The 54,633-nt window shown below is 57.0% G+C and carries 52 protein-coding genes and 4 tRNA genes; 34 read left to right on the plus strand and 22 right to left on the minus strand.

Annotated elements, in window-relative coordinates; all coding sequences use genetic code 11:
• The first annotated feature begins 2 nt into the window (after window positions 1-2).
• Together aceF and lpdA are read left to right on the plus strand one after the other, a co-directional pair.
• On the plus strand, window positions 3-1,310 hold the full coding sequence (gene aceF, locus L991_RS00140; protein ID WP_081986334.1) for a dihydrolipoyllysine-residue acetyltransferase: 1,308 nt from the start codon (window positions 3-5) through the stop codon (window positions 1,308-1,310).
• Between the two features lie 90 nt (window positions 1,311-1,400).
• Window positions 1,401-3,188 (plus strand): dihydrolipoyl dehydrogenase, encoded by a 1,788-nt coding sequence (lpdA, locus tag L991_RS00145; RefSeq protein ID WP_047390818.1) that lies wholly within the window; start codon window positions 1,401-1,403, stop codon window positions 3,186-3,188.
• Between the two features lie 112 nt (window positions 3,189-3,300).
• Here the strand turns inward: lpdA and L991_RS00150 are convergent, their stop codons facing one another.
• Both L991_RS00150 and L991_RS00155 read right to left on the minus strand, forming a co-directional pair.
• Window positions 3,301-4,290 carry a M48 family metallopeptidase gene (locus tag L991_RS00150; protein ID WP_047390822.1) on the minus strand — a complete coding sequence of 330 codons (990 nt, stop codon included), beginning with the start codon at window positions 4,288-4,290 and terminating at the stop codon, window positions 3,301-3,303.
• Window positions 4,290-5,360 carry a YjgN family protein gene (locus L991_RS00155; RefSeq protein WP_052190441.1) on the minus strand — a complete coding sequence of 357 codons (1,071 nt, stop codon included), beginning with the start codon at window positions 5,358-5,360 and terminating at the stop codon, window positions 4,290-4,292. Before L991_RS00155 ends, L991_RS00150 begins: the two co-directional genes overlap by 1 nt.
• Window positions 5,361-5,765: 405 nt before the next feature.
• Here L991_RS00155 and L991_RS00160 point away from each other — a divergent pair, with 405 nt between their 5' ends.
• A complete protein-coding gene (locus tag L991_RS00160) occupies window positions 5,766-5,948 on the plus strand; it encodes a hypothetical protein (protein ID WP_028449568.1) in 183 nt (60 codons plus the stop codon).
• Window positions 5,949-6,014: 66 nt separating this feature from the next.
• Here the strand turns inward: L991_RS00160 and L991_RS00165 are convergent.
• The 4 genes from L991_RS00165 to L991_RS00180 all read right to left on the minus strand — a co-directional run bounded on the left by L991_RS00165 (window position 6,015) and on the right by L991_RS00180 (window position 7,221).
• Window positions 6,015-6,089, minus strand: a tRNA-Glu gene (locus L991_RS00165).
• Window positions 6,090-6,125: 36 nt separating this feature from the next.
• A tRNA-Glu gene (locus L991_RS00170) sits at window positions 6,126-6,201 on the minus strand.
• Between the two features lie 49 nt (window positions 6,202-6,250).
• Window positions 6,251-6,326, minus strand: a tRNA-Ala gene (locus tag L991_RS00175).
• Between the two features lie 94 nt (window positions 6,327-6,420).
• Window positions 6,421-7,221, minus strand: a complete 801-nt coding sequence (locus L991_RS00180) for an outer membrane protein assembly factor BamD (RefSeq protein WP_081986337.1) — start codon at window positions 7,219-7,221, stop codon at window positions 6,421-6,423.
• Here L991_RS00180 and rluD point away from each other — a divergent pair.
• From rluD to L991_RS00195, 3 genes are all read left to right on the plus strand, one after another.
• Window positions 7,220-8,275, plus strand: a complete 1,056-nt coding sequence (gene rluD, locus L991_RS00185; RefSeq protein ID WP_047390826.1) for a 23S rRNA pseudouridine(1911/1915/1917) synthase RluD — start codon at window positions 7,220-7,222, stop codon at window positions 8,273-8,275. The two genes, L991_RS00180 and rluD, sit on opposite strands and share 2 nt — an antisense overlap.
• The gene (gene pgeF, locus L991_RS00190) at window positions 8,268-9,005 is read left to right on the plus strand and encodes a peptidoglycan editing factor PgeF (RefSeq protein ID WP_047390829.1); all 738 of its coding nucleotides are present in this window, start codon (window positions 8,268-8,270) and stop codon (window positions 9,003-9,005) included. Before rluD ends, pgeF begins: the two co-directional genes overlap by 8 nt.
• Window positions 9,006-9,214: 209 nt before the next feature.
• Window positions 9,215-10,147 carry a ZIP family metal transporter gene (locus L991_RS00195; protein ID WP_047390831.1) on the plus strand — a complete coding sequence of 311 codons (933 nt, stop codon included), beginning with the start codon at window positions 9,215-9,217 and terminating at the stop codon, window positions 10,145-10,147.
• Between the two features lie 63 nt (window positions 10,148-10,210).
• On the opposite strand, the gene L991_RS00200 is transcribed toward L991_RS00195, so the two are convergent.
• The 11 genes from L991_RS00200 to L991_RS00250 form a co-directional block, all read right to left on the minus strand.
• Window positions 10,211-10,777 (minus strand): GNAT family N-acetyltransferase, encoded by a 567-nt coding sequence (locus L991_RS00200; RefSeq protein ID WP_047390834.1) that lies wholly within the window; start codon window positions 10,775-10,777, stop codon window positions 10,211-10,213.
• A gap of 1 nt (window position 10,778) precedes the next feature.
• On the minus strand, window positions 10,779-11,039 hold the full coding sequence (locus tag L991_RS17550; protein ID WP_052190442.1) for a hypothetical protein: 261 nt from the start codon (window positions 11,037-11,039) through the stop codon (window positions 10,779-10,781).
• Window positions 11,040-11,245: 206 nt separating this feature from the next.
• On the minus strand, window positions 11,246-12,034 hold the full coding sequence (gene folE2, locus L991_RS00210; RefSeq protein ID WP_028449574.1) for a GTP cyclohydrolase FolE2: 789 nt from the start codon (window positions 12,032-12,034) through the stop codon (window positions 11,246-11,248).
• Between the two features lie 114 nt (window positions 12,035-12,148).
• Window positions 12,149-12,940 carry a flagellar biosynthetic protein FliR gene (gene fliR / locus L991_RS00215; RefSeq protein ID WP_047390836.1) on the minus strand — a complete coding sequence of 264 codons (792 nt, stop codon included), beginning with the start codon at window positions 12,938-12,940 and terminating at the stop codon, window positions 12,149-12,151.
• Window positions 12,941-13,210: a flagellar biosynthesis protein FliQ gene (fliQ, locus tag L991_RS00220; RefSeq protein WP_028449576.1), complete on the minus strand. Its 270-nt coding sequence runs from the start codon at window positions 13,208-13,210 to the stop codon at window positions 12,941-12,943. It abuts the gene before it with no gap.
• A 3-nt stretch (window positions 13,211-13,213) separates the two neighbouring features.
• Window positions 13,214-13,972 carry a flagellar type III secretion system pore protein FliP gene (fliP, locus tag L991_RS00225; RefSeq protein ID WP_047390840.1) on the minus strand — a complete coding sequence of 253 codons (759 nt, stop codon included), beginning with the start codon at window positions 13,970-13,972 and terminating at the stop codon, window positions 13,214-13,216.
• The gene (gene fliO / locus L991_RS00230) at window positions 13,962-14,423 is read right to left on the minus strand and encodes a flagellar biosynthetic protein FliO (protein ID WP_052190443.1); all 462 of its coding nucleotides are present in this window, start codon (window positions 14,421-14,423) and stop codon (window positions 13,962-13,964) included. Before fliO ends, fliP begins: the two co-directional genes overlap by 11 nt.
• A 4-nt stretch (window positions 14,424-14,427) precedes the next feature.
• On the minus strand, window positions 14,428-14,868 hold the full coding sequence (gene fliN / locus L991_RS00235) for a flagellar motor switch protein FliN (RefSeq protein ID WP_028449579.1): 441 nt from the start codon (window positions 14,866-14,868) through the stop codon (window positions 14,428-14,430).
• Window positions 14,861-15,877 (minus strand): flagellar motor switch protein FliM, encoded by a 1,017-nt coding sequence (fliM, locus tag L991_RS00240; protein ID WP_028449580.1) that lies wholly within the window; start codon window positions 15,875-15,877, stop codon window positions 14,861-14,863. The genes fliN and fliM overlap by 8 nt, the downstream gene beginning before the upstream one ends.
• Before the next feature lie 45 nt (window positions 15,878-15,922).
• A complete protein-coding gene (locus tag L991_RS00245; RefSeq protein WP_052190444.1) occupies window positions 15,923-16,495 on the minus strand; it encodes a flagellar basal body-associated FliL family protein in 573 nt (190 codons plus the stop codon).
• Window positions 16,496-16,647: 152 nt separating this feature from the next.
• Window positions 16,648-17,880, minus strand: coding sequence for a flagellar hook-length control protein FliK (locus L991_RS00250; protein ID WP_047390843.1), 1,233 nt, complete (start codon window positions 17,878-17,880; stop codon window positions 16,648-16,650).
• Between the two features lie 86 nt (window positions 17,881-17,966).
• Between L991_RS00250 and flhB the strand changes: the two genes are divergently transcribed.
• From flhB to rpmG, 14 genes are all read left to right on the plus strand, one after another.
• On the plus strand, window positions 17,967-19,118 hold the full coding sequence (gene flhB, locus L991_RS00255; RefSeq protein WP_047390845.1) for a flagellar biosynthesis protein FlhB: 1,152 nt from the start codon (window positions 17,967-17,969) through the stop codon (window positions 19,116-19,118).
• A gap of 49 nt (window positions 19,119-19,167) precedes the next feature.
• Window positions 19,168-21,252 carry a flagellar biosynthesis protein FlhA gene (flhA, locus tag L991_RS00260; RefSeq protein WP_047390848.1) on the plus strand — a complete coding sequence of 695 codons (2,085 nt, stop codon included), beginning with the start codon at window positions 19,168-19,170 and terminating at the stop codon, window positions 21,250-21,252.
• A 115-nt stretch (window positions 21,253-21,367) separates the two neighbouring features.
• On the plus strand, window positions 21,368-22,987 hold the full coding sequence (flhF, locus tag L991_RS00265) for a flagellar biosynthesis protein FlhF (RefSeq protein ID WP_047390851.1): 1,620 nt from the start codon (window positions 21,368-21,370) through the stop codon (window positions 22,985-22,987).
• Window positions 22,980-23,870, plus strand: coding sequence for an AAA family ATPase (locus L991_RS00270; RefSeq protein ID WP_047390854.1), 891 nt, complete (start codon window positions 22,980-22,982; stop codon window positions 23,868-23,870). The genes flhF and L991_RS00270 overlap by 8 nt, the downstream gene beginning before the upstream one ends.
• The gene (locus tag L991_RS00275) at window positions 23,863-24,966 is read left to right on the plus strand and encodes an ABC transporter permease (protein WP_047390856.1); all 1,104 of its coding nucleotides are present in this window, start codon (window positions 23,863-23,865) and stop codon (window positions 24,964-24,966) included. The genes L991_RS00270 and L991_RS00275 overlap by 8 nt, the downstream gene beginning before the upstream one ends.
• Before the next feature lie 2 nt (window positions 24,967-24,968).
• The gene (locus tag L991_RS00280) at window positions 24,969-25,739 is read left to right on the plus strand and encodes an ABC transporter ATP-binding protein (RefSeq protein WP_231550454.1); all 771 of its coding nucleotides are present in this window, start codon (window positions 24,969-24,971) and stop codon (window positions 25,737-25,739) included.
• On the plus strand, window positions 25,736-26,782 hold the full coding sequence (locus L991_RS00285; RefSeq protein ID WP_047390863.1) for an MlaD family protein: 1,047 nt from the start codon (window positions 25,736-25,738) through the stop codon (window positions 26,780-26,782). Before L991_RS00280 ends, L991_RS00285 begins: the two co-directional genes overlap by 4 nt.
• Window positions 26,779-27,354, plus strand: coding sequence for an ABC-type transport auxiliary lipoprotein family protein (locus L991_RS16185; RefSeq protein ID WP_052190445.1), 576 nt, complete (start codon window positions 26,779-26,781; stop codon window positions 27,352-27,354). The genes L991_RS00285 and L991_RS16185 overlap by 4 nt, the downstream gene beginning before the upstream one ends.
• 38 nt (window positions 27,355-27,392) lie before the next feature.
• Window positions 27,393-28,133 carry an RNA polymerase sigma factor FliA gene (locus tag L991_RS00295; protein ID WP_028449589.1) on the plus strand — a complete coding sequence of 247 codons (741 nt, stop codon included), beginning with the start codon at window positions 27,393-27,395 and terminating at the stop codon, window positions 28,131-28,133.
• Window positions 28,134-28,877 carry a flagellar motor protein gene (locus L991_RS00300; RefSeq protein WP_028449590.1) on the plus strand — a complete coding sequence of 248 codons (744 nt, stop codon included), beginning with the start codon at window positions 28,134-28,136 and terminating at the stop codon, window positions 28,875-28,877. It abuts the gene before it with no gap.
• Window positions 28,878-29,025: 148 nt separating this feature from the next.
• On the plus strand, window positions 29,026-29,772 hold the full coding sequence (locus L991_RS00305) for a 1-acyl-sn-glycerol-3-phosphate acyltransferase (RefSeq protein ID WP_047390867.1): 747 nt from the start codon (window positions 29,026-29,028) through the stop codon (window positions 29,770-29,772).
• A gap of 124 nt (window positions 29,773-29,896) precedes the next feature.
• On the plus strand, window positions 29,897-32,302 hold the full coding sequence (locus L991_RS00310) for a DNA translocase FtsK (protein WP_052190446.1): 2,406 nt from the start codon (window positions 29,897-29,899) through the stop codon (window positions 32,300-32,302).
• Window positions 32,303-32,546: 244 nt separating this feature from the next.
• The gene (rpmB, locus tag L991_RS00315) at window positions 32,547-32,780 is read left to right on the plus strand and encodes a 50S ribosomal protein L28 (RefSeq protein ID WP_028449593.1); all 234 of its coding nucleotides are present in this window, start codon (window positions 32,547-32,549) and stop codon (window positions 32,778-32,780) included.
• Between the two features lie 18 nt (window positions 32,781-32,798).
• Entirely contained in the window at window positions 32,799-32,954 is a 156-nt protein-coding gene (rpmG, locus tag L991_RS00320; protein ID WP_028449594.1) for a 50S ribosomal protein L33, read from the plus strand.
• Between the two features lie 133 nt (window positions 32,955-33,087).
• Here rpmG and L991_RS00325 read toward each other — a convergent pair whose 3' ends face one another.
• A complete protein-coding gene (locus L991_RS00325) occupies window positions 33,088-34,023 on the minus strand; it encodes a LysR family transcriptional regulator (protein ID WP_231550455.1) in 936 nt (311 codons plus the stop codon).
• 181 nt (window positions 34,024-34,204) lie between these two features.
• Between L991_RS00325 and L991_RS00330 the strand changes: the two genes are divergently transcribed.
• The 6 genes from L991_RS00330 to L991_RS00355 all read left to right on the plus strand — a co-directional run bounded on the left by L991_RS00330 (window position 34,205) and on the right by L991_RS00355 (window position 41,802).
• Window positions 34,205-34,513: a DUF485 domain-containing protein gene (locus L991_RS00330; RefSeq protein ID WP_028449596.1), complete on the plus strand. Its 309-nt coding sequence runs from the start codon at window positions 34,205-34,207 to the stop codon at window positions 34,511-34,513.
• The gene (locus L991_RS00335; RefSeq protein WP_034619270.1) at window positions 34,510-36,315 is read left to right on the plus strand and encodes a cation acetate symporter; all 1,806 of its coding nucleotides are present in this window, start codon (window positions 34,510-34,512) and stop codon (window positions 36,313-36,315) included. The genes L991_RS00330 and L991_RS00335 overlap by 4 nt, the downstream gene beginning before the upstream one ends.
• 81 nt (window positions 36,316-36,396) lie before the next feature.
• The gene (locus L991_RS00340; RefSeq protein WP_047390877.1) at window positions 36,397-38,196 is read left to right on the plus strand and encodes a DUF294 nucleotidyltransferase-like domain-containing protein; all 1,800 of its coding nucleotides are present in this window, start codon (window positions 36,397-36,399) and stop codon (window positions 38,194-38,196) included.
• The gene (locus tag L991_RS00345) at window positions 38,193-38,825 is read left to right on the plus strand and encodes a 3'-5' exonuclease (protein WP_047390880.1); all 633 of its coding nucleotides are present in this window, start codon (window positions 38,193-38,195) and stop codon (window positions 38,823-38,825) included. Before L991_RS00340 ends, L991_RS00345 begins: the two co-directional genes overlap by 4 nt.
• A 136-nt stretch (window positions 38,826-38,961) precedes the next feature.
• The gene (gene acs / locus L991_RS00350) at window positions 38,962-40,932 is read left to right on the plus strand and encodes an acetate--CoA ligase (protein ID WP_047390884.1); all 1,971 of its coding nucleotides are present in this window, start codon (window positions 38,962-38,964) and stop codon (window positions 40,930-40,932) included.
• 171 nt (window positions 40,933-41,103) lie between these two features.
• Window positions 41,104-41,802, plus strand: coding sequence for a TetR/AcrR family transcriptional regulator (locus L991_RS00355; protein WP_047390888.1), 699 nt, complete (start codon window positions 41,104-41,106; stop codon window positions 41,800-41,802).
• 38 nt (window positions 41,803-41,840) lie between these two features.
• On the opposite strand, the gene L991_RS00360 is transcribed toward L991_RS00355, so the two are convergent.
• Window positions 41,841-43,637, minus strand: a complete 1,797-nt coding sequence (locus L991_RS00360) for a sulfatase-like hydrolase/transferase (RefSeq protein ID WP_047390891.1) — start codon at window positions 43,635-43,637, stop codon at window positions 41,841-41,843.
• 341 nt (window positions 43,638-43,978) lie between these two features.
• On the opposite strand from L991_RS00360, the gene uvrB reads away from it, so the two are divergent.
• The 8 genes from uvrB to L991_RS00400 all read left to right on the plus strand — a co-directional run bounded on the left by uvrB (window position 43,979) and on the right by L991_RS00400 (window position 52,439).
• Window positions 43,979-45,997: an excinuclease ABC subunit UvrB gene (gene uvrB, locus L991_RS00365; RefSeq protein ID WP_047390893.1), complete on the plus strand. Its 2,019-nt coding sequence runs from the start codon at window positions 43,979-43,981 to the stop codon at window positions 45,995-45,997.
• Between the two features lie 79 nt (window positions 45,998-46,076).
• The gene (locus tag L991_RS00370) at window positions 46,077-46,640 is read left to right on the plus strand and encodes a hypothetical protein (RefSeq protein ID WP_047390896.1); all 564 of its coding nucleotides are present in this window, start codon (window positions 46,077-46,079) and stop codon (window positions 46,638-46,640) included.
• Window positions 46,641-46,938: 298 nt separating this feature from the next.
• Complete coding sequence (locus tag L991_RS00375) at window positions 46,939-47,943, plus strand: sugar ABC transporter substrate-binding protein (RefSeq protein ID WP_047390899.1); 1,005 nt, start codon at window positions 46,939-46,941, stop codon at window positions 47,941-47,943.
• Window positions 47,944-48,059: 116 nt separating this feature from the next.
• Entirely contained in the window at window positions 48,060-48,998 is a 939-nt protein-coding gene (locus L991_RS00380; protein ID WP_231550456.1) for an ABC transporter permease, read from the plus strand.
• Between the two features lies 1 nt (window position 48,999).
• Window positions 49,000-49,836 (plus strand): ATP-binding cassette domain-containing protein, encoded by an 837-nt coding sequence (locus L991_RS00385; RefSeq protein ID WP_052190447.1) that lies wholly within the window; start codon window positions 49,000-49,002, stop codon window positions 49,834-49,836.
• A gap of 12 nt (window positions 49,837-49,848) precedes the next feature.
• Window positions 49,849-50,304 (plus strand): RbsD/FucU family protein, encoded by a 456-nt coding sequence (locus L991_RS00390; protein WP_047390906.1) that lies wholly within the window; start codon window positions 49,849-49,851, stop codon window positions 50,302-50,304.
• Window positions 50,285-51,520: an ROK family transcriptional regulator gene (locus L991_RS00395; protein WP_047390908.1), complete on the plus strand. Its 1,236-nt coding sequence runs from the start codon at window positions 50,285-50,287 to the stop codon at window positions 51,518-51,520. The genes L991_RS00390 and L991_RS00395 overlap by 20 nt, the downstream gene beginning before the upstream one ends.
• A 7-nt stretch (window positions 51,521-51,527) precedes the next feature.
• Complete coding sequence (locus tag L991_RS00400) at window positions 51,528-52,439, plus strand: carbohydrate kinase (protein WP_081986346.1); 912 nt, start codon at window positions 51,528-51,530, stop codon at window positions 52,437-52,439.
• 56 nt (window positions 52,440-52,495) lie between these two features.
• On the opposite strand, the gene L991_RS00405 is transcribed toward L991_RS00400, so the two are convergent.
• From L991_RS00405 to L991_RS00415, 3 genes are all read right to left on the minus strand, one after another.
• The gene (locus L991_RS00405; RefSeq protein WP_047390914.1) at window positions 52,496-53,221 is read right to left on the minus strand and encodes a DsbC family protein; all 726 of its coding nucleotides are present in this window, start codon (window positions 53,219-53,221) and stop codon (window positions 52,496-52,498) included.
• Between the two features lie 8 nt (window positions 53,222-53,229).
• Complete coding sequence (locus L991_RS00410; protein WP_047390917.1) at window positions 53,230-54,402, minus strand: UbiH/UbiF family hydroxylase; 1,173 nt, start codon at window positions 54,400-54,402, stop codon at window positions 53,230-53,232.
• Between the two features lie 156 nt (window positions 54,403-54,558).
• Window positions 54,559-54,633: transfer RNA gene (locus L991_RS00415), tRNA-Glu, on the minus strand.

The raw sequence follows: 54,633 nt of genomic DNA on the forward strand, positions 1-54,633 counted from the left end.
AAGTGCATGTGCCTGATATCGGCAATTTCGACGCGGTTGAAGTGATTGAAGTCAATGTCAAAGTAGGCGACACCATCGCGATTGACGACGGTCTGATCACGCTGGAATCTGACAAAGCCAGTATGGAAGTGCCATCAACGGCGGCCGGCGTAGTCGAAAGCATCGCCGTAAAAGTGGGCGATAAAGTGGCGCAAGGCGCTTTGGTACTGACCGTGCGCTCTAGCGCGGCAGCTGCTGCGCCAGCGGCAGCGCCGGCTCCAGTCGCCACTCCTGCTCCGGTAGCAGCGCCCGTTGCAGCGGCTCCAGCCGCAGCAGCTCCGGTTGCAGCACCAGCAGCAGCCGCGTCTGCGCCAGCTAAATTTGACGAAGCTAACTTCAACAAAGCGCATGCTTCGCCATCAGTGCGCAAATTTGCGCGCGAATTGGGCGTGGATTTGAGCAAAGTAGCCGGTAAAGGCCCGAAAGGCCGCATCTTGCACGAAGACGTACAGTCCTTCGTGAAATCGGTGATGACTAGCGCAGTGGCTTCTTCCTTCGCAGCAGGTTCTGCACCAGCAGCTGCCTCACTGGGCGGTGGCCTGGATCTGTTGCCTTGGCCGAAAGTCGATTTCGCCAAATTTGGCCCGATCGAAACCAAGCCATTGTCACGCATCAAGAAAATCTCTGGCGCGAATCTGCACCGCAACTGGGTGGTAATCCCGCACGTAACATTCAACGACGAGTGCGATATCACCGAGCTGGAAGAATTCCGCAAGCAAGTCGGCAAAGAGTGGGAAAAATCAGGCCTGAAGATCAGCCCATTGGCGTTCATCATCAAGGCAGCGGCTGAAGCACTGAAAGCCTTCCCAGAAATGAATTCGTCACTCGATGGCGACAATCTGGTCTTGAAACAGTACTACCACATCGGCTTTGCGGCCGACACGCCAAACGGCTTGGTAGTACCGGTGATCAAAGACGCCGACAAGAAAGGCCTGAAAGAGATTTGCAAAGAGTTGACCGAATTGTCGCTCGCAGCACGCGAAGGCAAACTCAAACCAACCGATATGCAAGGTGCTACGTTCACGATTTCTAGCCTGGGCGGCATCGGCGGCACCAGCTTCACCCCAATCGTGAATGCGCCTGAAGTCGCGATCTTGGGCGTATGCAAATCGCAAATCAAACCAGTGTGGAACGGCAAAGAGTTTGCACCACGGCTGATGTGCCCATTGTCGCTGTCGTTCGATCACCGCGTGATCGACGGCGCGCAAGCGGGTCGCTTCACCGTGTATCTGGGCAAATTGCTTAGCGACGTTCGCCGCTTGATTCTCTAATTCTGCGAGGCGTGAGAGCCGGGGTATTGCTCTACAGAGCAATACCCACAATTGCTCCCACCTCATACCCTTGACCTCACAGGACAAAAAATGAGCAATACAATCGAACTGAAAGTACCCGATATCGGCGGCCATAGCGATGTGGCCATCATCGAGGTCTTTGTGAAAGCCGGCGATACCATCGCCGTTGAAGAAAGCCTGATCACCCTGGAAACCGACAAGGCGACCATGGAAGTGCCCGCCACTCACGCCGGCGTGATCAAAGAAATGAAAGTCGCCGTCGGCGACAAAGTGTCAGAAGGCAGCGTGATCGCCATCGTGGAAGTGGCCGCGAGCGCCGCTGCGCCAGCCCCTGCCGCGGCGGCCCCCGCTCCGGCGGCGGCACCAGCACCAGCCGCTGCGCCTGCAGTTGCCCCAGTGGCCGGCCAATACGCTGGCGCGGTGGACATGGAAGTGGATATGATGGTCTTGGGCGCAGGCCCTGGCGGCTATTCTGCAGCGTTCCGCTCGGCTGACCTGGGCATGAAAACCGTGATCGTTGAGCGTTATGGCTCACTGGGCGGCGTATGTTTGAACGTGGGTTGTATTCCATCGAAAGCCCTGCTGCACAATGCGGCGGTGATCGATGAGGTGGCTCACTTAGCGTCCAACGGGATCAAATTTGGCAAACCAGAAGTCGATATCGATGGTCTGCGTGGCTACAAAGAAAAAGTCATCAACAAGCTCACTGGCGGTTTGGCGGGTATGGCCAAAATGCGTAAAGTTGAGCACGTGCGCGGTATCGGTACTTTCCTTGATGCCAACCACATCGAAGTGCAACTGACTTCGGGCACGGGCAAAGATCTGACTGGTGAGAAAAAAGTCATCAAGTTTGCCAAAGCAATTATCGCGGCCGGTTCGCAAGCGGTGAAATTGCCGTTCATCCCGAATGATCCACGTATCGTTGATTCGACTGGCGCACTGGAACTCAAATCAGTACCAAAACGCATGCTGATTATCGGCGGCGGGATTATCGGTCTGGAAATGGGTACCGTGTACTCAACGCTGGGCGCGCGTCTGGACGTGGTTGAATTGTCGGATGGCCTGATGCAAGGCGCGGATCGCGACCTCGTGAAAGTATGGCAAGACTGGAATAAACACCGTTTTGACAACATCATGTTGCAATCGAAAACCACCAGCATTGAGCCGAAAGAAGACGGCATCTGGGTGACGTTTGAAGGCCCGAAAGTGCCGAGCGAGCCACAGTGCTACGACTTGGTATTGTACTCAACCGGTCGCTCGCCAAACGGCAAGAAAATCGGCGCCGAAAACGCCGGCGTGATTGTGGACGAGCGTGGCTTTATCGCCGTTGACAAGCAAATGCGAACCAACGTGCCGCACATCTTCGCGATTGGCGATTTGGTCGGCCAACCGATGCTGGCGCACAAAGCCGTACACGAAGCGCACGTAGCGGCAGAAAACGCAGCTGATCACAAAGCGTACTTTGATGCACGCGTGATTCCAGGCGTAGCCTACACCGACCCAGAAGTGGCTTGGGTGGGTTTGACTGAAGATCAAGCGAAGAAAGAAGGCATCAAGATCACCAAAGGCGTATTCCCATGGGCCGCTTCTGGCCGTGCGATTGCCAATGGTCGCGATGAAGGCTTTACCAAGCTGATTTTCGACGCGGAAAACGGCCAAATCCTCGGCGGTGCGATTGTGGGCCCGCACGCTGGTGATATGATCGGTGAAGTGTGTCTGGGCATTGAAATGGGCGCAGATGCAGTGGACATCGGCAAAACCATTCACCCGCACCCAACCATGGGCGAGTCGATTGGTATGGCCGCCGAAGTGGCCAAAGGCGTATGTACCGACCTGCCACCGCAGCGCAAGAAATAAGCGCAGACATGGCGTAAATAAAAAGCCACGGCATGCCGTGGCTTTTTTGTGGCTGACTTAATTGCAACGATTGAGGCCGCCGCAGTTAGCTCATCGCAGCCTACGCCGAGACTCAAGGCTGCCGCAATGTGCGCAAGCGTTCAGCCGTTGCCGGGTGCGTGGCCAGTAACTCCGGCACTTCAGCATGCGCGGGCTGGCTACCAACGAGTTTTTCCAGCGCATCGGCCAGCAAAGCTGGCGATTTCCCTTGCGCTCGCAGGCGCTGGGCGGCGAACTCATCCGCTTCGCGTTCGAATTGGCGGGTATAACCCAGCTGCACCACCAGCGCAGCCATGGCCGCGACATTGCTCACCGCACTGGGCGCATCCCCCAGCACCACCGCTGCAATCAGGCCCAAACCGGCCGCCTGATAGACATTCCGTAGCCCATGTTGGCGCTCAACATGCCCCATTTCATGCAGCAAGACCGCGATAATTTCATCGTCGCTCAAGAGCGTGGCTAGCTGATCCGTTACCACCACTTGCCCACCCGGCAAGGCAAAGGCATTGGCGCCTACGCTGGGCAAATCATAAAAATGCAGCTGATACGGAAAATGGCTCGCTTGCGTTTGCGCCTGCCAGCGCTGCTGCAAAGCCTGCTGGCGTGCCGGCGGCAGCTGACTACGTTGTAATGTAATTCCAAGCTTAGGTAGCGAAGCCAGGGTGGCCTCACCCAGCATGGATTCGAGCTTCACTGGGGTGAGCTTGGCCGCCAGATGCGCGGCCAGCGGCATACCTTGCCAATAAAGCAGCACCGCTGCCAGCACAATCCCCAGCACCGCCAGTACGCTGTAGCGCCAACGCGCCTCCAGTTGCGCCAGTGGCTGCTGACCTTGGCCGAGTAATTCGGCCAAGGCCTGTGCCGCCGGGCACTCCAGCACCGCCCCATCAGGCAGGTTTACCCGAGCTGGCAGATTGCCCAAGATGGGCTCTAGGGCGCAGGCCGCCAATGGTACTTGCCGCTCCCACCCCTCGCCATGGATCAGCAATTGTCCGTCCACGCGGCTTAATTGCACCGTAAACAGGTGGCTGCTATGCCCATCCAGATAGCTGGCGCTCAGCATTAGATCGCTAAATCCACATCAAAAAGATCAGTGGCTTCGGCGCCCACCGCCGAGCCGGCGTTTTGCACCACGGCATTAAATTGATTGAGCCCTTCCGGTGCGTGCAGGCCCATGCTATTCAGGCGCATGCGACTTTGCGCCACTTTTAACCATGGCAAGGCAAGGCCGAACGTGAGCACCACCAAAGGCAAGCGCCACGCCATCATGCGGCCATATGCCCAGGGGCTGGCCTGACTATCAAAGCTCACCGCCCCCAGTGCGGTTTGCCGCCAGCCAAAATTGGCCTGCGCCAAACGCACCGCTGCTGCGACCACACTAAAGCCCACCAGCATCACGATATAGCCAATCACCAACGGCAAAATAGCGGCGATCAGCAGCGCCGGATTGCTTTTATTCAGCTCGCTCAAATTCACGCCAGCGCCAAAAATCGTTGCGCCGACAGTGAAAGCAAAACCCAGCCCCACCACCAGCATCACGCCCAAGCCGGCCAAGGCCGCGCGATAGTAGCCCCCCACCGCCGAACCCAGCTGGCTAAAGCGCTGATCGCCAAAGCTGGCATGATCCACCACAAAACGGAACTGCTGATGCTGCACATAAGGCAAGGCCAGCCCTAGGGAAGGAATCAGCAACAGCGGTAGCAGCAGGTAATTTTTGACCGCGCCCCACACCGTGCCATGAAAATCAAAAGGCACATTGCGATAACGGGTCTGGCGCAGATTAAACCGGATACTGCGCACGATCATCCATGGCAACACCAGCAGGAATAACAGCCCAAACAGCCCGCCCAGTAGCGGATGCAGATTCGAGCCAACGGCGTACAAGGCAAAGAAGGCAAAGGCAATCAGGCGACCAATCAAAATCTTCACCGGCTGCGCGGTGTAATCAAAGCGTGAGCCAGCCAGCTCGGTATTGCCATAAAAGTACTTCAAACGCCGCACTTTGGCCCAGGCCGAATATATGCCCAGGGTGAGGACGCTGAGTAACAGATTCACAATCCAGATCCGGAAATACTCGCCACCTTGCCCATGAAACTGGATCGCCCAGCGATTGCTCTGCATCTGCTCATCCATCCCCTACCCCTTAATCACGCAAAAACCATCATATTATTTTCACGTAAGACACTACACAAGCTGGATGACAGCCATGTTGCTTTGCCGGCGGCGCAAAGCTGGGCGGCAAAGCTTGCCTGCGCGCGCCATCATCTGCACCACCCAGCTAGCCAGCATGTTGCAAAGCCGCAGCAACACAGCGGCGCAGCACATTTAGCAATCAGCAGGTATAGCCATAAAAATCAATAGAATAAATAGGCACATAGATATACCCATACCCTGTATGAAATAACCTAAGCCGAAATGACCGACGGCAGCAGCAAGAAATCGTGCAGTGCAATAAATTGGGAAAACGGTTGGCAGTAATCCGTCGATGGCACGTTTTATGCTCTGTAGTGCGCGTCGAACCCGCAAGAGGTAGGCATCATGGCAAGTAGCGACAACAGCAACAGCACCAAACAGCTCACGCATCAGCGTTTGAGCCACGAAATCACGCATGAGCTGGAGCAGTGTTTATCACTCTGCCAGCAATTGCAGATCGATTTCTACGCCTGTTTGGCCCACGCCCGCATCGAATTTGATAAGCATCAGCGCGAACCAAGCGCCTGAGACTGTAGCAGAAGAGAAAATCAGCGCAGAAATGAAAAAAGACACCCGCAGGTGTCTTTTTTATTGTGGCGTCCCCACGGGGAATCGAACCCCGGCCGCCGCCGTGAAAGGGCAGTGTTCTAACCGCTAAACTATGGGGACTTAACTGGTAAGTCAATGTGTGCTGGCCGCCTAAACTGGCGTCCCCACGGGGATTCGAACCCCGGTTATCGCCGTGAAAGGGCGGTGTCCTAGGCCTCTAGACGATGGGGACTGCGTACAACTAACTTCGTCAGGCTGTCACACACTCACTTTGTATTCTTTGGTGGAGGTAAGCGGGATCGAACCGCTGACCTCTTGCATGCCATGCAAGCGCTCTCCCAACTGAGCTATACCCCCAAAAGAGATGCACATAATAGTTACGCATCTCAGTCGCGTCAAGCTTTTGCTGCAATATTTTTGACCTAATTGCACAAAAGCTTGATTCAGCGACTTAAATTGGCGCCCACCAGTAAGCGTCGCTCGCCACTTCCTGCTCATGCGCTTTGCTATTCGGGAAATTTTTCAGCAACACGCGTTTAGCATCATCACGATAATCGGTCATACCCAGCTTATCGTAGGCCTGATACATCAACCCCAGCGCGCCTTCCACTTGCTTGGTATTGCTGTAGTTATCAATCAGCGCCTTGCCGCGATTGGCCGCAGCAAGATACGCGCCGCGCTTGAAATAGTAACGGCCAACGTGCAATTCGTAATTAGCCAGCGCACCGATCAGATACCCCATCCGCAGCTGGGCATCGCGGGCATATTTACTTTCAGGAAAGCGTGTGACCAATTCACGGAAAGCATTGAATGACTCTTTGGCCGCTTTAGGGTCGCGCTCGGACATATCTTGCTTAGACAGCACCGATAAGAAGCCTTGCGACTCATTAAACGTCACCAGCCCTTTCAGGTACATCGCGTAATCCAGGCTTGGATGCGTTGGGTTTTGCTTCATAAAGCGATCAATCGCCGCCAGCGCCAGCGCGGGCTCCTGATCTTTGTAATAGTTGTAGGCGGTTTCCAGCTGGGCTTGCTGGGCATATTTTCCATATGGGAAACGCGCTTCCAGCCGCTCGAATAATTGATTCGATTTAGTGAAATTGCGGCTGGCCTGCTCGGATTTAGCTTCATTGAACAGCTTATCCGCCGACCAGTTTTTCGTTTCATCGTTGGTGCTGCCGGTGCTGGCACAACCTGCCACTAAACCGATCAGCAAGGCAGAAACGAGGATTCGAGGTAGAATCTTATTCATGATGCAATCCGATATTGAACTCGACGATTATAACGACTTCGCAGACACCCGTGTGCTGACTGTGCCCGCCGACCTGGCTGGCACCCGGCTCGACGCGGCGCTGGCGAAGATTTTGCCTGATTTCTCCCGCTCACGCATGGCCGGCTGGATTAAAGACGGACAGGTTTTGCTCGATGGCGCCCCCGCCACCACCAAAACCAAGCTCTGGGGCGGTGAAACGCTCACCGTAACCATTCAGCCCGACCCCAATGAAGTGGCGTATGTGGCCGAAGATCTGCCACTGGAAGTGCTGTACGAAGATGCCGCACTGCTGATCATCAACAAGCCAGCCGGCTTGGTGGTGCACCCTGGCAACGGCAACTGGGAAGGCACACTATTAAATGCCCTGCTGTTTCACTACCCCGAAGTGCGCAGCATTCCACGCGCTGGCATTGTGCACCGGCTGGATAAGGACACCAGCGGCTTGATGGTGGTGGCGCGCACGCTGCAAGCGCAAAACCATCTGGTGAAGCAACTGCAAGAGCGCACGGTAAAACGCCACTATCTGGCGGTGGCCAGTGGCGAAATTCGCCGCGATGGCACTGTGGATGAGCCCATTGGCCGCCACCCGAAAGATCGCACCAAAATGGCCGTCATTCACAGCGGCAAAGAATCGATCACCCATTATCTGGTGCTGGAAAAATTCGCCGGCTACACCCTGATTGAATGCCGGCTGGAAACCGGCCGCACGCACCAGATTCGCGTGCATATGGCGCACCTGAAACACGCCCTAGCGGCCGACCCGGTTTATGGCACCCCGCCGCGGCTGGATATCTCGCCCGAAGTGCGGCTGGCGCTGGAAGAGCTCAATCGGCAAGCCCTGCATGCGCGCAAACTCTCGCTCGTGCATCCGGTGACCGGCAAAAACATGGAATGGAAAGCACCGACGCCATTCGATCTGGAACAGCTGATCGGCACTTTGCGCGCCGAATTGGCCATGGCTAATGATGCCGACGAAGATGATGATGACGAAGACGACGACCACGACTGCGAAGTGATCTACACCCGTGAATAATCCCACGCCTGCCTTCTACACCCCCAACTGGCCAGCCCCGGCTCGCGTACGCGCCCTGCAAACCACGCGGCTGGGCGGCCACAGCCTGCCGCCCTATGCCAGCCTGAATTTAGGCCAGCACGTAGGTGATGATCCGCAGCAGGTTGCGGCCAATCGCGCCATTGTGGCCGCCGCCTGCGGCAGCCAGCCACGCTGGCTCAATCAGGTACACGGGGTAGCGGTAGCCGATGCGACCGCTGTTACGCAGCCGGTAGATGCGGATGCCAGCTACAGCCGCACGCCGGGCGTGGTGAGCGTGGTGATGACTGCCGATTGCCTACCACTGCTGTTTTGCGACCGTGCCGGCACCGTGGTCGCCGCGGCGCACGCGGGTTGGCGCGGCTTGTGCAATGGCGTGATTGAAGCAACCGTCGCCAAGATGGATTGCCCCGCCAGCGAGATCCTCGTCTGGCTCGGTCCCGCCATCGGTCCCAATGCCTTTGAAGTCGGCGACGAAGTGCGCGCGGCTTTTATGGCCATCGATGCACAAGCCGAGCAAGCTTTTGTGACACAAGGTGGGGGTAAATGGCTGGCGGATATCTATCTATTGGCGCGCCAGCGCTTACATGCCCTGGGTATCACTGCCATTTATGGTGGTGATCAATGCACGGTGACACAAAGCGAGACTTATTTTAGTTATCGCCGCGATGGGCAAACAGGGCGCTTGGCGAGTTTGATCTGGCTGGAATAAAACCCGGCTAAGATAAAAATACCGGGGCGTTCTAAGCGCCCCTTTTGCATGGCTGGTATTTTTTCGCCCCCCTCCGCGACAGGAGTGCCGCCTGGGCAAGCGTTAGCAAATACTTGTTCGGCCCAACGCCGCGCAGTAGATGAGAACCTTTCTCATGCCGAGCCCAAGCTTTTTATGATACAGTGTTGCATCTGCAGGATTTTTTACCGATGTCGACATTAAGCTGGATCATTACCATGAGCCTGCTGGGCAGCGTGCTCAGCGTATTGGCCGCCGCGGCGATGGCGTATTTAGCCAAGCCACACTGGATTCCCAAACTGGTTTCTTTCGCCGTGGGCGCTTTGCTGGCCGCGGTATTTCTAGAGATTTTGCCGCACGCCTTCGGGGCGCATGGCGGGCATGAGGGTCACGCGCATGGCGCGAGCGAGCTGTCATTGTTGACTGACGTGCAGCATGCGGCCTCCCAAACCGTACAAGCAGCGGTTGAACACGCGCCGCACGCCAACCCGGAAGCAATTTCGGTCACGATTTTGCTCGGGATTTTTATCTTTTTCATCATGGAAAAGCTGGTGATCTGGCGGCATTGCCATCACGAGTCGTGTGAAGAATTAGCGGGAAGCGCGCACGAACATCCGCATAGCGAGCATCACGGTCATTCGCACGGCCACGGGCACAGCCATGGCAACGAGCATGGTCGCGCCGGCATGATGATTATGGTCGGCGATACGCTGCATAATTTCTTGGATGGTGCGGTGATCGCGGCGGCGTTTATGGCCGATACCTCGGTCGGCATTGCCACCGCCGTGGCGATTATTGCCCACGAAATCCCGCAAGAAGTCGGCGATTTTATCGTGCTGCTGCATTCGGGCTATAGCAAGGCTAAGGCGCTGCTGTTTAATTTGCTCTCATCGCTGGCGGCGCTGGCTGGTGGTTTGCTGGCGTATTTCTCGCTCAGCATGGTGGAAACCGCCCAGCCCTATTTGCTGGCGCTCGGTGCGGCTAGCCTGATTTATGTGGCGATTGCCGATTTAATCCCGACCTTGCACAAACGTCCGCACATCAAAGACACCCTGCACCAGGTACTGCTGATGGTAGCCGGGGCGATGCCGATTGCGCTGGTACATCATTTTATGCCGCACTAAGCGCGCGTCGCCGGATACATCGGCAGGTATCAGCATAAAGGCCAATCATTGATTGGCCTTTGTTTATATACCCCTGGTAAATTGTTCTTTCTGCAAGCGATACAAACAATGCCGCCGCAGTGGATGATCGGCAGCCAAGACCGGATGGTCGAACTCGCCCACCGCATCGAGCTGCATACCAAGGCGCTGCATCAAGGCTTGCGAGCGCAGATTACGCAGCGCGGTAAACGACACGATTTCATCCAGATTCAATTGCGTAAAGCCAAAATCCAGCGCAGCGGTCGCGGCCTCACATGCCAGCCCTTGCCCCCAGTACGGCTTTGCCAGTCGCCAGCCGATTTCCACGCAGGGCATAAATGGCAAGGCGACGCGCGGGATATTCAGGCCGGCCATGCCGATAAATTCACCGCTATTGCGCAACTCCAGCGCCCAAAAGCCCCAGCCATGTTCTTGCAAACGTTCGCGAAATAATGAGATATACGCTTCACTTTCGCTAGGACTGAGCAATGCTGGAAAATAACGCATCACGTCTGGATCGGCACTCATCGCCGCAAAGGCGGGCAAATCGCTAGCGCGCCAATCGCGCAAAATCAGCCGCTCGGTCGTGAGCGTCACCACGGGCTGGCTCACCTCAAGCCCCTGCGGATTTGTCGCTTGGGGGATTGTCGCTGGCGGCGCTGCCCTCAAGCGCAGCTTGGCGCGCGGCCTCACGCGCGGCTAGGTCAGCCGCGCGGGCCGCTTTGCCTCGCTGCACACTACGCCGCAAAGCCAAAATACCCCAGGTAGGTAATACCGCCAAGAATATGAAATAAAAGAGCCCGACGGTAATACTCCCCGCCCCGAGCGACATCATAATCACAACAAACAAATACCCAATCAAAACGATATACATCGCTTACCCCAAAACAAAAGGCTCCTAAGGAGCCTTTGAAGATGTTGATGATACTTCACAATGAATACCAAGCTAAGCTCAATAGGCTAGCGAACCAGCGCAGTTGGGGATTCACACGGAGCGCAGACACGGGAATGGACATGACGTCCATGAGGATGTCGAGCACCGGCTGAACCCAAATGCAAAGGCGCAGCAGCCCAGTGAGTTTAGCGGCGTTTGTCGTGTTCGATCAGGGCATACGCCGAATGATTGTGAATCGACTCAAAGTTTTCCGCCTCCAGCACGTAGGCCACAATCCGCGGCTCGGCATTCAGGCTGGCGGCCACGTCGCGCACCATGTCTTCCACAAACTTCGGATTATCATACGCGCGCTCGGTCACGTATTTTTCATCGGTGCGTTTGAGCAAGCTAAATAGCTCGCACGAGGCTTGCTGCTCAACCAGGGTTACGATCTCTTCGATCCAGATATGCTCGCCCAGCACCGCATCCACAGTGACATGCGAGCGCTGATTGTGCGCGCCATAGGCCGAGATTTTTTTCGAACATGGGCACAGGCTGGTTACCGGCACCAGCACTTTCAGGCGCTGGGTAAAGACGCCATTGTTCAGCTCACCAATCAGGGCGACTTCATAATCCATCAGGCTTTGCACGCCAGACACCGGCGCGGTTTTGTTGATGAAGAACGGGAAACGCATTTCCAGATAGCCTGAATCGGCCTCTAACTTGTCGCACATCTCGCGCACCATGTCTTCCAGCGCCTCCACCGAGATTTCTTTTTCGCGGCTATTGAGGATTTCCAGAAAGCGCGACATGTGGGTGCCTTTGAAATGCTGCGGCAAATACACATACATATCAAAGGTGGCCACCGTGTGCTGGACGCCATCGGCCCGGTCTGCGACCTTGATCGGGTGACGGATCGATTTCACGCCCACTTTATTGATGGCGATGTTGCGCACATCGGGGCTGCTTTGCACGTCGGCAATCGTTGCGCTCATGAGGATCTCTCAATGTGTATTCAGGGTGAAATTATATCAGAGGCCAATACCCGATTAAACCACTCGGGTATTGCATTTTTCAATGGGCCTGATTGCCAGAGGATATGCGCGGGTTTATTTGGGCTGACCAAAGGCCTGCAAGATCTGGGCAATCACCTTGCTGCTGGTGGCGAGCAAAGTCTCGATTTGCGGCCCCAACAGGGGCAAAGAATAATATAAGGCCGCAAAGCCAATTCCCAAGGTGAGCGGAAAACCAATCGCAAAAACGTTTAGCTGCGGTGCGGCCTTGGTCATTACCCCGATGGCCAGATTGGTAATCAGCAACACGGCCAGCACCGGCAAAGACAGCAAGACCCCGGTGCGAAAAATCACCCCGCCATACAGCGCCAAAAGCTCAAAACCCCGCGCATTCAATTGCACCTGCCCCACCGGCAGCTGGATCAGGCTTTCCAGCAAGATGCGCAGCATCAGCAAATGGCCGTTCACCGCCAGAAACATCAACAGCATTAATAGACTTAAGAGCTGCGCCACCGCCAGCGTATTGCTGGCATTTTGCGGATCGTAAAATGAGGCAAAACCCAAGCCCATCTGCAAACCAGCCAGATGCCCGGCCATTTCCACCGCGGTAAAGGTCAGCCGCATCACAAAGCCCATCGCTACCCCAACCAGCAGCTCGCGCATGGCAATCAGCATGCCATCGGGCGAGACCACCGGCACACTGGGCATAGGCGGCAGCGCCGGCGCCACCACAATGGCCAGCGCAATCGCCAAGGGCACCCGCACGCGGATAGGAATACGGCGGCTAGAGAAAAACGGATCGGCCAGCATCAGGCCGAGAATGCGCAAAAATGGCCACCAGAATAGCGCCAGCCAGAGCTCGATTTGCGCCTGTGTAACAACCCACATTTAGCCAATCACTTGCGGAATGCTCTGATACAGACGGATGGTGTAATCCATGATCAGCTCCAGCATCCATGGTCCGGCCAGCACCAGCACCACAAAAGCCACCAGCAGCTTAGGGATAAACGACAGCGTGGCCTCATTGATCTGGGTGGCGGCCTGAAAAATACTCACCAGCAAACCCAGCACCAGCGTGGCCAGCAATACCGGTCCACACAACAGCACCATGACTTCCATGGCTTTTTGCAACAGGGTGACGACCATTTCCGGGCTCATGCGCTAGCCTCCCACGTAAAAGCTTTGCACCAGCGAGCCCATCAGCAGTGTCCAGCCATCAACCAGCACAAACAACATCAGCTTGAAGGGCAAGGAAATCATCACAGGCGAAACCATCATCATCCCCATCCCCATCAAGATACTGGCCACCACCAGATCAATAATCAGGAAAGGAATAATCACCATAAACCCAATCTGGAACGCGGTTTTCAGCTCACTGGTCACAAAAGCCGGCACCAGCACCCGCAAGCTCACATCTTCCGGCCCTTGCGGCGCTTTGGCCCCCGACACCTCGATAAAGAAGGCCAGATCTTTTTGCCGGGTTTGCTTGAGCATAAAGTCTTTGAGCGGCACCGCGCCTTTATCCAGGGCTTCGTTAAAACTGATCTGGTTGGCACTATAAGGCTGATAAGCCGTGGTGTAGATTTTGTCGAACACCGGCGACATCACAAAAAAAGTCAGGAATAAAGACAGCCCCACAATCACCTGATTGGGCGGGCTTTGCATGGTGCCCAGCGCTTGGCGCAGCAGCGATAACACGATCACAATGCGGGTAAAGGCGGTCATCATCAGCAAGATGGCCGGAATAAACCCCAGCGCGGTCATAAACAGCAGGGTTTGAATCGGCAGCGAATAAGCCGTCCCGCCCGCGGTTTGCGTTGAAGTCATAAAGGGTATACCCGCCGACTCGTTCGCCAACAAGGCGGGAGACAATATACCCAGCAGTAGTATTAGTAATAAACGAGCACGATCAGCGCGCATCAGAGCCTCCATCCGACTGGGCATTCATGCCGCGCTTGGCCAGTGCTGCCTGCAGCCACTGGGCAAAAGCCGGCGCCACCGGCGTTGCGGCGGGCAATTCTGGTGGCTCGCTCAGCGTGTGCAGTAGGTTGATTTGCTGGCTAGTCACGCCCAGCACCAGCCACTGGCCATCCACCTGCACCACTACTACCCGCTCACGTGGGCCGACCATCACGCCAGACACAACTTTCAGTGGCCCCTGCAAACCTTGTGGCAAGAGGGAGAATCGGCGCACCAGCCACGCCGCCCCCACAATCAGCAACAGAATAAAGCCCAGCGCCAGCATCACCTGCAGCAAAGAGCCAACGCCACTCGGCGAGCTGCTGGCTAAGGCAGGGCCGCTGGCGGCGGCCCAAACGGACAACGGCAGCCCGCTAAGGCTGCCGCTCACTAAAATTGGCAAAATACGCATCGGTTTATTTATGCAGGCGGCGAATCCGCTCGGCTGGAGTAATGATATCGGTGAGGCGGATACCGAATTTTTCATTCACCACCACCACCTCGCCCTGGGCAATCAGACAGCCATTCACCAACACATCCATCGGCTCACCCGCCAAGCCATCAAGCTCAACCACCGAGCCCTGTGCCAGCTGCAATAGATTGCGGATCGCGATTTTAGTGCGGCCCAGCTCAACCGTAAGCGCCACCGGAATATCGAGAATCATATCGATATTATTCGGGGCCCCGGCCGGGACGGCGTTAGCGTCAAACGATTGGAAAATATTGGCCGGCTGGGCATCGCTGCCGCCGCTGGTGGCGCCGCTGCTATCGGCAACTTCTTGCTCTGCCAGCGCTGCCGCCCAGTCATCCATGATGTCTTCTGGATTTTCTTCTGCTGGATTGTTTTCGTCAGCCATGGCCTTCCTCGTGCGATTCGTCTTCCTGCCCGCTCAGTGATTCGGCTGTACTCATCAGCTTTTGCACTTTCAGGGCGTATTGCTTGTGAAGAATACCATAGGTGCACTCCAGCACGGGCACACTGTCCACGGTGGCGGTAATGATTTCGGGGATATCCAACGGAATAACATCGCCGGTTTTCAAACTCAGGATGTCGCCGAGGGTGATTTTGGTTTCCCCCAGCGTGGCTACCAGATCAACCTCAGCATGCTGCACCTGCTTGCGCATCAGATTGGTCCAGCGATTGTCAGCCTCGATCCGGTCGGCCTGCATACTGCTGTAGAGCAAATCGCGAATCGGCTCCAGCATCGAATACGGGAAGCACACGTGGAAGTCACCACCGCCCGCGCCCAGCTCGATTTTGAAGGTATATGCCACCACCACCTCGGTGGGGGTCGCAATATTGGCAAACTGGGTATTCATCTCCGAGCGCACATAGGCAAACTCGCACTCGAATACCGGCTGCCAAGCCTTCTGGAACTCTTCAAACACCACATCCAGCAGTCGCTGAATAATGCGCTGCTCGGTTGGCGTGAAGTCACGCCCTTCCACCCGCACATGGTAGCGGCCATCCGAGCCGAACAGATTGTCGACCACCAGAAACACGAAATCAGGATCAAAAATAAACAGACCCGTGCCGCGCAGCGGCTTCATATGGATCATGTTCAGATTGGTGGGCACCACCAGATTGCGGATAAATTCGCTGTATTTCTGTACCCGCACCGGGCCGACGCTAATCTCGGCATTGCGGCGCATGAAATTAAACAAGGCAATGCGCAAATTACGGGCAAAACGCTCGTTGATGATCTCGAGCGTCGGCATCCGGCCACGAACGATCCGTTCCTGACGGCCAATGTCGTAGTCACGGACCGCATGCGGGTCGATTTCCTCTTCGACCTCGTCCTGCTCGCCCGTTACCCCCCGCAGCAGCGCGTCGACTTCTTCCTGGGAAAGAATATCGTCAGCCATGTTTTCGCTCTATCTGCCTTTGCTTAACTACTTATCGAGCTCTTATCAATTTTCTTGATAAAAGAACTGCGTGAAGTTCACGCTCAACACCCCTTCATCCTTGGCTTCCGCCTCCAGAATGACGTTCAGTTGCTCGCGAATTTCGCGGGCGAGGTCTTCCTGCCCCTTCGCGGTTTTGATTTCTTCCAAGTTTTTCGACCGCAACAAACGACCCACGGTATCAAGCACCTTGGGCTGGAAATCTTTCAGGCGCTGCTTGTCGGCCTCTTCGGCCAGCTCAACCATGATTTGCACTTGCAGTACGGCGCCCGTATCACCCGCCAGATTGACGGTAAAGGGCTGATCTTGCAGCTTGTCAAACACCGGGGCGTGATGCCCTTCTTTTTCCTTCTCTTTTTTCTTTTTCTCTTTTTCTTTCTTTTCTGCCTCAGCGGCCGCGTTAGCTTCGGCCACCGCTTCATCGGCATGCCCTTCGGCCGGCGTGCGCAGGATGAAGAAGGCCAGCAATCCACCCACGACCAGAATCAACACCAACAGGGCGATCACGATGATCAGCAGGATGTTTTTCTTGGGCTTTGGCGCGGCATCCGCAGGCGCTGCTGCTTTGGCGTCAGACATAGATTACTGCCTCATGAAGCAAAAGGATGAAACTGGTCGTTTGGTCGAATGCAAAAATACCCCAGCGATGCTGAGGCATTTTCGACCACTACTGCAAAAGATACTATAAAACAAGCGCTAAGCAAGCATTTTTCAGGTAACACATTGCAAAACTAGACAAATAGACTCACTCGCGTACTGCCGCCCGGCACCCGTACATCGCTTAAATTAATCACCCGATCAAGCACTTGGCTGCCATTCGCGGCGTCCAGCTGACCATAAGGCAGCGCAGGCTGGCCAGATGACTGCCGTTGCTGGCTTTGCTGCTGGGCAAAAGCGTTTTGTTGTTGCTGCTGTAAAGATTCCGAAGCCACCTGCACGTTATTGAGCACAATCCCCTGATCGGCGAGCAGCGCCGTCAGCTTCGGTGTGGCCGCCGCCAAAGCCTCACGTACGGCGGCTTGCTGCGAAGTAAACACCACGCTCGCCTGCTCGCCCCCCAGATTCAGCTGCACTTCCATCGGCCCCAGATTCGGCGGATTAAGCTGCATTTGAATCTGCTGTTCTTGCTTGCCCAGCATCAGGCTCACCCGCTGCGCCACCGCATCGCCCCAGCGCGGATCATTCACCGGCGTAGCCACATAATGGCTAGGCACTGGCGTAGCGGTGTTATGGCTCGCCGCTTGCAGATGCTGCGGATTGGCATTCACCGGCGCGGGCGCGGCCTGCAGCGCGGTTTGCAATTGCTGGCCAAACTCGCCCAAACCAGCTGGGTCCCCTTTTGCCGCAGCCCCGTTTAGCGGCAATCCATTGCCCGCCTCAACGGCAATCTTTGCCGCTGCATCACCTTGCTGCGGGCGTTGATTTTGGCCATTGAGTAAGCCATTGACTGCCGCATTCAGGCTAGGTTCCTCAGTCTGCGCGGCTTCAGGGTTGGCGGGCAAACCATTTGCGCCCAACAGATTCAATGCGCCAGCTTCGCCAGCCAGATCATTGGCAGCCTCAGCTTGAGTCGCCGGATTGAGCTGTGGCAGGTTTTTATTCAGCGCGTGCAAATTGGCCGCGGCCAGCAAGGCGGCCACATTCGGATCCACCACCGTATTGGCCGCTGCAACCGCTTGCTCAGCGGGGCTTGGCTCATTGGCTGCGACTTGATTGGCCGCTTTATCCGCCGGCTTGGTCGCCTGGTTTTCTACCGGTTTGGGCTCGGTTTTAGTTGCAGTCTCGGCCGCTGATTTTTCACGGCTTTCGTTGGCTTGCGGCTCGCGCTGCTTGCCCAGCTCGTTACGTAATTGCGCGCCAAATTCCACCGCGCCGGCCTTGCCGTTATCGCGCGTGGTTTTGCCACCGGTATTGCTCGGTGTAGCGGTGAGCGCTGAAATGGTGTTTGAGGTATTTGCCGCCATGATCGGACACCACAAAAAAGAGTCAGCCCCCTTCAAGCAAAGTTGATGCCAAGCTCGAAATCAGCCCTCAGTGATACACTGCCGGCATGGCAGAAGATTCAGATCTCGAACGCACCGAACCGGCGTCCCAGCGGCGGCTGGATGAAGCCCGCAAAAAGGGCCAGGTGCCGCGCTCGCACGAACTCACCACCTTTGCCACCTTGCTGGTGGGCTTGGTGGCGATCATCTTTACCGGGCCGGATCTTTATGCGGCCATGAAAGAAATCATGGTCACAGCGCTGAGTTTTCAGCGCCAGCAGCTGATTAGCACCGCGGCGATGGGAGAAATGTTGTTTGCCCTGGGCAAAATCGCCATCATCGCCTTGCTACCGATTTTTGGCGCGGTGGTACTGGTCACCATTCTGACCCCCATGCTGATCGGGGGCTGGCTATTTAGCGGCGAGGCACTCACACCCAATTTTGGCCGCCTCAACCCCATGAGCGGGATTGGCCGGATGTTTTCGCCGCGCACCATCGTCGAAACCATCAAAACCATTCTTAAATCTGCACTGATCGGTGGCGTTGCCGCGTGGCTGATGTGGCAAGAGCGCGCCGATTTTATCCAGCTCCTGGTCATGCCCGCCGACTCGGGCTTTGGCATGCTCTGGCAGATGACCCGCCACACACTGCTGCTGGTGATCGCGGCCATGGCGGTGATTGTGTTGATTGATGTGCCTTATCAGCTTTGGGATTACTACAAAGGCCTGCGGATGACCAAAGAAGAAGTGCGGCAGGAACACAAAGAAGCCGAGGGTGATCCGCACGTGAAAGCGCGGATTCGCCAGTTACAGCGTGAAGCGGCGCGCAAACGGATGATGGCCGAGATTCCGAAAGCCAATGTGGTGGTCACCAACCCAACTCACTATGCGGTGGCCATCCGCTACGACAGCAAAATGCGTGCGCCCATCGTGGTGGCCAAAGGCGCTTTTCTACTCGCTGAGCGCATTATCGAAATCGCCAAAGACAATAAAGTGGCCGTGTTGCGTACGCCACCTTTTGCGCGCGCGCTGTATCATCATGCCGACTTGGGCGAAGAAATTCCCAGCGCGCTGTATACTGCCACCGCAGAGGTGCTGGCCTACATTTACCAGCTGGATCTCTACCGGCGCGAGGGCGGCTTTGAGCCGGTACTGAATACCGACTTGCCCGTACCACCCGAGCTAGACCCCGAAAATGAAAACCAGGGTATATCGCCCTAAGCTATATTCAATAAGGCGCAGCAAGCCATACAGGTAGCCCGTATTAGAAATGCAGTCCATTAACCTGACTCGTTTGGCCGCACCCGCGCTGGTGCTCATGGTGCTCGGCATGATGATTCTGCCGTTGCCGCCGCTGCTGCTCGATTTCTTTTTCACTTTCAATATTGCGCTGTCGGTCATTGTGCTGATGGTGAGCATGTATACGCACAAGCCGCTGGAATTCTCCAGCTTCCCCACCGTGCTACTGGTCACCACGCTGCTGCGGCTATCGCTGAATGTAGCCTCGACCAAGCTGGTGCTCACCGAGGGCCACGCTGGCGGGGACGCGGCCGGTAAAGTCATCGAAGCCTTTGGCCATGTGCTGATTGGCGATAATGTCGCAGTCGGGATCGTGGCTTTTATTATTCTGACCATCATTAACTTTGTGGTGATCACCAAAGGTGCCGGCCGGATTGCCGAGGTGTCGGCGCGCTTTACGCTGGATGCGATGCCCGGCAAACAGATGGCGATCGACGCCGATCTGAATGCCGGTCTGATTGGCGAAGAAGAAGCCCGCCGCCGCCGCACCGAAATTTCCGATGAAGCGAATTTCTTCGGCTCGATGGATGGTGCGAGTAAATTCGTCCGCGGCGATGCGATCGCCGGCATTCTGGTGATGGTAATCAATCTGGTGGGCGGGATGCTGGTCGGCATGCTGCAACACGATCTGCCTTTTGCTGAAGCCGCCCGTACCTACACCATGCTGACCATTGGTGATGGCTTGGTGGCGCAAGTGCCTGCACTGGTGATTTCAGTCGCCGCCGGCATCGTGGTGTCGCGGGTGGGCACCGAGCAAGATCTGTCGCAACAGATGCTCAACCAGCTGTTTGCCCGCTCGCAGGTGCTGTATGTCACGGCGGGGGTGCTGGCGGTTTTGGGCATCATTCCTGGCATGCCCCATTTCGCCTTTCTGCTGATGGCCGTCCTGGCCGGCAGCCTGGCCTGGTGGGCTGACCAGCAAAAACAGAAAGACCTCCTCGCGGCCAGCGGCGGCGGTGGAGGTGGCGCGCCTGCGCCTGGCACTGCCCCCGCCTCACCGGCCGAAGCGCCGCTACAGGAAGTCAGCTGGGCGGATGTGCAAGCCGTTGACCCGGTCGGGCTGGAAGTAGGCTACCGGCTTATTCCGCTGGTGGATCGCAATCAGGATGGCGAATTGCTGCGCCGCATACGCGGCATCCGCAAAAAAATCGCGCAAGAGCTGGGCTTTTTGGTGCCGGCCGTCCATATCCGCGACAACCTTGAGCTGCGACCCAATCAATACCGCATTCAGCTCAAAGGCGTCGACGTGGGGTTGGGCGAAGCGTTTGTTGGCCAGTGGCTGGCCATCAATCCGGGTAATGCCGCCGGCAATTTGCCCGGCACCGCTACCACCGATCCAACCTTTGGCCTACCCGCCATCTGGGTAGATAGCAGTTATCGCGATCAGGCCCAAGCCATGGGCTACACCGTGGTCGATGCCTCCACCGTGGTTGGCACACACATCTCGAATATTCTGCAATCCCACGCCGCCGAGCTACTCGGGCGCGAAGAAGTTCAAGCCCTACTCGATCATTTCAGCAAAGAATCGCCCAAGCTGGTGGAAGAGCTGGTACCTAAAGTGGTGGCGATTGGTACGCTGCAAAAAGTGCTGCAAAACCTGCTGGAAGATGGGCTGCATATCCGCGATATGCGCACCATTCTGGAAACACTGGGCGAGTCAGTCGCCCGCACCCAAGATCTGGACGAGCTCACCTCAATGGTCCGGGTGGCGCTGGGCCGCGCCATCGTGCATCAGCTTTTCCCGGGTGAAAACGAGCTACAAGTGGTGGCATTAGAGCCCCAACTAGAAAATATCCTGCTCTCGGCCGCCAGCGGCCGCTCGCCAGGGGGGCTGGAGCCGGGGCTGGCCGAGCGCCTACTACAGCAAGCGGCGCAACTCTCCGAGCAGCTAGAAATGCAAGGTATCAATCCGGTGATCATCACGCCGGCCCAGTTGCGGCCGATGCTTTCGCGCTTTTTAAAGCGCTCAATCCCGAATTTACGGGTGATTGCGCACACCGAAATCCCCGAATCGAAGACCTTGCGCATCATTGGCGTGCTGGGTGCCAATGGCTAAGCGCCGGCTAAGACGCTGTTTTACTGCTGAATTCTTGCAACATTCAGCCGTAAAACTGACGCGACCACCGCAGATCAATTGTGCAGTTGCGCGGCAACAGCGATAATCTGCCGCTATGGTCGTCAAAAAATTCTTCGGTGCCACCACCCGCGAAGCCCTACGCCAAGTTCGTGATGAACTGGGTCCGGACGCGCTTATCCTGTCCAACCGGCAAGTGGCCGGCGGCGGGATCGAAATCATGGCCGTCGCCGATGCCGATGTTGCCGCGCTCACCAATGTACAAACGGTCAGCGCACCGCCTAAGCCCAGCCCGCGTGCAGCGCAAAATGGCGCCCGCCTGATGAGTAGTGCGCAAACGGAAGCACCACGCCCAGGCATTGCCAAAGCGCTGGCCCGCTCGTACGCCATCCCTGACGACGAAACGCCGGAAGAACTGGACGACAGCCCGTACGAGCCGCCCTCGGTGCTGCGCAGCAATCGCCAACCGCGCCTTGACTCGGTCGAGTCGCGCCCAGAGCCACATCTCAGCACCCGCAGCGAGGCCCAACCGAGCTCACGTACTGAGCCAGCGGCGCGGCAGGAAGTGCCCTTTACCGAATTTGCCACCCAGCGCAGTGAGCGCGCAGTACCGCCAGCGCCAGAACGCCCGACGGCCACCGCTGCGCGCCCAGCCCCACCGCCACGGCGCCCGGCGGCCGAGCCGAGCAAACCGCTGCCCGTATTTAGTTTTGAAGACGAACCGGCAGCGCCCCAAAACAACATCGACCAAGAGGCCATGCAGGATATCGCGCGCGAAATCCGCATGTTGCGTGGCCTACTGGAAAGCCAGATGGCCGGCATGGCCTGGGGCGAGCTGAGCAAGCACGCGCCGGAAAAACTCGAAATCCTGCGCCTCTTACTCGGCGCGGGTTTTTGCGCCGCCCTCTCGCGGCAATTGATTGACAAAATGCCGGCGGGCATGAGCCTGGATACCGGCATCAAATGGGTGAAAGCCGCGCTGGCACATAATCTGCCAGCCACCGGGCCGAATGACGATCTGGTTGCGCGCGGCGGGGTGTATGCCCTGATTGGCCCAACTGGCGTCGGCAAAACCACCACAGTGGCCAAACTGGCGGCGCGCGCGGCACTCACCTACGGGCCGCAAGCCGTGGCCCTACTCACCACCGATAGCTATCGGATCGGGGCGCATGATCAGCTGCGCATTTATGGCCGTATTCTGGGCGTGCCGGTGCATGAGGTCAAAGACGAAACCGATCTGCAACTGACCTTGGGCGAGCTTTCCGAGCGGCACTTGGTGCTGATTGATACAGTCGGGATGGGCCAGCGCGACCAACGCATTGGGGAGCAATTGGCCATGCTGGGGCACGACAATGTCGGCACCATCTTGCTCTTGGCGGCCAATGCCCATGCTGGCACGCTGGATGATGTTGCGCGGCGCTATCGCAACCATCATTTGCTGGGCTGCATTCTGACCAAGCTGGATGAAACCGTGGCGCTGGGCGGAAGCCTAGATGTGGCAATTCGCCATCGCCTGCCGCTGCAGTTTGTGACCAATGGCCAGCGCGTACCGGAAGACCTGCACCGCGCCAATCTCAGCTACCTGCTCGACCGGGCTTTTAAAACCCAGCAGGACAATAGCGTGTTTCAGCTGCAACGGGATGAATACCCGCTCTTTATGAGCACGCAAGATACCCCCACCGATTTCACCCTGAATCTGGGAGCGGGCCGTGCCTAAACGCTGGCAAGATCAGGCCGCCGGGCTCCGGCAACTGGTCAACCCGGTGAGCTGCCGTAGCATCAGCCTGTGTGGCGGGCGCGGCGACGCCGGTACCACCACGCTGGTCATTCATCTGGCCGCCGCGCTGGCCGAACGCCAGCGTGAAGTGATGATTCTGGATGAATTTAGCGGCGCACAAAACGTCGCCAACCGCCTGCATCTGCAGCAGGGTTTTACCCTTGAACATGTCTTGCGCCGTGAGGCCACACTGGCAGATTGCCTGATCGATACGCCGCTGAATGCCCAGCTTTTACCGCTGGCCAGCCGCCCACACAGCATGAGCCAGCTCAACGAAGCCGAGCAAAGCTGGCTGGCGGCCGAGTTTGAAGCGCTGACCGAGCATGTGGATTATCTGCTGCTCGATACCCGCCCAGCCGGTGGTAGCGGCATGCCGAGTCTGAGCCTTGCGGCCGACGATGTGGTGATTGTGCTCTCGGATCGAGCCGAATCCCTCACCGACGCCTATGCCGCCATCAAACAGCTGGCGCTCGATTACGCGCGGCGCGATTTTCGGGTGCTGGTAAATCGGGTGGATAATCTCACCGAAGCCATGGCGCTGTTTGAGCGCTTGCGCAGTGTATGCCAGCAGTTCCTAGGCAGCCTGCAGCTCAAACTGATCGGCTTTGTGCCGGAAGACGCCAAACTCAACCGCGCCATGCGTTTAGGCCGCAGCGTGCTGGAGGCCTACCCCGATACCGAGGCCAGTATTGCTCTGCGACAATTGGCAGATGTGATCTTGCGCTGGATCCCCCCCACTACCATCAATGCCAGCCCGGGTCATTTTGTGCACCGACTGGTGGAATCATCGCGCTTGCTCAGCGAAAGGCTGCAACATGGCTAAGCCCAGCGCAGCCGACACGACCATTGCCGAGTCATTGCAGCTGCGCGCCGGGGGCTACGCCATCAGCGGCGAGCTCACTTTACACAGCACCAGCCGGCTATGGCCTGCCTGCCGTGCTATCGATTGGCAGGGCCAAACCCTTGATTTAGCCGCCGTCACTCGCGTGGATGGCGCCGGCGCCGCTTTGCTATTTGAGTTAAGCCAAGCGGGCGCCCAACTGCAGCATCTCTCAGCCGATGGCCAGCGCCTCTTACAGGCGCTCAATCCCAGCCAGCCACTACACATCCCCGCTCCAGCCGGCGAACTACCGCTGATCAGCCGCCTTGGCCGCGCCAGTAGCCTCTGGCTCAATGATCTGGCCGAGCAAATCAGTTTTATTGGCGAAGCCGCCGCCGCCTTCGCCCTCACCTTGCGTCGCCCACAGTTATTGCGCCGTGCCGAGCTGTGGCGCCAGTGCGAGCAGGTGGGTGCCAATGCCCTGCCCATCATCAGCCTGATTGCGTTTTTGCTCGGGATTATTCTGGCGTTTCAATCGGCGATACCGATGCGGCAATTCGGGGCGGAAGTCTTTGTCGCCAACTTACTCGGTTTATCGGTGCTGCGCGAATTGGGGCCGCTAATGACCGCGATTGTGCTCGCCGGGCGCACCGGCGCGGCGTTTGCCGCCGAAATCGGCACCATGAAGGTCAATGAAGAAATCAACGCCTTAGTCACTTTTGGCTACCGGCCCATGAATTTTCTGGTGCTACCGCGTCTGCTAGCCGGCGCGCTGATGCTGCCGCTGCTGGCGATTTGGGCCTCAGTGATTGCCCTGTTGGGTGGCGCCATCGTCTTGCAAGGGTTTGGAATTCCCTTGCCCACCTTCTGGACGCAGCTCAGCGGCCAAGTGGCCCCGCTGGATATACTTACCGGGCTGATCAAAGCGGTGGCCTTTGGTCTGGTGGTGGCCTCGGTGGGTTGCTTGCGCGGGCTGAGCACCGGCAATGGCGCCAGCGCCGTCGGTGCCTCGACCACCCGCGCAGTGGTGCAGATTTTGGTCTTGCTGGTGGTGACCGACGGCCTCTTTGCGGTGGTGTTCTACCACCTGGGATGGTAAGCATGCAGCCAGCGATTCAGGTGCGCGGATTAAGTTGTGGCTGGGGCGAGCGGCTGATTTTGCGCGAGCTGGATTTTGATATTCAAGCCGGCGAAGTGGTGACCATTCTGGGCGGCTCGGGCTGCGGCAAATCCACCCTGCTTAAACACCTGATTGGCCTCTACCCACCGCTGGCCGGCAGCATACTCATCCAGGGTAATGAGCTGGTGGGCGCAGATAATCAGGCACGCGAGCAGATACTGCGGATGATTGGTGTGATGTATCAATCCGGCGCGCTATTTGGCTCACTCTCGATTTTGGATAATATCAAGCTCCCACTCGGCAGTTTCAGCCCGCTGGATACTGCGGCCATCGATACCTTGGCGCGCCTGAAGCTGCGGCTGGTGGGGCTGGAAGAATTTGCTGATTTTTACCCGGCTGAGCTTTCGGGCGGGATGCAAAAACGCGCGGCCATCGCCCGGGCGATGGCGCTGGACCCGCAGATTTTATTTCTGGATGAGCCCTCCGCTGGCCTTGACCCGGTCACGTCAGCCGAGCTGGATCAGCTGATCCGCCGGCTAGCCGAAACGCAAGGCGTAACTATTGTGGTAGTCACCCACGAGCTGGCCAGCATTGCGGCGATTGCCGATCGGGCCATCATGCTGGATAAATCCATCCAAGGTATTCTGGCCATCGACACCCCGGCCGCACTGGCGGCAGCTAGCGATCCACGGGTGGCCCACTTTTTCCACGCTGCGCGCCCCGCCCGCGCCGGCACAGCGAGTGTGTTATGAAGCAACCGTCATATTTTCGCTTAGGATTATTCATCATCCTCGCCATTTTGCTGGGCGCAGCCCTGCTGATCGGCGTGGGCAGTGGCCGCTGGTGGCAACCGCGCAGCACGCTGGAAACCTACTTCAATGAATCGGTAAAAGGCCTCGATATTGGCTCGAAAGTGCGTTACCGCGGGGTGGCGATCGGCGAAGTCACCGCCATTACTTTTACCTACAGCCGCTATCAAGGCGAGCTGCCCGCGGCCCAGCGCCAGCAATATGTCCTGGTGGAAGCCCAGCTTGATCATGCCATTCTGGGCGAACCGGCGGCGGGCGAGAGCGCACAAGCGCAGTTAAATCGCGAAATCAGCAAAGGCTTGCGGGTTAAACTTTCGCCGCAGGGCCTTACCGGCACCAGCTATCTGGAAATCGATTACGAAAACCCGCGTGATAATCCGCCCCTGCCCATTCAGTGGAAACCCGAAAATTTATATATCCCCTCGGCCAATAGCACGGTGAATCAGCTGGTGAGCAGTGCCCAAGATCTGATGGCCAAAATGCAGCGACTGGATCTGAATGAATCCATCGGGCTCTTTAACCAGACGTTACGCACCCTCAACACCAAACTTGATCAGCTCGATACTGCTAATCTCAGCCGGCAAAGCACCCAGCTCTTACGCACCGTCAATGGCCTGCCTCTGGCGCAAATTGCCAGTGAAAGCTCGGCCCTGATTCAGGAAGTGCGCACCAGCAATCAACAGCTGGGTACGATGCTGGCTGATCCGTCTCTACAACAGGCAGCGCGACATCTGGCCAGCGCCGCCCAATCGGCTGATCGCCTACTGTCGGGGCCGGAGCTAAGCCAAACCGTGGCGCGGCTTGATGCCATTACCGCTAGGCTAGATCGCCTGAGCGGCCAGCGCGAAGGCGATGTGCAGCAAATCATCGATAATCTCAATGCCACCAGTAGCAATCTGAAAGCCCTGAGCGAACAGGCCAAACAACGCCCCAGCTCGCTGCTGTTTGATCAATATCCACCGCGTTACACGCCGCCTAAGCCATGAAAAAACTGCTTTGTTTGTTGCTGCTGTGCTGCACTGCCTGCAGCTCTACCCCACCAGAGCGGCAGGACTTTCTGCTGCAAGCTAGCCGCACCGGCAGCGCCCAAAGTGCCCGTTTTGGCGCGCTGCAAGTGCAAGAGCTGCGCGCCGCGCCGCCCTTTCGCGATAGCGCACTGGTTTATCGCGAAACCGCGCAGCGCTTTGTGGCCGACCCCTACCACGGTTTTCTTGCCCCACCGCCAGTACAGCTGAGCCAAAACCTACGCCAATGGCTGCGCAGCAGCGGTTTATTTGCCCAAGTGCTGCCCAGCGCCGGCAGCGCCGCCAGCAGCTGGCTTTTGGAGGGCGAATTGCTCGCGCTCTATATCGATGTGAGCGATCCGGCTCAGCCGGCCGCAGTGCTGGAGCTGCAATTGCAGCTGCATCGCGGCACGCAAAGCTTTAGCTACCCGCTGGCGATCCGTGAAGCACTGGCCAGCGCCGAACCTGAGGCCGCCGCCGCCGGTCTGCAGCGAGCGCTGAGCCGCGCACTGACGCAATTAGAGCAACAACTGACTTCGTCAAAAGCGGATTAGTCAGCTACACTAAAAGCCGATTTGAATTCACCCGTCTTATGTCAGCTCACCGCGCCCTCTCCCTTTATCGCAGCACCCAAAGCAGCAGCGAAGAAGATCGCGTGCAGCAGCACGCGCCCTTGGTGCGCAAAATTGCCTATCACATGATGAGCAAGCTGCCGGCCAGCGTGGAAGTGGATGATTTGATTCAAGTTGGCCTGATGGGGCTCATGGAAGCAGCGCGCAATTTTGATCCGGAAGCCGGCGTGCTGTTTGAAACCTTTGCCAGCCAGCGCATTCGGGGCGCCATGCTCGATGAGCTGCGCAACGCCGACTGGCTCCCGCGGCAAGCGCGCAAAAACATGCGCGAGATCGAAAAAGCGATTGTCGCGCTGGAACAACAGCAAGGCCGCGCGCCCACCGAGGGCGAAGTGGCACGCCAGCTGGGCATTGAGCTGGCCGATTATCAAGCCATGCTGGGCGAAGCCCGCGGCCATCAGCTGGTGCATTACGAAGATTTCGAAGAAGATGGCGATAATGATCAGCTCGATCAGTATGCTGCCGATCACAAAGCCAACCCCATCGATATTCTGAGCGACGGCCGTTTTCGCGGTCAGCTGATCGAAGCCATTGGCCTCTTGCCCGAGCGCGAAAAACTGCTGATGGCGCTGTATTACGACGAAGAGCTGAATCTAAAAGAAATCGGCGCCGTACTGGGCGTTTCCGAATCAAGGGTGTGCCAACTGCATGCGCAAGCGGTGGCCCGTTTGCGCAGCAAACTCAAAGACTGGCTGAGTTAAATGGATAAAATCAGTGTATTTGGCATCATCCTCGGCCTGACGGCCATTGTGCTTGGCCACTGGCTGGAAGGCGGGCACATTGGCTCGTTGGTGCAATTTACCGCCTTTCTGATCGTGATCGGTGGCACCACCGGAGCGGTGATGCTGCAAACCGAAATGCGCCATTTCGTCGCCGGCATCAAAATGCTGCGCTGGATTTTTATCCCCCCGAATATGGATTTTCGCAAAATCCTCGCCACCTTGATGAATTGGGGCCAGCAGGCTCGTCGCGGTGGTTTGCTCGCGCTTGAAGCCTACGTCAATAGCGAAAAAGATCCGTTTGTGAAACGCGGCCTCACCATGGTGGTGGATGGCGCCGAGCCCGATACCGTGCGCCGCGCGCTGGAGCTGGATATCGATGCCTACGAAGACCAAGCCCGCGCCGCGATCAAAATCTGGGAGTCCGCCGGCGGCTACAGCCCCACCTTCGGGATTTTGGGCGCGGTACTGGGGCTGATTCACGTGATGGAAAACCTCACCGACCCATCCAAACTGGGCGCCGGGATTGCCGTGGCCTTTGTGGCCACCATCTACGGCGTGGGAGCGGCCAACTTATTGCTGCTGCCGATCGCCAATAAGCTCAAGCATTATGTGATGCTGGAAGTGCGCCGACGTGAAATGGTGGCCGAGGGGCTGGTGACCATCGCCAATGGCGAAAATCCGCGCCTACTCGAAAACAAGCTGGCAGGTTTCCTGCACCACTAATACCCGGGCAGGTATTATTCTAAAAGCATTACCCATCAAGACTTTTAGCGCAATACCCCAGCCCCACTTACCCCACCCCTACTGCCTCGCGGCAAAGCGGCCAGCCAGCCGCTATAGTCAGCTTATCCCACCCATCGCGGGGCAAGCCATGCAGACTTTGCTGCTCCTCAGCTGGCGCTTACTCGGCTGGCTTGATCTACTATTCTTTACCCTGCTGATGGTATTGCTCGCAATGCTGCCCCAGCGCTGGCTTAGCCACCTATACCCCACATTATTTCATAGCTGGTGCCGCTGTTTTGTGCGCGCGCTGGGGGTGCAATTACGTTTGCATCAGCACTACCCCGGGCCACTGCCGGCGCAATTTATCCTGATCGCCAATCACCCCTCCGCATTGGAAGACGTCGGAATTCCGGCGCTGTTTCCAGTGCGCAGCTTGGCCAAATACGAGGTGCGCGATTGGTGGCTGGTCGGGCGAATTGCCGCCGCGGCCGGTACGCTGTTTGTGGAGCGGGAAAGCAAAGCTTCGCGCCAAGCGGCACAGCAGGCGCTGATCGCTGCGGTGCAAGCTGGGCACAATATTGCGCTCTACCCAGAAGGCGGCTGCAAAGGCCGCTGGCTGGCGCCGCGCTTTCTACACGGCGCGTTTGTCACCGCACAAGCCACTGGCGTGCCGCTGCTACCCGTATTTTTGCACCACGAGGCGCAGGCCGATTTTGAATGGGGGCCGGGCGAAACCCTGCTGCAAAAAATCTGGCGCATTAGCACTAGTCGCAACCGGGTGGTGCATTATCACGTGTTCGCCCCGATCGATCCGGCCAGCCAGCCGGATAAAGAGCTGCTCAATGCGCAGGTTTACGCGCAATACCAAGCCTGGCAAGCGCGTTTTTTGCAATAAAGCCCCTCGCCGCCGCAGCTGACACGCCCAAGACAGATAAATATGCCGCATTAGTCGCTTTTCTGCTGCAGTGCGCAGCCCAGCCGTTATAATCGCGAAAGCGTTTGTCCATCAGCCCCACACCATGCCCCTGTTTCGCAAGAAAAACGTCCCCAATGTCTCGACCCGGCCGGCCCTGCCTGCGCCCGTGGCCAATTTACTGCGCGAGTCTTGGTGGCTGCTGCTAGTGGTACTGCTGGGCTTTGTTTTGCTCGCCCTCACCAGCTACCACCGCTCGGATCCGGGCTGGTCACACAGCGCCACCGAGGCCATGATCCACAATCGCGGCGGCGCGTTTGGCGCCTGGCTAGCCGATGTGTTGCTCTATACCTTCGGCGTCTCAGCTTGGTGGTGGACGCTCTTTCTGGTGGCAGCGATCTTATGGGGCTACCGACGGATTGACCGAGTCACCGAGTCATCACGCCCGGTGGTCTTGCTGGCCTGCATTGGCTTTGTGTTTATTCTACTCTCCAGCAGCAGCCTGGAAGCGCTGCGCCTGCATAGCCTCACACTGGAGTTACCGCACAAACCGGGCGGCATTCTGGGGCTTAGCTTGGGCGGCTGGCTGATGGCGAATTTTGGCTTTAGTGGCGCCACCATGCTGCTGTTCGCCAGCTTTGGGCTGGGCGTATCGCTATTTACCGGGCTCTCATGGCTTAATCTTATGGAAAACCTCGGTGCAGCCATCGAATGGGCTGCGCTGAAAGTGGCCGATGGCATCCAAGCCGCCCACGACCGCCGGATCGGTCGCATGACCAAGCGCGCCCGTGAAGAGCAAGTGCAAGCCGCGAAAAAGAAACAAGATGACAAAGCCCCGCTGATTATTGCCCAAGCCCCGGCCGAAGTGCCGGTGGCGAAAAAACTCGAACGCGAAAAGAAAGAACAAGAAAAGCTGCAGGCCGAACAAGCCCGGCAGGCGGCGCAGCCAATGCTCTTTGCCGAAGATGAGCTGCCGCCACCGCCACCACCCGCCCCACGCAAAGTCGTACAACCTATCGTCAGCGAAGGTGATTTACCCGCTTTAAGCCTGCTCACCCCGGCGCCCCAAGCACAGGAAACCATTAGCAAGGAAACGCTGGAATTCACTTCCCAGCTGATCGAGCGCAAGCTGGCGGACTTCAATGTCGAAGTCAAAGTCGTCGCGGCCTACCCGGGTCCGGTGATTACCCGCTATGAAATCGAGCCGGCGGTAGGGGTGAAAGGCGCGCAGATTGTGAATCTGATGAAAGACCTAGCCCGTGCATTGGGGCTGGTGTCGATTCGCGTGGTGGAGACCATTCCGGGCAAAACCTATATGGGGCTGGAATTACCCAACCCGACCCGGCAAATGATCCGGCTAGCCGAAATTATGTCCAGCGAGCCTTATCAGGCCTCCAATAGCAAATTGACCCTGGTACTGGGTAAAGACATCACCGGCAAACCGATTGTGACTGATCTGGCCAAAGCACCGCATATGCTGGTGGCCGGTACCACTGGTTCGGGTAAATCGGTGGGCGTGAATGCGATGATTCTGTCGCTGGTCTACAAAGCCACGCCCGAAGATGTGCGCTTTATCATGATCGACCCGAAAATGCTGGAGCTGTCGATTTACGACGGCATTCCGCATTTGCTGGCGCCGGTGGTCACCGATATGAAGTTGGCGGCCAACGCCTTGAATTGGTGCGTGGCCGAGATGGAAAAACGCTACCGGCTAATGAGCGCGCTGGGCGTACGCAATATTTCCGGTTACAACCAGAAAGTGCGCGACGCCGCCAAGTCCGGTCAGAAACTCACCAATCCGTTCACGCTTACGCCAGATAATCCCGAGCCGCTGGAGCACCTGCCGTTTATCGTGGTGGTGGTTGATGAATTTGCCGACTTGATGATGGTAGCGGGCAAGAAAATCGAAGAGCTGATCGCGCGGCTGGCGCAAAAAGCCCGCGCCGCCGGTATTCACCTGATCCTGGCCACCCAGCGCCCGTCGGTGGATGTGATTACCGGCCTGATTAAGGCCAATATCCCGACCCGACTGGCGTTTCAGGTCTCGAGTAAAGTCGACAGCCGTACGATTCTCGACCAGATGGGCGCTGAGGCGCTGCTGGGACAAGGGGATATGCTGTTTCTGCCACCGGGTAGCGGTTACCCCTTGCGGGTACATGGCGCCTTTGTGGCCGATGATGAAGTGCATCGCGTGGTGGATGCCCTCAAAGCGCTGGGCGAGCCCGACTATATCGAAGGCATTTTAAATGGCGGTTTTGAGGCTGAAGCTGCGGGCAATGCGCCGTGGGCGACCGACGGCGGCAGCGCTGGCGACGAGAGCGACCCGCTGTATGACGAAGCCGTCGCCTTTGTGCTGAAAAGTCGCCGTGCGTCGATTTCCTCGGTGCAAAGACAACTCAGAATCGGGTATAATCGCGCCGCGCGTCTGATCGAACAGATGGAAAGCGCCGGCCTGGTTAGCGCGATGGAAAGTAACGGCAACCGGACTGTACTGGCGCCAGCCAGTGAATAACAAATCATTGAAAAGACTGATCTTCCTTGATTTGTCAGCCCTCCAATGACAGGCGGCTACACCTTTCGGGATGGGCAAAACGGCCAGCTGTACCACACGACCCCCGCCGCAGGCGTGGCTGGAATGTGGCAATCTGGCACACTTATTCCGACTAACCCAGCAAATCGCAATTCGGGCTTGAGCTCGAGGTGCTTTTTGTGATATAAACGTGGACTTTTCCAGTTCCGACGTTAGGACAAGAATCATGGCACGAGTATGCAAAGTCACCGGCAAAGGCCCGATGACCGGGAATAACGTTTCCCACGCCAACAACAAAACTAAACGCCGCTTCCTCCCGAACCTGCAATCTCGCCGTTTCTGGGTTGAAAGCGAAAACCGCTTCATCCGTCTGCGTGTTTCTAACGCTGCACTGCGCCTGATCGACAAGAACGGCATCGATGCAGTTTTGGCTGACCTGCGCGCGCGCGGCGAACTCTAATTCTGAGGTAATTTGAACATGCGCGATAAGATCAAGCTCGAATCTTCTGCTGGTACCGGTCACTTCTACACGACCACTAAAAACAAACGTACCATGCCAGAAAAGATGGAAATCAAAAAATTCGATCCAGTTGCTCGCAAGCACGTGATCTACAAGGAAACCAAACTGAAATAATTTCAGTGCTGGTGACCATACTCGAAACCCTGCCTCGGCAGGGTTTTAGTTTTTGTAGCGCTGCTTTTGCTCAGCAAAATAAAAGGGGTATCGCCTTGCAGGCCATACCCCTTCTTTCTTTCCAGGCTATACCCTAGGCTTCAAGCTGCCAGATGGTTTTGAGCGTGGCGCATAATTTATGCATCATCGGGTCGGTCGCCCGATCACCGGAATAAATAAACTGCAGCGGCGCCCGCGTGACAATCTCGCCACCGCGCCACAACACAATCGAGCCATCGGCCGCATAGCGCTGGGCGGTTCGCTCGGCCAAAATCGCCACCCCCACGCCGGCTTTGATCAATTCCAGCAAGGTCGCTTCTTCATCAAACTCGCCGACGACTTTAGGCGCGATGTTCTGACTACGCCACAGTTCCTGCGAAATATCCGCCAGACTCGTAAATTGCGACAGCCCCAACCACGGAGCAGCCGCGAGTGCTGACCAGTCGGCTTCCTGCAATTGGCTAGCCATGCTGGGCGGAATCGCGATACAAAAACCGATTTCGCTCAGCGGCAGCGTCATCACATTTTGATAAGGATTGCGCCCAAGATAAAACCCCGCATCGAGGGTTTTTTTGCGCACTTCATTCAGCACACTCACCGAAATCCCATGCGTGGTTTGCACCGTAATCAGCGGATAGGTTTCCCGCAACAGCGATAGCCATTTCCCCAGGCGCAAGCGTGCTGGTACACCGATGGTGCCAATCCGTACCTTGCCTTTGGGCTCGCCTTGCAAGGCCTTGGCCTGATGCAAGAGATCGCGGGCCTGCGCCAGAATTTGCTCGGCTTCCGGTAGCAATAATTTACCGGCTTCAGTGAGCTGCACCCCGCCCGGATAGCGCTCAAACAGCGCCAAACCGAACTGCTCTTCCAGCGCTTTGATCTGCGCAGTCACCGCTGGCTGGGATAAATGCAGCAATTCAGCGGCTTGGGTTAAGTGCCCCTGTTGCGCCACGGTCACAAAAGTACGTAATTGATAAAGTTCCATAGCTGCGATTATCACCCAAAGCTTGCCGCTTGTGGCGTTCAGCATGCCTTTTTCGTAGTCTAAAAACCTTGATTACAAACAACAAAGTAAGCCTCGTGCAACACTACATAACTTTCGGTGATTCTATGTATCAGAAAAAGCGATTGGCGGCCGATCAGGGCAAGGGATTAGAGTGCGTGCAGGAATGGCTCACTCGATAGCCTGGACTACACACAGGAGGCAGCGTATGCATGATTCAATGATTGAACGCGTACAGAATAATCCGAAATTTCACGCCCTGGTGGCCACACGCTCGCGCTTTTCATGGGCGCTAACCGTGGCCATGCTGGTGATTTATTACGGCTTTATTCTGCTCATCGCATTTTCGCCCGCAACACTGGGAACCCCGCTCGGCAATGGCGTCACCACGCTGGGTATTCCGCTGGGGATTTTTGTCATCGTTTCGGCTTTCGTGCTGACCGGCATTTATGTGCGCCGCGCCAACTCGGAGTTCGATCAACTGACCCGTGAAGTCGTCGAGGAAGCCAAACAATGAAAACACTACAAAAATTGGGGCTAGCCGGCTTTGCCGCGCTGGCCAGCATGCCAAGCTGGGCCGCAGGGGCGATTGAAGGCGCAGTGCAAAAACGCGAGTTGAATATGCACGCCATCGTGATGTTCCTCGCCTTTGTTGCGTTCACTTTGGGCATCACTTACTGGGCGGCGCGCCGTACGCGTTCGGCCAAAGATTTTTACGCTGCCGGCGGCGGCATTACCGGTTTTCAAAATGGTTTGGCGATTGCCGGTGACTATATGTCGGCAGCGTCTTTCCTCGGTATTTCGGCCATGGTGTTTACCACTGGCTACGATGGCCTGATTTACTCGATTGGTTTTCTGGTCGGCTGGCCAGTGATCACCTTCCTGGTGGCAGAGCGCCTGCGCAATCTGGGTAAATACACCTTTGCCGATGTGGCCTCTTACCGCCTGGCGCAAACCCCGGTGCGCGTATTTGCCGCAACTGGCACGCTGGTGGTGGTGGCGCTGTATCTGATCGCGCAGATGGTGGGCGCAGGTAAGCTGATTCAACTGCTCTTCGGTCTGGATTACACCTACGCCGTGGTGCTGGTGGGTATCTTGATGGTGCTGTATGTGATGTTCGGCGGGATGCTGGCCACCACCTGGGTACAGATTATCAAGGCGATCTTGCTGCTTTCAGGCGCCACTTTCATGGCCTTTATGGTGATGAAACACGCCGGTTTCAGCTTTGAAACCATGTTCCAGCAAGCCGTAGCGGTGAAACACGCCGGGGCCGAAGCGCTCGCTCACAAAGCCGCGGTGGCATCCGAAGTAGCCGCCAAAGCCGTCGCCGCCAATGCCTCAGACGCGTCTGCCGCCGTCGCTTCCGCCACGGAGGCTGCTGAGAAAGCCGCTAAAGCCGCGAAAACCAATATCATGGCGCCGGGCGGTCTGGTATCCAACCCGATCGATGCCATTTCACTGGGCTTGGCACTGATGTTTGGTACTGCCGGTCTGCCGCACATTCTGATGCGCTTCTTTACCGTGGCCGATGCCAAAGAAGCCCGTAAATCGGTGTTCTATGCCACCGGCTTTATCGGTTACTTCTACATCCTGACCTTCATCATCGGGTTTGGCGCGATTGTGTTGGTATCCACTAATCCAACCTTTAAAGACGCCACCGGCGCGCTGATTGGCGGCTCGAATATGGCGGCAATTCACCTGGCCGACGCCGTGGGTGGTGATCTGTTCCTCGGCTTTATCTCGGCCGTGGCCTTCGCCACGATTCTGGCGGTGGTAGCGGGTCTGACCCTGTCAGGTGCTTCGGCGGTGTCGCATGATCTCTATGCTTCCGTGATCAAGAAAGGCAAAGCCAACGAAGCCGATGAAATCCGCGTGTCGAAAATGACCACGTTGGCCTTGGGTGTTGTGGCCATGCTGCTGGGTATTCTGTTCGAGAAACAAAACATCGCCTTTATGGTGGGCCTGGCGTTCTCGATCGCCGCGTCGGCCAACTTCCCGGTGCTGTTCCTGTCGATGTTCTGGAAAGGCCTGACGACCCGTGGCGCTGTCATTGGCGGGGCGATTGGTCTGGTCTCGGCGGTAGTGCTGATTATCCTTGGCCCAGCGGTATGGGTAGATGTACTGGGCCATCCAAAAGGCTCTGAGCTGTTTGCCTACAAAAACCCGGCCATCTTTTCGATGACTGCGGCGTTCTTCTTCACCTGGCTGTTCTCGGTGCTGGATAACAGCGAGCAAGCTCGCAGCGAACAAGGCAAATTCAATGCGCAGTTCATCCGCTCCATGACGGGTATCGGCGCAGAAGGCGCAAGCAAACACTAATTGCAACACATACCCTAGCGGGTATCTGGCAGCGCCCCGCCATCACCATGGCGGGGCGTTGTCGCTCAATGGGGCAGCACCATGACCACCGCGTTTCAATTCAATCAGCCGCCGTTTGATACACTCAGCGTACAAGAGCAGCGCGAGCTGGCCAGCCAGCTCAATCTGGAATATCACCCAGCCGGGCAAACACTGATTGCCGCAAACACGCCGGTCGATTCGCTGTATGTGGTGATGAAAGGTCTGGTCGCCGGTGGCGACGAGCAAGACAGCCTGTATGGCGAACACGAATTATTTGACGGCAAGGCCGTACTCGAAGGGCTGAGTAGCCACCCGTTTGTAGCGCTGGAAGACACCCTCGTCTGGCAGCTGCCCCGCGCCGCAGCGCTCGCACTGTGCCAGCGCAATAGCCAGTTTGCGGCGTTTTTCTACCAAGATGTGGCCCGCCGCATTGGCGAGCTTTCCCCCAGCCCGCAGGCACTGAGCCAGGCCATGCAAATGCTCAGCCGCGTGGGCGAGGTGGCGCTAACGCCGCTGCATACCCTGCCGGCTAATGCCAGCGTGCTCGAGGCCACGCAATGCATGGATAGGCACGGCTTGAGTGCCGTCCTGCTCAGCGACAGCGCCGGGCCGCGCATGTTTAGCCAGAGCGATCTGCGCCGTGCAATTTGCGCCGGGGCAATTCCGGCCAGCACACCGGCTAGCGCCTATGCCAGCACCGCACTGTTTACGATTAGCCCGGATGCCACCTTGCATGAGGCCATGCTGCTGATGATCCGGCACAGCATCCACCGGCTGGTGGTAAGTCGCGATGGCGAGCTGGTCGGCATTCTGGAGCAGCTCGATCTGTTATCCAGCCTTGCCAATAACCCGCACAGCATCGGCGTGCAAATTGAGCGCGCCAGCTCGCCGCAAGAGCTCAAACTCGCGGCCGAGCGCATGCATAGCTTGATTCAGCTGCTACAGCACAGTGGCATGAAAGTCACCCTGATTGCAGAAATGATCGGCGAGCTGCGCCAAAAACTACTGGCGCGGCTATGGCAACTACTGGCCCCGCCCGAACTCACCAGCCAGATTTGTCTGCTGGCGCTGGGCTCGGAAGGCCGGGGCGAGCAAATCTTGCGCACCGATCAGGATAACGCGCTGATCTATGCCGACGACGTCGATCAGGGCGTGTTAGCCCGTGTCGCCGAGCAGTTTACCGCCACCCTGATCACATTGGGCTATCCGCCCTGCCCCGGTGGCGTGATGATCAGCAACCCGGCCTGGCGGCGTAGCGAGGCCGAATTTCGCCAGCAGATCAGCGCCTGGACCAGCTCGCCCAGTGGCGAGCATGTGATGAACTTGGCCATCTGGCTGGATGCCAGCCCGATCATTGGCAATACCACCCTACTGTATCACCTGCAAGATCATTTAGATCAATGCCTAGATGGCAATACCCTCTTTATGGGGCATTTTGCACTGCCGATTGAGCGCTTTGCCAGCAGCCATGGCCTGCGCCCCAGCTGGCTACCCGGCGCGGCCAGTAGCCAAATCGACCTGAAAAAAGCCGCGATTTTCCCACTGGTACACGGCCTGCGTAGCTTGGCACTCGCCGCCCGCAACCGAAGCACCAATAGCTACCAACGGCTAGCCGCCCTACGCGGGGGCACGGTGATTAGCGAAGCGCTGGGCAACGATCTGGCCGCCAGCCTGAGCTTTTTGCAGGGCTTGCAGCTGAAATATGGCCTGCAGGCCCAGCAAGCCGGTCGCCCGGCCGAGCCGCAATTGGCGCTTGCGCAACTGAGCAGTCTGGAGCGCGAACTACTCAAAGACGCACTCGGGGTGGTGAAGCAGTTTCGCACCTTGCTGCGGCATCATTTCAAGCTGGATGCACTATGAGCTGGCTTGCGCATCTTCGCCCCAGTGTGTGGCTACGCCAGCAGCAACGCCGCCGCTTGCGCCGACCGGAATACGCCTTTTTATTCGCGCCGCCACCGGCGCAAGAGTGGGTGAGTCTCGATTGCGAGACGACTAGCCTAGATCCGAAAACCGCCGAGATCATTAGCATTGCCGCAGTGCGCATTCAGGGCCCGCGGATTGCGCTGGCCGAGCATTTTTCGGTGCTGATTCGCCCCAGCGGCGCACTCGACCCGAAAAGCATTCCGATTCATGGCTTGCGCGCACAGGATGTGGCGCAAGGGCTGGCACTGCCTGATGCGCTGGCGCAGCTACTGGCTTTTATCGGCTCGCGTCCACTGGTGGGTTATTACCTTGAATTTGATCTGGCCGTACTCAATCGCCAGCTCAAGCCGTGGCTGGGGATTAATCTGCCCAATCCGGCGATTGAGGTGTCGGGACTGTATTACGACAAGATGGTGAGCGCCTACAACCCGGAGGTGGATCTGCGCCTAGCTAGCATTCTGACGCAATTACAGCTCCCGACACTGCCGCGCCACGATCCATTAAACGACGCGCTGATGGCGGCGATGATCTTCCAGAAACTAAGAAAAAACCCTAATAGCAATTGATTTACAAGCACTTACAGCCTTCATCAGCGAGATTGATTTCGCGCATCAGAAAAGACAATTAGCTTTGCCCGCTGGCCAGCTTTACAGTCAGCCTATCCCTTTTGACCAACCGATTTGGCTTGTAGGAGTACACAGCATGAGCGGTATCGATTCAGTTCTGAAAGAAACACGGATGTTCCCACCCACCGACGATTTCCGCGTGAATGCGACTGTGTCGGGGATGGAAGGCTATAACGCCCTGTGCGAGAAAGCGAATAACGATTACGAAGGTTTCTGGGGCGACCTGGGCAAATCCATGCTGGATTGGAAAAAACCATTTACCAGTGTGCTGAACCAAGACAATGCGCCGTTCTACAAATGGTTTGAAGATGGCGTGCTGAATGTCTCTTACAACTGTCTGGATCGCCATCTAGAAACCAAAGCCAATAAAGTTGCGATCATTTTTGAAGCCGACGATGGCTCGGTCACCCGCGTAACTTACCGCGAGCTGTATCACCGCGTGTGTCAGTTTGCCAATGGTCTGAAATCACTGGGCGTTGCCAAAGGCGACCGCGTGGTGATCTATATGCCACATACCATCGAAGCCGTAGTGGCCATGCAAGCGTGTGCGCGGATCGGCGCGATCCACTCCGTGGTATTTGGCGGCTTCTCGGCCGGCGCACTGCGCGACCGGATTCAAGATGCGCAAGCCAAACTGGTGATTACCGCCAACGAAACCGTACGCGGCGGCAAAACTACCCCACTGAAATCAATTACCGATGAAGCGCTGGGCCTGGGCGGCTGCGAATCAGTAAGCAAAGTGGTGGTGTTCCAACGCACCAGCAACAAGCCAGAACACTGGAGCGAAGAGCGCAATATCTGGTGGCACAAACTGGTCAAAGACCAACCCGATACTTGCGAGCCAGAGTGGGTAGAAGCCGAGCATCCGCTGTTTATTCTGTACACCTCAGGTTCAACCGGTAAACCCAAAGGCATCCAGCATTCTTCAGCCGGCTACCTGCTGGGCACCCAAGTCACCATGAAATGGGTGTTCGACTACAAAGAATCCGATGTGTACTGGTGCACGGCCGATGTGGGTTGGATCACTGGCCACTCTTACATCGCCTACGGCCCACTGGGCATTGGCGCAACACAAGTGGTGTTTGAAGGCGTGCCAACCTATCCAGATGCTTCACGCTTCTGGCAAATGATTGAAAAACACGAAGTCACCACGTTCTACACCGCGCCAACCGCGATTCGCTCACTGATCAAGCTGGGCGGCGATCTGCCAAAACAATACGATCTGTCGTCACTGCGCCTCTTGGGCACCGTGGGCGAGCCGATCAACCCAGAAGCGTGGATGTGGTACTACGAAGTGGTTGGCGGCAGCCGTTGCCCAATCGTGGACACCTGGTGGCAAACTGAAACTGGCGCGAACATGATTGCCCCACTGCCAGGCGCAGTGGCAACCAAACCCGGCTCTTGCACCTTGCCTATCCCCGGCATTATGGCCGACATCGTGGATGAATCGGGCGCGCAAGTCGAGCTGGGCAAAGGCGGCTTCCTGGTGATTAACAAACCATGGCCATCAATGGTGCGCACCATCTGGGGTGATCCAGATCGCTTTAAGAAAACCTACTTCCCAGACGATTTTAACGGCAAGCTGTATCTGGCCGGCGATTCAGCGCACCGCGATGAAAATGGCTACATCTGGATCATGGGCCGGATTGATGACGTACTGAACGTATCAGGTCACCGTTTGGGCACCATGGAAATCGAATCGGCCCTGGTGGCCAACCCACTGGTGGCCGAAGCCGCTGTGGTGGGCAAGCCGCACGAGGTGAAAGGCGAAGCCGTTGTTGCCTACGTGGTACTGAAAGGCCAGCGCCCAGAAGGCGATGATGCCAAACGCATCGCGAAAGAGCTGCGCGAGTGGGTGGCCCATGAAATCGGCAAGATCGCCCAGCCGGATGAAATCCGCTTCGGTGACAACCTGCCGAAAACCCGTTCCGGCAAGATCATGCGCCGCCTGCTGCGCGATATTGCCAAAGGCATTGAAATCACTGCAGATACCTCAACGCTAGAAAACCCAGCGATCCTAGAGCAACTGCGTCAGTCGGCAATCTAAGCAGATCGCCCTGCTGGCAGTAACAAAGCAATACGCTTGACTGTAAACCACAGTACTTCCCCCCACCCGAGCCTCGCGCCGGGTGGGCTTTTTTTTGCCCATCGTGCGCTGTCATGACGGACTTTGTAGCGCATAATTTAATCCCTCTGCGCTACAGACCAGCTGCTTGCAATGACCATCACCGATCCGCCCACTCTTGTTACCTCTCCAAGCGACCATCGCCAGCGGGTGGCCGCCCAACGCCGCCTGCGTACTCGTAAGCGCCTCTTGTGTGAAGCCGTGCAGGTGTTTGCCCGCCAAGGGCTCGGGCAAGCAGTCATCGGGCAAATTATTCAACAGGCCGGCGTTGCGCGCGGCACTTTTTATAACCACTTTGCCACCGATGAGGCGCTGTATATTGCTGTGGCAGGGGAAGTCAGCGATGCGATCTTGCAGTTGGTGGATCCGCTGGTACTGCAGCACACACATCCGGCGGCGCGCGTTGCCTGTGGCATCAATACCGTACTGTCGCTCGTACGGGCGCAACCGAAACTTGCCCGTTTTCTCGACCGCGGCGGCGTAATGGCATTGCGTCATGGCACACTGGTGAACCAAGTTGTACCGCGCGATTTGCTGGCGGGCATGCAACTGGGCTGCTTTAGCGCGCAACCACTGCCATTGGCGGTTGATCTGCTGCTGGGGCCGCTGCAAATGGCTTTTCATCTGCACGCGCATGAAGACCCCGGCCCTGCCTATGGGCCCCTGATGACGGCGGGTATTCTAAGGGCCTTGGGGCTAGCCGCTACCGAAGCCAGCGCGCTGGCCAATACACCGGTGCACTGCCCAGCTATTGCGCCCGACAGTATTTTGCACTGGCTACAAAATGAATAAGGCCACCGAGCGGTGGCCTTGTGCTTGAGCGCAAATAATCAGAGATCAATCCGATCAATTTGCCAATCAATGCCATTAAAATCAGGCATTTCACGGCCATCATCGGCGCCAAACTCAGCCTGAATCACGGCATTAAGCTTGGCATTCATCTGCAGCACCAGCTGGGCTTGCTGGCCTTTTTTCGCGGCTAGGTTGTGCATTTCTTGAGGGTCTTGCTGCAGATCGTACAGCTCGACGTCATTCCACTGATAAATTTCATCCAGCGTTTGCGGCGTATTGCGCTCTAGCGGTGAAAAATAGCGGGTGAATTTATAACGACCATCAAACACCGTGCGCACACTACCGCGCTTTTTGAAATCAGGCCGATAGCCTTCGGCCTTTAGCGCAACCATTGGATCCGTTTTCTTAGCTACAGCAGCTGAAATCCGACGGATCAGTTCACTATCGTTGGTGGCCAAGCCGCTGTAGGTAAATAGCACCGACTCGCGCACCGCATGCAGGCCGGCTTTGCCCGGGTTGGCAAATAAGGCGGAAAGATCTTTGCCCGGCAAAGTGCGGCCCGCATATTCGCTGGCCTGCGTGGCATTCACGCCCGCCATGCTTAGTAAGCTGGGCACCAAATCAATATGCCCAGTCAGGGCTTTACAGTGCTGGCCGCCTTTCACCTGTGGATGCACGATATACAGCGGCAGGTGAATGACTTCCTGATACGGCATCGGGCCTTTGCCGCGCAAACCGTGCGCGCCGCCCATTTCACCATGATCGGAGGTGAACACGATGATGGTGTTGTCATCCAGATTCAGCGCCGCCAGCTCATTGAGCAACGTTTCCAGTTGCTGATCCACCAGTTTGAGCGAATTAAAATAAAAATCGTTAAACCGTTGCCAGCGCTGGGGCTCAGCGGGTACCCGCCCCAGGGTATAGCCCCAGCAGCGATCAAATTCGCCATGCGCAGCCGGACGCCCCGGTGCATCAAAGGGCTGCTGCCAATTGGCAGGTAGTGGATGATGCCACTTAGTTTGATAAGCCGCATGCTCAGGCGCGCGCGCCGCTTGCATCATCAGCTCACCGGTATCCTGCACCTGCTCGCCCGGTAAATCGGTATTGAAATACATAATGTCATGCGGGTTTACCAAGCTGACAAACAACGCCCATGGCTTTTGCTCGGCATTCAGGCTTTGCCCTTTGTCGCGCAACCATGCCACCGCACTGCCGGCGATCATCTGGTCATGTTTATAGCCGCCCAGCGTATGCGCCAACACATCACCCGGCCAAACGAAATCGGCAAAACCATACTCGTCCATTTCTTTGGTAAAGAGTTTTTCCGGGGTTTCCTGATCGAACTCGGCATTCAAATGCCATTTACCTTTGTAGGCGGTGTAGTAGCCTGCTTTACGCAGCATATGCCCCACCGTCGGCACTTCGGTCGACAGCGGCTTCACATATTTCATGTCGGCGTTTTCAAACATTTTGTTGTCTGCAGTTTGCAGGCCCGTCATCAACACCGAGCGCGAGCTAGTACACATTACTGCGGGACAATAATGATTGTGAAAGGTGATGCCGGCCTTTTGCAGTCGCTCATGCCCGGGCAGGCGATAACCGCGCGGAAGCTTGCTCAAGTAACGCTCTTGATCGGTAAATACAAACAAAATATTCGGCTGCTGGTTACTCGCGGCTTTTTTCTTCAGTGGCGCGGCTTGTGCTTGCTGGGCAGGGGCCAAGCCGGGCACAGCATCGACTGCCGTGGCCACCGCCACGGCGCCGGTAAGCGTTAGAAAATCACGCCGGGTCACACTGGGCGCAGTAGGATGTGTAGTGGGCTGGTGATCGGACATGAGCTTCTCCAGAGTCATCCCGCGCGGCAAGGCGCGGTGTATCCTATGTGGTTGAATTTATGCATTTATATGCATTTATCATTTTGTGCAGCCGCCTTAGCGGGCTGGTTTTCATAATGACACTTTGTTTATTTACAAACAATCATTCGTGCTGCAAAACTCAATTCAAGCATCTGGCTGTCGCAAATCCACCCCAATCCGCCACACGCCCGATTAAATATCGACACCGAAGCCACGCCCAAATGCTGCACTGCGGCGTTTATAGTACAAACGTTCAACAGGCTTGAACCGCAGCCCGCTTGCGCCGACAATAGCCGCTTAGCTCACCGACTGATGCCGCCATGTTTGTTGACTTCCCCAACTCCCCCTATCAGCTATTTCAACCCTTTCCGCCCGCAGGCGATCAGCCCACGGCAATCGCCCAGCTGATTGAAGGACTTGATGATGGTTTGAAGTACCAGACTTTGCTAGGGGTGACCGGCTCGGGCAAAACCTACACGATGGCCAATGTGATTGCGCGCACCGGGCGGCCCGCCATCATCATGGCGCCGAATAAAACCCTGGCCGCGCAGCTCTATGCCGAAATGCGCGAGTTTTTCCCGAACAACGCGGTCGAATATTTCGTCAGCTACTACGACTACTACCAGCCCGAAGCCTATGTGCCGAGCCGCGATTTATTTATTGAAAAAGATTCGGCGATTAATGAGCACATTGAGCAGATGCGTCTGTCTGCCACCAAGGCAATGCTCGAGCGGCGCGATTGCATTATCGTTGCCACCGTATCGGCGATTTACGGTATTGGCGACCCGAGCTCCTATCACGCCATGATTTTGCATCTGACCGAAGGTGAAGCCATAGGTCAGCGCGACATCATCAAACGCCTCACCACCATGCAGTACGATCGCAATGAGCTTGATTTCTCCCGCGGTACCTTCCGTGTGCGCGGCGATGTAATCGATATTTTCCCGGCCGAATCGGCCGAGCTGGCGCTGCGGGTTTCGATGTTTGACGATGAAATCGAAAAACTTAGCCTGTTTGACCCACTGACCGGTCAAATCAAACAGCGGGTTGGCCGCTACACCGTGTTTCCTAGCAGCCATTACGTCACCCCGCGCGATACCGTGCTCAAAGCCATCGAAACCATTAAAGATGAGCTGCGCGAGCGGCTGTCGTTTTTTCATCGCGAACAAAAATTGGTCGAGGCACAGCGGCTCGAGCAACGCACCCGCTTTGATCTGGAAATGCTCAATGAAATGGGCTTTTGCAAAGGCATTGAAAACTACTCGCGGCATTTTTCCGGCAAACCGGCCGGCGAAGCGCCACCCACGCTGCTTGATTACATTCCCAAAGATGCGCTGATGATTCTGGACGAAAGTCACGTGATGATCGGCCAGGTGGGGGCCATGTATAAAGGCGACCGCTCGCGCAAGGAAAACCTCGTCGATTATGGCTTTCGCCTGCCCTCGGCGCTGGACAACCGCCCACTGAAATTTGAAGAATTCGAGCGGCTGATGCCGCAAACCATCTTTGTCTCCGCCACGCCTGCCGCCTACGAAGCCGAGCATCAGGGGCAAGTGGTTGAGCAAGTGGTACGCCCGACAGGGCTGGTTGATCCCATCATCGAAGTGCGCCCGGTGGGCACGCAGGTGGACGATCTGTTGTCGGAAATCCGCAAACGTACCATCGATGGCGAGCGTGTGCTGGTCACCACACTCACCAAGAAAATGTCCGAGCAACTCACCGATTACCTGGCCGAGCATGGCGTGAAAGTGCGCTATTTGCACTCGGACATTGATACGGTAGAACGGGTAGAGATTATTCGCGATCTGCGATTAGGTGTGTTTGATGTGCTGATCGGGATTAACTTATTGCGCGAAGGCTTGGATATTCCCGAAGTATCGCTGGTGGCGATTCTGGATGCCGATAAGGAAGGCTTCCTGCGCAGCGAACGCAGCTTGATTCAGACTATCGGCCGTGCCGCGCGTAATCTGAACGGCACCGCGATTTTGTATGCCGACCGCATCACCGATTCGATGAAAAAAGCCATCGATGAAACCGAGCGCCGCCGCACTAAGCAAATCGCCTTTAACGAGGCCAATGGCATTACCCCACGCGGGGTGATCAAGCGGATTAAAGACATCATCGACGGGGTCTACAACGCCGAAGAAGCCGTAGCCGCCCGGCTGGAAGAAAAGAAACAGCAGCTGGTTGCCGAAATGGACGAAAAACAGCTGGCCAAAGAGCTCAAACGCCTGGAAAAAGACATGCTCACCGCCGCGCAAAATCTGGAATTCGAACGCGCCGCCCAGCTGCGCGACGAGCTCAAACAGCTGCGCAATCGCGCTTTTGGCCACGATTAAGCGGCCCAGCGGCAACCCGATTAGCTTTAAACATCACTAACCGAAACACCACTTGCCAGCAAACACCGAGGGTATCTGCATGAAGTCATTCATTCATAAGCTCTGCACTATCATACTTGCCACCAGTATCTGTAGCGGCAGCGCTTTCGCGGCTGAAGCAGGCAATCAGGCATTTGGCGAGCTCACGCCAAGCTGGCTGGACTGGATGGATGGCCCGCAACCGTGGCGCACCTGGCTGGTCGCACCGGTGGCCACCCGGCATTTTGATCGACAAGCGGTGATTGATGACAATCTGAATGAAAACAACCCGGGGATTGGCCTTGAGCGCAGCAATGGCCGCTGGCACTGGATGCTGGGCGGCTACCGCAATTCTTTGCGCGACACCTCGGTGTATCTGCAGCTGGGCTGGACGCCGCTGCAAATCCCGCTAGGTAGCTCAGCCCACATCGCCTTGGGCGCCGCCGCTGGCCTGGTCAGTGGTTATCAAAATACCGATAAAGGCTATCCGATTGTGCCGGCGGGCGGCTTTCTGGTGTCACTGGAAACCGATTATCACGTGGGCCTGAATCTGTTTATTGTGCCCACGCTACAGGCGGTGGATGTGGAAGGCTTTGTTGCCGCCCAGATCAAGCTTAATTTTTAAGCGGCCACCTGCGCTGTCACACCAGCGCCACAATCACCCGACCATCAGCCACCCTTGCGGTGGCTTTTTTATGCCCTGCACCGCTGGGCCTAGCTAACATTCACACCACGCCAAAGCGCATTCCCGCGTACAAATCCAGTTTGAAACGCTTGTTTTATAAGGGTATTTATATAGATCAACGCAGTTGATTTATTAATTCTAGCGGCATACTCTTTTGATAAATCAAATTGATTTATTTATCACAACAAACAATTTGATCACGACACCCACACACAGGAAGCACTTCAGGAGAACGATCATGCTGCAAGTTAACCGCATTCAACTCGCCATCGCCGCCCTGGCCACCAGCCTAAGCCTGCCCGCGCTGGCCGCCGAACCCGTGATTGGCCTGATCACCAAAACCGAAACCAATCCCTTCTTTGTGAAAATGAAAGAAGGCGCGGCCGCGGAAGCCAAGGCCAAAGGTGCCAAACTGCTTACCGCCGCGGGGAAAGCCGACGGTGATAATGCCGGCCAAGTCACCGCGATTGAAAACATGATCGCCGCCGGAGCCAAAACGATTCTGATCACCCCGAGCGATTCGAAAGCCATTGTGCCCACCATCAAAAAGGCTCGTGAAAAAGGCGTGCTGGTGATTGCACTGGATAGCCCCACCGACCCAATGAACGCCACCGATGCGCTGTTTGCCACCGACAATTACAAAGCCGGGGTGCTGATTGGCAATTACGCCAAAGCTGGCATGGCCGGTAAGCCGGTCAAAATCGCCACGCTGGATCTCTTTCCCGGCCACCCTGTGGGCGCCCAACGCCACAATGGCTTTCTGCAAGGGTTTGGGCTGAAATCCCTGGACGCCAAGAGCAACGAGCTCGCCAAACCAGCCGAAGTAGTGTGTATGGCCGATAGTTTTGGCGATCAGGCCAAAGGCCAGACCGCGATGGAAAACTGTCTGCAAAAAAACCCTGACATCAATCTGGTTTACACCATCAATGAGCCGGCGGCAGCAGGCGCCTATAACGCGCTGAAAAAAGCTGGCAAAGAGAAAAACGTGATGATCGTATCGGTGGACGGTGGCTGCCAGGGGATTAAAGACGTTGCCGCCGGCAAAATCGCCGCAACCTCGCAGCAATATCCGCTGAAGATGGCCGCCATGGGGGTTGCAGCGGGGGTGGAATACGCGAAAACCGGCAAAAAACCGAGTGGCTACACCGATACCGGCGTCACGCTGATTGCCGCGAAAAGCGTCAGTGGTGTGGATAGCAAAGACACCAAAGTTGGCCTCGATCTGTGCTGGGGCACTAAATAAGCCCAGCGGGCGCAGCCCCGTGCTGCGCCCTGCCCCACTGGGGCTTTCTCATCTCAGTTCTGAATTTCTAGACCTACGCAGCAAGGAGCGGTGTGATGCCGAGCTGGAAAGACCAAATGCCGTCATTAGGAACGCTAGGGCCGCTGATTGCCTTAGTACTGGCCTGCGGCTTCTTTGCCCTACAGAGTGAGCAGTTTCTCAGCGGGGCGAATTTTTCTCTGATATTGCAGCAAGTGATGGTGGTAGGGCTGATCGCCATCGGCCAAACCCTGATTATCCTCACCGCCGGAATCGACCTTTCCTGCGGGATGGTGATGGCACTGGGCGGGGTGGTGATGACGAAAATGGCCCACGATCATGGCTTGCACCCGATCGTAGCGATCGGTATTGGCTTTGCCGTTACCGCTGGCTTTGGGCTGATTAACGGCCTGCTGGTCACACGGATTAAACTGCCCTCGTTTATCGTCACGCTGGGCACGATGAATATTGCCTTTGCCCTCACCCAACTGTATTCCCAGTCGCAAACGATTACCGATCTGCCCGCCGGCATGACCTTGCTGGGCAATACCTTCGCCATCGGCCAAACCCAAGTAGCCTACGGGACGGTGGTGATGCTGGCCATGTATGCCCTAAGCTGGCTGTGGCTGCGCGATACTGCCACCGGCCGGCATATTTATGCCGTGGGCAACAACCCCGAAGCCACTCGCCTCACCGGGATCGCCACCCACAAAGTCCTGCTGCTGGTGTATGTGCTGGCGGGCCTGTGCTACGGCCTAGCCGCCCTACTCTCGGTAGCGCGCACGGGTGTGGGGGACCCAAATGCTGGGCAAACCGAAAACCTAGATGCCATTACCGCCGTGGTCTTGGGGGGTACCAGTCTGTTTGGTGGGCGGGGTATCATCATTGGCTCGCTGATTGGCGCCCTGATTGTGGGGGTATTTCGCAACGGGCTAACACTGATGGGGGTTTCATCGGTATACCAGATACTCATTACCGGGATTTTGGTCATTCTTGCCGTCGCCACCGACCAACTCTCACGCAAAGGGGGCCGCTAAGATGAGCGCGATCACCGAACTCGAACCCAGCACGCACAGCCTGAATATCGACCCACGCCCACTGGTACTCCAAGCCAAGGGGCTGGTTAAACGCTATGGCCAGGTCACTGCGCTGGATGGCGCCGATTTTGAACTGCGCGCAGGCGAAATCATGGCCGTAATCGGCGATAACGGTGCCGGTAAATCATCGCTGATCAAAGCCCTGTCGGGCGCGATTAGCCCGGATAGCGGCGAAATCTTGCTCGATGGCCAGCCGGTGGTATTTAAAAGCCCGATTGATGCCCGCCGCGCCGGAATCGAAACGGTGTACCAAGATCTGGCCGTTGCGCCGGCGATGACCATTGCCGAAAACCTGTTTCTGGGGCGCGAAATTCGCCGCAACAATGTGCTGGGGCAATGCTTTGGCGCACTGGATAAACGCAAGATGCTGGAAGACAGCATTGCCTATATGCAAGAGCTGAAGATCGGCATCCGCTCGATGAGCCAGGCCGTAGAGACGCTATCCGGTGGTCAGCGCCAAGGTGTAGCCGTGGCCCGAGCGGCCGCCTTTGCCCGCCATGTGGTGATCATGGATGAACCCACCGCGGCGCTGGGGGTTAAAGAAGGCAATATGGTGCTGGAATTAATCCGCAATGTGCGTGATCGCGGGCTGCCGGTGGTGCTGATCAGCCATAACATGCCGCATGTTTTTGAGATTGCCGACCGGATTCATGTCGCCCGCTTGGGCCGGCGTGCTGCGATCTTGAACCCGAAAGCCATCACCATGAGCGATGCTGTGGCCGTTATGACCGGTGCGATGAAACCGGCCGATATTCCGCCGCACTGGCTAGCCCAGTAACAGGAGCCCACGATGCTAAAAGGAATTGATCCACTGCTTACGCCTGAACTACTGAAAGTGCTGGCGGAAATGGGGCACGGCGATGAAATCGTCCTCGCCGATGCCAATTTCACCGCCGCGACGCTGGCCAAAGGCAAGCCATTGCTGCATCTGGCCGGCGCGGGGATGGCCCGTACGATGGAAGCCATTATCAGCCTATTGCCGCTTGATCAGGATGTGGCCGAGCCGGTGGCCTATATGCAGGTAAGCCACCAGCCTGAGGGGTGGCGCAGCGCACTGCAGCGCCATGTGATTCACCAGCTCGTTGAGCAGGGCCACGTGCAGGCTCAGCAAGTTGAGGCGATTGAGCGGTTTGCATTTTACGAGCGGGTCAAGCAAGCTTACGCGATTGTGCTTACGGGCGAGTTGCAGCCCTATGGCAACTTTATCCTGAAAAAAGGAGTGATTTGTGAACCGCTCGCCGGATAATGCGGCGCTGGAAAGCTCGGCCGCCAAGCTCAAGCCGCGTGGCTCATCGCAAGATGGGCTGCGGCAATATAATGAGCGGGTGATTTTGCAGGCTGTACGGCTGCACGGCCCGCTGCCGAGCGCCGAAATTGCCCGCCTTACTGGCCTGACCGCGCAATCCATTTCCCAAATCACCAAGCGGCTGCTGGATGAAGAGCTGCTGCGCAAGGAAACCCCACAACGGGGCAAAGTGGGGCAGCCATCGGTGCCGCTGGCCCTAAACCCAGATGGGGCTTTGGCCATTGGGATCAAAATCGGTCGCCGTAGTCTGGATGTGCTACTGGTCGATTTTACTGGCCAGGTGCGCGGCCGCTGGGAGCTGCAATATGCGCTGGCCAAGCCCGCGCAGGTGCTGGCCCACATTGCCGCCAGCCTGGAGCAAATCCGCGCCAGTCTGCCCGCGGCGCTGTGGCCACGGATTCAAGGCATTGGCCTAGCCGCACCGCTGAATATGGGTGGCTGGCAAGAGCTACTCGGACAAGACCCCAGCGTCGCCGCGCAATGGCGCGCGCTGGCGCTGGACGAAGAAGTCAGCAAACTGACCGGCCTGCCCGTGCAATCGATCAAAGACACCTCCGCCGCCTGTGTTGCCGAGCTGGTGGCCGGGCGCGGGCGGGATGTGCGCAACTTTGTGTATGTGTTTGTCGATACCTTTATTGGTGGCAGCTTGGTGCTCGATAGTCATCTGCACCTTGGCCGCAATGGCAATGCCGGCGCAATGGGCTCGCTGCCGCTAGGACAAGTAACGCGAGGGGCGCAAACCCAGCTGCTGAATGTGGCCTCACTTTACCAACTGGAAAACCGCTACGTGGCCGCTGGGCTGGATGGCACCGCCACCAGCGATGGCCGCAGCATGTCGGCGGGCTACTGGCCACATACCAGTCTGTGGCTTGACGAATGCGCCCCTGCCATCGCGCTGGCGCTACTGAATGCAGCCTGTTTGCTTGATCTGGAAGCCGTGATTGTGGATGGCTGCTTTTGCCGCGAGCTGCAGCAAGCATTGCTGCAAGCCATTCAAAAAGCCATGCACAAAATGAACTGGGAAGGCGTCACCCCGCCCGATTTACTCGCTGGGGCCATTGGGCCGGATGCGCGTGCACTGGGTGGTGCGCTGTTGCCGCTGTATGCCAATTTTGCCCCTGATCGGGATTTATTCCTGAAACTGAATGAAGGATAAAGCAAGCATGAGCCACGCCGCCCTCCCTCACTGCATTGCCGCTGGCGAAGCACTCACCGATTTGATCCGCACCAATGGGGAGCAATGGGTGAGTAAGGTCGGCGGTTCAACCTGGAATGTCGCCCGCGTGATGGCAAGCCTCGGGCTACCCACAGCCTTTGCCGGCGCGATTAGCACCGATTGCTTTGGCCAAGATTTACAAGCCGCCAGCGTGGCAGCGGGACTAGATTTACGCTATCTGCAAACTGTGGCCCAACCACCACTGCTGGCCATCGTGCATCAGCAGCATCCGCCGCAGTATTTCTTTATCGGTGAAAACAGTGCCGATCTGGCCTTTAACTGGCAAGCCCTGCCCCAAGGCTGGGAAAGCGCGACCGACTGGCTGCATTTCGGCGGCATTAGCCTCGCTCGCGAACCACTGGCCAGCCATCTCGTGGAGATGGCGCGACACGCCAAGCTGCGCGGCGTGCGCATTAGTTATGACCCCAATTACCGGGTTTTAATGGGGCCCAGCTATCAGGCCACCTTGGCCAGCATGAGCGCCCTAGCGGATGTGATTAAGGTATCGGATGAAGACTTGGCCGGGCTGTTTCCGGGGCTCGAGATGGCGGCAGCCTTGGCCGCCTTACGCGAGCTCAATCCACAGGCCATGGTGTTGTTCACCCTGGGCGCAGCTGGCGCCAGCCTGATCAGCGGCGAACAAACCGTCAGCGCGCCCGCAATTCCGGTGGACGTGGTAGACACCGTGGGTGCCGGTGATGCCGCGATGGGTGGGCTGATCTACAGCCTACTCACCCAGCCCGAGCAACCTCTCGCGCAGCATTTACACTTCAGCCTCGCCTGTGGCGCCGCCGCCTGTGCCCAACAAGGCGCCACCCCACCAACGCTGGCTCAGGTACAAAAGCTCTTAACTAGCTAAATAAAGGCCAAAAACAAAAAAAAGCCACCCGCAGGTGGCTTTTTGCGTATCGAAGCTTACTTGCTTTTCGCCAGCATCGCTTCGATCTGTTCTTGTGGCACCGCGCCAGAAACAATCTGGCCATTGGCAAATACCAGCGCGGGGGTGCCGCTAATGCCCAATGACGCCCCCAGCTGCATATTGCGCTCGATCGGGTTGTCACACTCCGGGCCGTTTTCAGGCAATTTGCCATCAAAGAACCAATTGCGCCACACCGCCTGCTGATCTGCACTACACCAGATCATGCCTGATTTACGCGCAGCATCAGGGTGCAAGCCTGGCAGTGGCATCAGGAAATTATAAATGGTGACATTGTCTAAGCCATTGAGGCTGACTTGCTCCAAGCGCTTACAAAATGGGCAATCTGGATCGGTAAAGACCGCCATTTTGCGGCTACCATCGCCCCGTACGATTTTTACCGCATCTGCAAATGGCAGTTTGTTAAAGTCGGTTTTGGATAGCTCAGCGATACGTTTTTCAGTCAGGCTCTCTTTTTTGGTGACATCCACCAGCTCACCAACAAACATATACTGACCTTTGGCATCGGAATAAACGATGTTGTTCTTGCCAATCACGATCTCGTACACGCCCTTCACAGGGGTGGAATTCACCGCATCAACAGGGCGGCCCAGCTTTTTACTAATGGTTTCTTTCAGGTTTTTCGGCGGTGTATCCGCCTTCGCCGAGCAAGCCACCATAGTCAGTACGCCAGCCGCAACCAGCAATCGGGTCAGATGTTTCATAGTTTTCCTTAGGAATCCATCGCGTGACGGATCAGTTGACGCTTCAACCATGGCAGCTGGTCGGTTGCTGCCAGACCAAAGTTGCGCATGGCCTTCACCAATGGATGAGGCGTATCGAATAATCGTTGCAGTCCATCGCACACGGTCTGCATTAATAACACCGGCTCACGCCGGGCACGTTCGTAACGGCGTAGGACTAGCACATCGCCCAGACGTTCCGCGGGTGTTTGCTGTAAAAGTTGCGCTAATTCTTGCACATCACCAAAGCCAAGGTTCACGCCCTGCCCAGCCAAAGGGTGCACCGTGTGGGCCGCATCACCAATCAAGGCCACCCGTGCACGCACAATACTTTCCGGCTGATTAAGCCGTAATGGGAAAGCCGCGGCTGGGGTAATCAGTTGCAGCGGACCAAGGCTCATATTTCCCGCTTGGGCCACGCGAGCCACCAGCGCAGCGGGGTCTAATTGTAGTAGCTCATCCCGTAGCGCATCCGCACAGGACCAAACCATCGACATTTGCTGATCGGGCAAGGGCAAAAAGGCCAGAATGCCATCGGGGCGGAACCATTGCTGAGCCACACCGTAATGCGGCTTTTCACAAGCAAAGTTGGCCACAACCCCAGCTTGACCGTAAGGGCGGGTTTTAACTTCAATACCGGCTTGCTGGCGCAGCCATGAGTTAGCCCCATCAGCCCCAACTATTAGGCGCGCGGACAGCTGTTGGCCATCACTCAGGGTCAAGGTCGCCGCAGAAGGGCTAATCTCTAGTTGCTGGGCTTGCACCCCGCTAATGATGCGGACATTGGGCGCTTCGCCAAGCGCCAACCAGAGCGCACGCTGCAGTTCACGGTTTTCCAGAATGGTGGCTAGTGCATCCACACCGCTATCGAGCGCGGAAAAATCCAGCTGGCTGTGGCCATCGCCACGAATCTTCATCGCGCTCACCGGGCATGAACGCGCCGGCCGTAACTGCTCCCAGGCGCCAATCTCGGCCAATAATCGCTGACTAGCGCGGCTAATGGCGTAAACCCGCTGATCCCAGCTCTCGACGGGCCAATCCAGCTGCGGCTCGCGGACCTCGATCAGGATGACTTCATGAGCAGAATGGCGCAGCGCCAAGGCCAGTGCCGAGCCGACTAAACCACCACCCAATACAATTACATCTGCGTCATATGCTTTCATGCGCAAGAGTTTAACATCGTTAACGCACAGGCAACATCATACAAAGTGCCAGTGGCCAAAGCTGAATGTGAGCAGAGCTGGAATATTTATACAAACAAGGGATTTGCTACAGGGGTAAAACTGAGAGGTGCTACAGAGATTACTACTTGAAGAAAGTGGCGTCCCCACGGGGAATCGAACCCCGGCCGCCGCCGTGAAAGGGCAGTGTTCTAACCGCTAAACTATGGGGAC

Source organism: Chitinibacter sp. ZOR0017, assembly GCF_000799095.1.
Lineage (GTDB): Bacteria > Pseudomonadota > Gammaproteobacteria > Burkholderiales > Chitinibacteraceae > Chitinibacter > Chitinibacter tainanensis.

What these genes read in the sequence shown, in the direction of transcription:
- fliN (WP_028449579.1), bottom strand. Translation starts at nt 14,868, where the DNA reads ATGGCTGACGAAAACAATCCAGCAGAAGAAAATCCAGAAGACATCATG.
- L991_RS00370 (WP_047390896.1), top strand. Translation starts at nt 46,077, where the DNA reads ATGAAGTCATTCATTCATAAGCTCTGCACTATCATACTTGCCACCAGT.
- rpmG (WP_028449594.1), top strand. Translation starts at nt 32,799, where the DNA reads ATGCGCGATAAGATCAAGCTCGAATCTTCTGCTGGTACCGGTCACTTC.
- fliP (WP_047390840.1), bottom strand. Translation starts at nt 13,972, where the DNA reads ATGCGCGCTGATCGTGCTCGTTTATTACTAATACTACTGCTGGGTATA.
- L991_RS00380 (WP_231550456.1), top strand. Translation starts at nt 48,060, where the DNA reads ATGCCGTCATTAGGAACGCTAGGGCCGCTGATTGCCTTAGTACTGGCC.
- L991_RS00375 (WP_047390899.1), top strand. Translation starts at nt 46,939, where the DNA reads ATGCTGCAAGTTAACCGCATTCAACTCGCCATCGCCGCCCTGGCCACC.
- L991_RS00400 (WP_081986346.1), top strand. Translation starts at nt 51,528, where the DNA reads ATGAGCCACGCCGCCCTCCCTCACTGCATTGCCGCTGGCGAAGCACTC.
- L991_RS00385 (WP_052190447.1), top strand. Translation starts at nt 49,000, where the DNA reads ATGAGCGCGATCACCGAACTCGAACCCAGCACGCACAGCCTGAATATC.
- flhB (WP_047390845.1), top strand. Translation starts at nt 17,967, where the DNA reads ATGGCAGAAGATTCAGATCTCGAACGCACCGAACCGGCGTCCCAGCGG.
- L991_RS00390 (WP_047390906.1), top strand. Translation starts at nt 49,849, where the DNA reads ATGCTAAAAGGAATTGATCCACTGCTTACGCCTGAACTACTGAAAGTG.
- L991_RS00345 (WP_047390880.1), top strand. Translation starts at nt 38,193, where the DNA reads ATGAGCTGGCTTGCGCATCTTCGCCCCAGTGTGTGGCTACGCCAGCAG.
- flhF (WP_047390851.1), top strand. Translation starts at nt 21,368, where the DNA reads ATGGTCGTCAAAAAATTCTTCGGTGCCACCACCCGCGAAGCCCTACGC.
- L991_RS00150 (WP_047390822.1), bottom strand. Translation starts at nt 4,290, where the DNA reads ATGCTGAGCGCCAGCTATCTGGATGGGCATAGCAGCCACCTGTTTACG.
- uvrB (WP_047390893.1), top strand. Translation starts at nt 43,979, where the DNA reads ATGTTTGTTGACTTCCCCAACTCCCCCTATCAGCTATTTCAACCCTTT.
- L991_RS00330 (WP_028449596.1), top strand. Translation starts at nt 34,205, where the DNA reads ATGCATGATTCAATGATTGAACGCGTACAGAATAATCCGAAATTTCAC.
- L991_RS00280 (WP_231550454.1), top strand. Translation starts at nt 24,969, where the DNA reads ATGCAGCCAGCGATTCAGGTGCGCGGATTAAGTTGTGGCTGGGGCGAG.
- flhA (WP_047390848.1), top strand. Translation starts at nt 19,168, where the DNA reads ATGCAGTCCATTAACCTGACTCGTTTGGCCGCACCCGCGCTGGTGCTC.
- L991_RS00300 (WP_028449590.1), top strand. Translation starts at nt 28,134, where the DNA reads ATGGATAAAATCAGTGTATTTGGCATCATCCTCGGCCTGACGGCCATT.
- L991_RS00295 (WP_028449589.1), top strand. Translation starts at nt 27,393, where the DNA reads ATGTCAGCTCACCGCGCCCTCTCCCTTTATCGCAGCACCCAAAGCAGC.
- fliQ (WP_028449576.1), bottom strand. Translation starts at nt 13,210, where the DNA reads ATGAGCCCGGAAATGGTCGTCACCCTGTTGCAAAAAGCCATGGAAGTC.
- L991_RS00160 (WP_028449568.1), top strand. Translation starts at nt 5,766, where the DNA reads ATGGCAAGTAGCGACAACAGCAACAGCACCAAACAGCTCACGCATCAG.
- L991_RS00275 (WP_047390856.1), top strand. Translation starts at nt 23,863, where the DNA reads ATGGCTAAGCCCAGCGCAGCCGACACGACCATTGCCGAGTCATTGCAG.
- L991_RS00405 (WP_047390914.1), bottom strand. Translation starts at nt 53,221, where the DNA reads ATGAAACATCTGACCCGATTGCTGGTTGCGGCTGGCGTACTGACTATG.
- L991_RS00355 (WP_047390888.1), top strand. Translation starts at nt 41,104, where the DNA reads ATGACCATCACCGATCCGCCCACTCTTGTTACCTCTCCAAGCGACCAT.
- L991_RS00180 (WP_081986337.1), bottom strand. Translation starts at nt 7,221, where the DNA reads ATGAATAAGATTCTACCTCGAATCCTCGTTTCTGCCTTGCTGATCGGT.
- rluD (WP_047390826.1), top strand. Translation starts at nt 7,220, where the DNA reads ATGATGCAATCCGATATTGAACTCGACGATTATAACGACTTCGCAGAC.
- L991_RS16185 (WP_052190445.1), top strand. Translation starts at nt 26,779, where the DNA reads ATGAAAAAACTGCTTTGTTTGTTGCTGCTGTGCTGCACTGCCTGCAGC.
- L991_RS00325 (WP_231550455.1), bottom strand. Translation starts at nt 34,023, where the DNA reads ATGCTGAACGCCACAAGCGGCAAGCTTTGGGTGATAATCGCAGCTATG.
- fliM (WP_028449580.1), bottom strand. Translation starts at nt 15,877, where the DNA reads ATGGCTGACGATATTCTTTCCCAGGAAGAAGTCGACGCGCTGCTGCGG.
- fliO (WP_052190443.1), bottom strand. Translation starts at nt 14,423, where the DNA reads ATGCGTATTTTGCCAATTTTAGTGAGCGGCAGCCTTAGCGGGCTGCCG.
- acs (WP_047390884.1), top strand. Translation starts at nt 38,962, where the DNA reads ATGAGCGGTATCGATTCAGTTCTGAAAGAAACACGGATGTTCCCACCC.
- lpdA (WP_047390818.1), top strand. Translation starts at nt 1,401, where the DNA reads ATGAGCAATACAATCGAACTGAAAGTACCCGATATCGGCGGCCATAGC.
- L991_RS17550 (WP_052190442.1), bottom strand. Translation starts at nt 11,039, where the DNA reads ATGTATATCGTTTTGATTGGGTATTTGTTTGTTGTGATTATGATGTCG.
- L991_RS00155 (WP_052190441.1), bottom strand. Translation starts at nt 5,360, where the DNA reads ATGGATGAGCAGATGCAGAGCAATCGCTGGGCGATCCAGTTTCATGGG.
- L991_RS00245 (WP_052190444.1), bottom strand. Translation starts at nt 16,495, where the DNA reads ATGTCTGACGCCAAAGCAGCAGCGCCTGCGGATGCCGCGCCAAAGCCC.
- L991_RS00410 (WP_047390917.1), bottom strand. Translation starts at nt 54,402, where the DNA reads ATGAAAGCATATGACGCAGATGTAATTGTATTGGGTGGTGGTTTAGTC.
- L991_RS00360 (WP_047390891.1), bottom strand. Translation starts at nt 43,637, where the DNA reads ATGTCCGATCACCAGCCCACTACACATCCTACTGCGCCCAGTGTGACC.
- folE2 (WP_028449574.1), bottom strand. Translation starts at nt 12,034, where the DNA reads ATGAGCGCAACGATTGCCGACGTGCAAAGCAGCCCCGATGTGCGCAAC.
- L991_RS00250 (WP_047390843.1), bottom strand. Translation starts at nt 17,880, where the DNA reads ATGGCGGCAAATACCTCAAACACCATTTCAGCGCTCACCGCTACACCG.
- L991_RS00285 (WP_047390863.1), top strand. Translation starts at nt 25,736, where the DNA reads ATGAAGCAACCGTCATATTTTCGCTTAGGATTATTCATCATCCTCGCC.
- L991_RS00335 (WP_034619270.1), top strand. Translation starts at nt 34,510, where the DNA reads ATGAAAACACTACAAAAATTGGGGCTAGCCGGCTTTGCCGCGCTGGCC.
- L991_RS00340 (WP_047390877.1), top strand. Translation starts at nt 36,397, where the DNA reads ATGACCACCGCGTTTCAATTCAATCAGCCGCCGTTTGATACACTCAGC.
- fliR (WP_047390836.1), bottom strand. Translation starts at nt 12,940, where the DNA reads ATGTGGGTTGTTACACAGGCGCAAATCGAGCTCTGGCTGGCGCTATTC.
- rpmB (WP_028449593.1), top strand. Translation starts at nt 32,547, where the DNA reads ATGGCACGAGTATGCAAAGTCACCGGCAAAGGCCCGATGACCGGGAAT.
- L991_RS00195 (WP_047390831.1), top strand. Translation starts at nt 9,215, where the DNA reads ATGTCGACATTAAGCTGGATCATTACCATGAGCCTGCTGGGCAGCGTG.
- L991_RS00305 (WP_047390867.1), top strand. Translation starts at nt 29,026, where the DNA reads ATGCAGACTTTGCTGCTCCTCAGCTGGCGCTTACTCGGCTGGCTTGAT.
- L991_RS00310 (WP_052190446.1), top strand. Translation starts at nt 29,897, where the DNA reads ATGCCCCTGTTTCGCAAGAAAAACGTCCCCAATGTCTCGACCCGGCCG.